Source organism: Aureimonas phyllosphaerae (assembly GCF_047943035.1).
Taxonomy (GTDB): domain Bacteria; phylum Pseudomonadota; class Alphaproteobacteria; order Rhizobiales; family Rhizobiaceae; genus Aureimonas; species Aureimonas phyllosphaerae.
The window spans coordinates 3,018,635-3,075,219 of sequence record NZ_CP181348.1; the positions used below are offsets into that span (position 1 = coordinate 3,018,635).

A 56,585-nucleotide genomic window follows, 5' to 3' on the forward strand; every position below is an offset into this window, starting at 1 on the left:
GTTCCCCGCATCCTCGACGCAGGTGCAGCGCCGCCTCGGCATCACCAAAGGATTTGCGTTCGACGTCCAAGCTGTCTGCAGTGGCTTCGTCTACGCGATGACGACGGCCGACCTCTATCTGAAGGCCGGCATGGCGCGCCGGGCCCTCGTGATCGGAGCGGAAACGTTCAGCCGAATCGTCGACTGGTCGGATCGAACGACATGCGTCCTCTTCGGAGACGGAGCCGGCGCGGTCGTCCTCGAACGGGAAGAGGGTGAGGCGAGCGATCCGGGCGTTCTGATCGCGCGGCTGCGGGCGGATGGATCGCACGGCGACAAGCTGTTCGTGGACGGTGGCCCATCCTCGACCGGTACGATCGGGCATCTTCGGATGGAAGGCCGCGAGGTCTTCAAGCACGCCGTGGGCATGATCACCGACGTCGTCGAGGATTCGCTTCAGGCCCTTTCCCTTTCTGCGGCCGAGATCGACTGGTTCGTGCCGCATCAGGCGAACCGACGCATCATCGAGGCTTCGGCGAAGAAGCTCGGAATTCCCATCGAGAAGGTCGTGATCACGGTCGATCGCCACGGCAACACGTCGGCCGCCTCGATCCCGCTGGCGATCGACGTCGCGGTGCGCGACGGGCGGATTTCGGCTGGCGACATCGTGCTTCTCGAGGCAATGGGTGGTGGCTTCACCTGGGGCGCCGTCGTCGTCCGCTGGTAACGGGCGCGCTTGATTCACCCTTTCTTTTCGGTATTTTCCGAGGCCTAGCCGAAGCGCGTCGTCGCTCGGGGCGGGGGTTCCGGTTCGGTTTCAGCAGGGGTTTTGCATGGGAGACAGGACGGTGACGCGGGCCGATCTCGCCGAGGCGGTTTTCCGCAAGATCGGTCTTTCCCGGTCCGAGTCGGCCTATCTGGTCGAGTCGATCCTGGAGGAGATCTGCACGACGATCGCTCGCGGGGAGGCGGTGAAGATTTCGTCGTTCGGCTCATTCCTCGTTCGGGCCAAGAACGAGCGCGTCGGGCGCAATCCAAAGACCGGCGAAGAGGTTCCGATCTCGCCGCGACGTGTGGCTGTGTTCAAGCCGTCGAACGTCATGAAGGACCGCATTCTCGAAGCCCACGAGGCGCGCGGACCGGACGTAGAACCGGCACTGAAGGCTGCGGAATGAAGGCCGTCGGCGGTTGAGCGGCGAGAAGAGCGCGGACGCGTTCCGCACCATCAGCGAAGCGGCGGAGGAGCTCGATCTACCGCCCCATGTCCTGCGCTTCTGGGAGACGCGGTTTCCGCAGATCAAGCCGATGAAGCGGGGCGGCGGACGCCGCTATTATCGACCGGACGATGTCGAGCTTCTGAAGGGCATCCGCTACCTCCTGTACGTTCGCGGCTTCACAATCCGGGGTGTCCAGCGAATTCTGAAGGAAAGCGGGCATCGCGCCGTGATGGCGATCGGTGCCGGCGATCTTTCTGGGCTCGAACGTCTTCAGTCCGGCAAGGGGCAGCGCGTCGAGCCCGAAGCCGCAGCCGAAATCGAACTGGTCGACGAGGTGCCAGACGAAGAGATCGATCATCCGGTTCCCGAACAGCGGCGCGGGCCTTTGTCGAATCTCCTGCGGCGCGACCGTGATGGCGCAGGCCATGCGGGCGGCAACGCCCTGTCGCGCGACGGCGTCGATCGCCTCAATGGCGTGATTCTCGAGCTTCTGGAACTGAAGCGGCTGCTCGATCAGGTTCGTTGACCGGCTGGGACGCGCGTTCGCGCTTGCATCCGCCGTGCGCATTGATTAGGGAAGCTCGTGTCGGAGCGTAGCGCAGCCTGGTAGCGCACCTGAATGGGGTTCAGGGGGTCGGAGGTTCGAATCCTCTCGCTCCGACCACTAACCGGACAATCAATTACCTTCCGAAGCCGCTTCGCTGCTAAGCGACCCGGACCTGATTCCGGCCGTTCGTCTTGGCGACGTAGAGCGCCTTGTCCGCACGATCCACGGCAGCAGGAATGTCCGGGCCGCCGAGGGCGATCGCGACACCGACACTAACGGATATTTGGATTTGGGCTCCGTTCCAGCCGATCGGCTTCGCGCCGATGGATCGCCGCAAGCGCTCGGCGAAAACGGCTGTCTCGGCGCGTCCCGCACCAGGAAGCACCAGTACGAACTCCTCACCGCCGAACCGTGCGATGTGGGCACCGAACGGAAGAAGGAGTTCTGCGCGTCGTGCGAAGGTTCCGAGCACATGGTCACCTGCCGTGTGGCCGTGCCCGTCGTTGACCCGCTTGAAGTGATCGAGGTCTACGACCACGACGCCGGCGCGTCCCGTCACATGCTGCGTCTGCGCCACCAGTCCCGCCCGATTGAGAACTTGCGTCAGCGGATCCCGCAGGGCCTGCCGGGCGAGCGCAAGGTTCGCTCGGTCCGCTTCGAGCGCCAGAATCGCGGTCGTCAGCAGAATCGAGGACACATGGTCGACGACGAAGATCAGAATGACCGGCACGTTGGGCGGCAAAATTGCTGACGACAACAACGGCAGACAGAGTGCGATGGAGATCGCCAGGAGCGACAGGCCGATGACCTTGCGGATCGGGGAGCGTCCGCGTGACATCGATAGCACGTAGACGGCCATCGCAGCCTCGTGAATGGCATAGGCGATGGTGCTGCCGGTGTTGACGGCCTCCTCGTCGAAGGTGGCAAGGTCAAGCAGCACGTGCGTTGCGACCGGCACGACCGCCATGACCATCATGAAGGTTGTCATCGCGCGGCGCTGATCGAAGAGGCGCAAGCCGACCCAGAACAGCATGCCTGCGGTCGACCACCCGAGCGGTGACCAGACGCTGCCATACCGGCCGAAGTCGACGAAGCCGATCGACATGCTGGCGCAGAGGAGGAAGCTCAGACCGAACAGGAGGTGATAGAGCCGTTCGCGATGCAGGAGCCAGCAGCTGACGAACACGACGCCGCACGTCAGGAAGACGACGGAGTCCGTGAACTGCAGGGTCGGAATCGAAAGGCTCATGAGAGTCGGCCTGTTGCGGTTCGCCGACAGTGGATGCCCGGAATGAATGGTTCCCTTCGATGCGCCCTCTATTCGCCAGCATCGTGAACCAGTGCCTCCGTACGCCGCGCGCGAGCCAATCGTCTCCAAGGCGATGCGCGGGCTGAAACATCAAACGGATTGACTTCCACCCTCCGGCCCGAAATGATCATTGCCGACAATATCCATTCCATTGTTCGGAAGCTTGCCATGTCGGACGTGCTCGACGTCTCGCCTACCATCCGTCTCAATGCGGACGACAACGTCGTCGTGGCTCGGCGGACCATCGCAGTGGGCGAGCGCGTGGGCGTCGGAAACATCGTCGCCCGGGCCGACATTCCGAGCGGGCACAAGGTCGCGGTTCAGGCGGTCGCGCAAGGAGGCCGGGTTCTGAAATACGGGCAGGTGATCGGGTATGCGACGGCGCCGATCCTGCCGGGCGACCATGTGCACCTTCAGAACCTCGGAATGCTGGACAGCGAGGTCCATCACGAGTTCGCCGCCGATGCACGGCCGACGCCGCTTCTGCCCGAGAACGAACGGCGGACGTTCATGGGCTATTCGAGGGCCGACGGTCAGGCTGGGACGCGCAACTACATCGGCATCGTCTCGTCGGTGAACTGCTCGGCCACCGTGTCGCGCGCCATCGCCGACCATTTCAATCGCAAGGGCGGCCTCGACGGTTTTCCGAACGTCGATGGCGTCGTGGCGCTGACGCACGGCCAAGGCTGCGCGCTGAACCTTAAGACCGAGGGATACACCTACCTCGCGCGCACCCTCAGCGGCTACGCGCGCAATCCGAACTTCGGCGGCATCCTGATGATCGGTCTCGGCTGCGAGACCAACCAGATTTCCTTCATCACCGAGAAGTACGGGCTGGAGGAGGGGCCGCTGATGCGGACCATGACGATCCAGCAGCTCGGCGGCACGCGGCGCACCGTCGAGGAAGCGAGCACGATCATCAACGAGATGCTCCCGGTCATCAACGCGGTCGAGCGCACCGAGCAGCCCGTCTCCAAGCTGAAGCTGGCGCTCGAATGCGGCGGCTCGGACGGTTATTCCGGCATCTCGGCAAACCCCGCGCTCGGCTACGCGTCCGACCTCCTGGTTCGCCACGGAGGGACGGCGTGCCTTGCCGAAACGCCCGAGATCTATGGCGCCGAGCATCTGCTGACACGCCGCGCGGCGACGCCGGCGGTGGCGCAGAAGCTGATGGACCGCATCGATTGGTGGCGCGACTATACCGCGCGCCACGGAGCCGAACTGAACAACAATCCCTCGCATGGCAACAAGGCGGGCGGCCTGACGACGATCCTCGAAAAGTCGCTCGGCGCCGTGGCAAAGGGCGGTTCGATGCCGCTCGAGGCCGTCTACGAATACGCAGAGCCGATCGACCGGCCGGGCTTCGTCTTCATGGATACGCCGGGATACGATCCCGTCGCGGTGACCGGACAGATCGCGGGCGGTTGCAACATGCTCGTCTTCACCACCGGCCGCGGGTCGGTGTCGGGCTGGAAGCCGGTGCCGACCATCAAGGTGGCTACGAACAACGCCATGTATGAGCACATGAGCGACGACATGGACATCAACTGCGGCGGCATCGTCACCGGCGAGGAGACGATCGAGGAATCCGGCACGCGGATGTTCGAGACCATTCTGGCCGTGGCGTCCGGGAAGCGAACGCAGAGCGAGATCTACGACTACGGCGACAACGAATTCGTGCCCTGGCAGCTTGGCGCGATCACCTGACGCCGGTGGAGCCGGCCGAGTCGGGCGCCCGGCGCTCGACCTACGAGCGGATCGCCGAGATCCTTCGCGCAGCACTGGAGGCGGAGCGCGTGCCGCAGGGAACCGTGCTGTCCGAGGTTCCGCTGGCACGGCTGTTCGGCGCGGGTCGTTCGCCAGTGCGTCAGGCGCTCGGCCGTCTGGAGGCGGACGGGCTCGTGAGCCGGTTCGACGGCCGCGGGTTTCTCGTCGGGCAGGAAGCACCGAGCCGGGTCGAGGTCACGCCTGCCATGCTCGGCCTTTGCGCGGACACGATCGGCCTCGTGCATGCGCGCCCGGCCGACGCTCTCTATTACGGTGTCGAGCGCGAGTTGATCCTGCGCTCGCTTCGCGGCCCCTCGCGCGTCAACGAACTGGCCCTCTCGCGTCATTTGCAGATCGGGCGGTCGGTTGCCCACGACATTCTGCTTCGGGCGCAGGCGGCGGGCATCCTCGAAAAGGGCGATAACTCCCGCTGGGTGATCCGGGAACTCGGCGCCGAGCGGATCGAGCAGTTCTACGAACTGCGGATGCTCCTCGAACCCGTCGCAATCGCACAGGCCGCTGGGCGCATCCCTGACGCGCCCCTTGCCGAGATCGAGGAGCGGCATCGCATGGCCGCCGCCGCATGGACCTCAACCGAAGCCGCAACGCTCGATCAGCTCGAAACCGATCTGCACGTGACCTGCCTCGGTTACGCCGCCAATCCGGAGATCACGGAGGCGCTGCGGCGCAGCCGGACGGTGCTTTTGTCCGGCAAGCACGTCCAGCGCGCCATCGGCCCGACGGCGACCGTCGATCGCTTCGTGGACGAGCATCTCTCGGTGATCGAATGTCTGCGCCGGGGCGAAGGCGCACCAGCGGCCGTCGAGATGAAGCGCCACCTCGTTCTGGCGCGCGACAAGGCCCTCGATCGCCTTCACGCATTCCAGGCGATGCCCGGAGCCGACGTCCGGGCCAGCTATATCGAAGGTTGAACGCCGGTCCATTCGGCGATGGCGCTCTCGGTCAGGACCGTCTCGATCTGCTGTCCGTAGCGCCGACGATAGACCGCCAGCATCGCATCGTGCATCTCGTCCGACGAGGAGCAGAGCGCATCGATGACGACGATCACGCGGTATCCGCGATCGACGCCGCCAAGCACCGTGCCGAGAACGCAGACATCGGTTTCGCCGCCTGAAACGATCAGCGTATCGACGTTCCGCGCCTGAAGCCTCCGGTCGAGATCCGGCTCACACCAGGGCGAGTAGACGGTCTTGTCGATGATTTCCGCTGGCGGGTGAAACCGCGCGAGCGCGGGGAGAAGGTCGACCATCTCGGCGCCCATCCGCTCGACCGTCATGGATTGCCAGCTTTGGTAATAGCGCCGCCACGTGCCTTCGCCCTGTCCCGGCCTGTCCGCCGGAATGAAGCGCGTGAAGATGGTCCGGTCCGGCGCTGCCTCGCAGAGAGCCACGACCCGCGGCAGGACACGCTCCATCCATGGGGTGCGCCACTCCGTGTCCTCCGCGAACATGCGCTGCATGTCGACGCAGAGATGCACGCAGTTCGGCCCGATCGGTCCGTGTCGAAGCTTGAGATCGTCGGTCATGGTGCAGTCCTTCTTCTGGGAAGGACGCGCGCCGCAACCCCGCAGTTCCCGGCGAAACAGGGAGGCGGCTAAGGGGCGGCGACCTCTGGAACGCGGCCTGCGAATCGGACTTAACCTCTCTGCCGAGGCCGACACCCACTGGTCGCGCCTGAACATCGGAGCTTGCCCGTGGCCCTGTCGCCGACCCAACCCGAAGAGCGAGCGCGGCGCTTCGCGTCGCTGCACACGCACGGCTTTGTGCGCGTCGCGGTCTCGACGCCGCGCGTCCACGTGGCGGACCCAGTCGCCAACGCGGACGCGATCCTGGCGGAGGCTCGGCGTGCGGCAGGCGAGGGCGTCGATCTTCTCGTCTATCCGGAGCTCTCCCTGTCGGCCTACGCGATCGACGATCTCCACCTTCAGGACGCTTTGCTCGATCGCGTCGAGGAGGCGCTCGGACGCATTCGGGACGAGACCGCCGACCTCCCGTCCGTTCTCCTCGTCGGGGCTCCGATCCGACGCAACGGGCGGCTCTACAACTGCGCGGTCGCTCTCTCACGCGGGCGCATCCTCGGCGTCGTGCCGAAGGTTTTCCTACCGAATTATCGCGAGTACTACGAGAAGCGCTGGTTCGCGTCCGGCCATGGGATCGTCGGCGAGGATTTGACGATCGCCGGTGACGTGGTGCCGTTCGGAACGGACCTCCTGTTCGAGGCCGAGGACCTCCGCGACTTCATCTTCCATATCGAGATCTGCGAGGACTACTGGGCTCCGAACCCGCCCTCGATCCGGGGTGCGCTGGCCGGCGCGCTTCTCCTCTGCAACCTTTCGGCGTCACCGATCGTCGTCGGCAAATCGGCGGATCGACACGTTCTGACGTCGGCACATGCGATGCGCTGCATGGCGGCCTACATGTACTCTGCGGCCGGTGCGGGCGAGAGCACCAACGACCTGTCTTGGGACGGGCAGGCGGTCATCTACGAACTCGGCGATCTCCTCGTCGAATCGGAGCGCTTCGCCCGCGAGCCGCAACTGACGGTCGCGGACGTCGATCTGCAGCGCGTGCGGCTGGAGCGCTTGCGAACGCCGACGTTCAACGATGCCGCGGCGTTCGAAGGGCATCCCGAGCGGGAATTCCGGCGCATCCGCTTCGAGCACCGGCCGAGCTTCCGAGACCTTGGCCTCCGTCGCCCGTTGCGGCGCTTTCCCTACGTGCCGAACGCTCAAGATCGGCTGGATGCGGACTGCTACGAAGCCTTCAACATCCAGGTGCACGGGCTGGTGAAACGCTTCGAATCGACGCCCGGCGACCGCATGGTCATCGGTGTATCCGGCGGGCTCGATTCCACCCATGCGCTGATCGTGGCCGCCAAGGCCTGCGACTGGCTCGGGCTTCCGCGCACCGCGATCCTCGGCTTCACGATGCCTGGCTTTGCGACGGGCGACGACACCAAGGCCAACGCCTGGACGCTGATGCGAGCGCTTGGCATCGAAGCGGCCGAGATCGACATCAAGCCGGCCGCCCGCCAGATGCTCGGCGACATGGGACATGCCTTTTCGAAGGGGGAGCCTGTCTACGACATCACGTTCGAGAACGTGCAGGCGGGCCTTCGCACCGATTTCCTGTTTCGTCTCGCCAACCAGCGCAGCGGCTTCGTGATTGGGACGGGCGACCTGTCGGAACTGGCGCTCGGCTGGTGCACGTACGGCGTCGGCGACCAGATGAGCCACTACAACGTCAACGCCGGGGTGCCGAAGACGCTGATCCAGTACCTGATCCGCTGGACGGTCGCGAGCGGCCAGTTCGACGAGGCGACGGGCCGGGTGCTGACGGCGATTCTCTCGACCGAAATCTCGCCGGAACTCGTGCCGGCCGACGCGTCGGGTGCGATCCAGAGCACACAGGCCAAGATCGGCCCCTACGAGCTCAACGACTTCTTCCTGTTCCATACAATGCGCTACGGCCAACCGCCCGCCAAGGTCGCGTTCCTGGCCTGGCATGCTTGGCGCGACGCGTCGGCTGGACGCTGGCCTGCGAACTTTCCGGACGCCGGGAAGAACGCCTACGACCTCCCGACGATTCGTCGCTGGCTGGAGAAGTTCCTGATCCGATTCTTCCAGACGGCGCAGTTCAAGCGGACGGCGATGCCGAACGGCCCGAAGGTTTCCGCAGGCGGCAGCCTGTCTCCGCGTGGAGACTGGCGCGCACCGTCCGACGCCGTCCCGCATGCCTGGACGGCCGATCTTGCGGCGATTCCGACACAAGAGCCCGGCTGGAACTCGTGAACGCGAAAAGGGCCGGTCAAACCCGGCCCATCGTCATCGGCGCTTCATGTTCGTTCGGAAATGGTGGGCGATACTGGGATTGAACCAGTGACCCCTGCAGTGTGAATGCAGTGCTCTCCCGCTGAGCTAATCGCCCGTCGCGCCGGGCGTTGCCGGCTGCGAACGAGACTGCCTATAGTCGCCCGAGCCGGCCTCGTCAATCCGCCAAACGGGGTCGATCAGCGGATCAACCGGTCGACCAGCGCGACGTCGATCTCGTCGAAATGCGAGACGACCGTCGTCGCCTTCTCCCGTGCGATCCGGTCGGCGTCATAGCCGAAGCCGAGGAGAATGGAGGGCAGGCCGAGCCGCTTGGCCGCCTCGATATCCGTATCCGTGTCGCCGATCATCACGGCGCAGTCGATCCGGCCGCCGGCCAGCGCGATCGTGCCGGACAGGTGGACCGGATCGGGCTTGCGGGCGATGAACGTGTCGGCGCCGCAGATGGCGGCGAACCGGTCGGCGAGGCGAAGCTCGCGCAGCAGCCGAATGGCCAGCGCCTCGGTCTTGTTGGTGCACACCGCGAGCGTCGCACCGGCGTCGGCCATGCGATCGAGCGTTGCGAGAGCACCCGGAAAGAGCGTCGAGGACACGGCGATATGGTCGCCGTAATAGGCGAGGAACCGTGCGGTCTGCTTGGTGAGTTCAGCATCGCCCAGCGGCCGGTCGGCCCGCATGTACGCGGCCGTCAGCATCGCCCTGGCACCGTGGCCGGCCTGCGGCCTGACGCTTTCCAGCGTCGTCGCGGAAAGACCGGCCGAGGCGAGGCAATGGTTCAGCGCGCCGGTCAGATCGGGCGCCGTGTCGACCAGCGTGCCGTCGAGGTCGAACACGACGGTCGCACCGTCCAGCGCCCGCTCGTGCTTCGCCGGAGTTCTGCGTGCCGGCGAGCCGGTGACCGGGCGGGCGAGGGGAACGGAACGGACAACACTCATCGAGTCGGACTTTGGGGACCTTCGGTGATCGGTCAAGCGAGCCAACGCTCCGGAGCGACATCGGACCCGCAGATCGGCGGATTTGCTGACGCTCTGAAACATTGGGGTCACAGGTTAAGCCTGGATTCACCAACAAAGAGTTGCATCGCCTCCGTGCCGTTCGGCTTTGACCTCGCGCGGCGATCGGTTAGAGCCGACCGATGCAGACGATCAGGAAGGCAGTCATGGACGCGGCATCGTTGAAGGAGAAGGTCGGGCAGGCGGCTGCGGCCGAGGTCGAGACCGGGATGCGCCTCGGCATCGGCACGGGCTCCACGGCGGAGGCCTTCGTACGCGCGCTCGCCGTCCGCGTGAAGGAGGGGCTGCGGATCGTCGGAGTGCCGACGTCCGAGCGAACCGCGGCGCTGTGCCGCGACCTTGGCATTCCCCTTGCAACGCTCGAAGAGATCCCCGAACTCGACCTGACGATCGACGGCGCGGACGAGATGGACCCTCAGCTTCGCCTCGTGAAAGGTGGTGGCGGCGCGCTCCTTCGCGAGAAGATCGTTGCGGCCGCCTCGGCCCGGATGCTGGTCATCGCCGACGCTTCGAAGAAGGTGGAGACGCTCGGCGCCTTTCCGCTACCCGTCGAGGTCAACGGCTTCGGCATCGTCGCCTCGCTGATCGCGATCGAAAAGGCCGGGCAGCTTCTCGGACTGACCGGCGACCTATCGCTTCGTAAGGTCGGCGAAAGCCCCTTCGTCACGGACGGGGGACACCTCATCGTGGACGCATCTTTTGGCCGTATTCCCGATCCAGAAGCGCTTTCGGCCGCCCTTCATGCGATTCCGGGCGTGGTTGAGCATGGGCTGTTCCTGGGGCTGGCGAGCGCGGCGATCCTGGCTGGACCGGACGGGATCGAACACGTCGCGCCGCGCTGACGGACCCTCGCGAAAGCCTGGCAGGGCTTGCGGCGCAATTCAGAGTTTGGCACTTGGGCCGCAATAGCCCCATCGAGATCAATGGAGTGGGAACTTGAAGCTTCCTAGCGAAACACTGCGTCGCGGACTGTGCGTGTCCGTCGCGCTGCTCGGCCTGTCCGTGGCTCCGGCCTTCGCACAGGACGCCAGCCCTTCGCACATCGCGGCTGCGCGTCAGGCTGTGGACGCTCTCGACACCACCGAGCAATTCGACCAGATCCTCCTGAACGCGGCGACGCAGATCAAGGCGGAGCTGATCGTCAATAATCCGAACCTCCAGTCCGAGATCTCGAACATGGTCGATGACGAGGCGCTGAAGCTCGCCCCTCGTCGCGGCGACCTCGAGAACGAGATCGCGCGCATCTATGCCAAGCTCTTCACCGAGCAGGAGCTGCGCGAGATCGCCGAGTTCTATCAGGGCGAAGCCGGCAAGAAGCTTTTGGCGCAGGGCCCCACCGCCTCGCGCGAGATGATGTCGGCGGCCGACGTCTGGGCAAGCGGCATCGTGCGCGATCTGCGCAACGCCTCGATCAACGGCGCGGCCAAGCTCGCTCCGCCGGCGCAGGCCACCTCGACGCAGTGACGGCTCGAGCCAAGGCCCTATAATCGAATGCAAGGGGCGGCCACGAGCCGCCCTTTTCCATGGAAACAGGAGCGATCATGGCGTCTGGCGGATACGATTTCGATCTTTTCGTGATCGGTGGAGGATCCGGCGGCGTCCGGGCCGCCCGGAAGACGGCAGCGCTCGGCCATAAGGTCGCGATCGCGGAAGAATATCGTTTCGGCGGCACCTGCGTCATCCGCGGCTGCGTTCCCAAGAAGCTGATGGTCTACGCCTCGCACTTCGCCGAGGACTTCGAGGACGCCAAGGGCTTCGGCTGGACCCTCGGTGAGCCGAGCTTCGACTGGTCCGAACTCATCGCCGCCAAGGACCGGGAGATCGAGCGCCTCGAGGCGATCTACGCCCGCAACGTCGAGAATGCCGGCGCGGAGATCCTGAAGTCTCGGGCCGTTCTCGAAAGCCCGCATGAGATCCGGCTTCTCGCCACCGACAAGGTCGTCACCGCCGAACGCATCGTTCTGGCTGCGGGCGGTCGCGCCAATCCCTTCCCGGGCCTTCCCGGCGCCGAGCACTGCATCACCTCGAACGAGGCGTTTCATTTGAAGCGCCTGCCGCAGAAGATCGTGATCCTCGGAGGTGGCTACATCGCCATCGAGTTCGCTCACATCTTCAACGGCCTCGGATCCGAAGTCACCCTGGTCTATCGCGGCCAGAGAGTGCTGCAGGGCTTCGACGACGACCTGCGCGACGCGCTACAAGCGTCGATGGTCGCCAAGGGCATCCGCGTCCTGACCGAGGAGACGATCGTGCAGGTCGACCAGAAGGCGGACGGCCGCTTTCAGGCCCACCTCAAGGGCGGCGGGCTTTTGGACGCGGACGAGGTGATGCTTGCGGTTGGGCGCATGCCGAACACGATCGATCTCGGTTGCGAGAAGGCCGGTGTCGAGCTCGACGAGAAGGGCGCGGTGAAGGTCGACGACTACTCGAAGACGACGGCCGACAATATCTGGGCGCTGGGCGACATCACCAATCGCGTCCAGCTGACGCCGGTGGCGATCCACGAGGCCATGTGCTTCGTCGACACCGTCTATCGCGATCGACCGACGAAGCCCGATCTCGACGACATTCCGACCGCCGTCTTCTCGCAGCCAGAGATCGGCACGGTCGGTCTGACCGAGGCGGAAGCGGCCAAGGCGTTCGACGAGGTGGAGGTCTACCGCACGACGTTCCGCCCGATGCGAAACACGGTGTCGGGCCGGCAGGACCGGACGCTGATGAAGCTTCTCGTCGACGGCGCGTCGCGCCGGGTCGTCGGGGCGCATCTCTTCGGTCCGGATTCGGCCGAGACGGTGCAGATCCTCGGCGTCTGCGTGAAGGGCCGCCTGACTAAGGATGTCTTCGACCGCACGATGGCGCTGCATCCGAGTGCAGCCGAAGAACTGGTGACTCTCTACGAGCCGAGCTATCGGCTTCGAAGCGGGCAGCGCGTCGATGGGTGAGCTGCCGCTCGGCGGCTCCGTTCATCCCGACGATCCGAACCTTGCTGCGCTCGCCGCGGAGGGGCGGATCGTCGCCTACTTCGGCTATGGCTCGCTGGTGAACCGGGCCACCCTGCGCACGAAATTTCTCGGCATCCGCCGGGCGAGCGTGACGGGCTGGCGACGCTTCTGGATGCCGCGCCGGACGCCCGAAGCGGCGCTTCTGTCCGTTCGTCCCACCGAGGGTTTCGAGACGCAGGGCGTCGTCGTCTACGACCTCGCCGACCATCTGCCCGCCGTGGACGAGCGCGAAGCTGGTTACATCAGGCGCGTCGTGATGCCCTCGCATGTCACGATCGAGGATGCGCCCGCACCCGACGTGCCGCTGTTCATCTACGAGGCATCGCCGGTGGAACCGGACGCGGCGGATGTCGGCGCCTTCATCCTGCAGTCCTATCTCGACGCCGTGTTGCAGGGTTTTCTCTCGCTCTACGGCGAGACCGGCGTCCGCCGGTTCGTCACGGAAACCGAAGGCTTCGCGACCCGGATCGTGGCGGACCGCGCGGCCCCGCGCTATCCGCGATCCGTCGTTCTCTCCGCCGGCGAAGCGGATCTGTTCGATCGTCTCGTGTGCGATCGGGGTGCACGGATCGTCGGCCCCGGTTGAACGGTCAACGTCAACCCTTTGGTGACAAACGGCCGGGTTCGTGTCAGTAAGCCGCCACCGATCGCTCTGGGTGCCTCCGTGCCCGCGAACATTCTGCCCGAACGAGAAACAGGAACCGGGCGCACGATCGGCTGAGGAGATGTCATGGCCAAGGATTGGACCCCGTCGAGCTGGCGCGCAAAGCCCATCGGGCAGGTGCCGGCGTATCCCGACCTCGCGGCGCTCGCGGAAACCGAGAAGCGTCTGGCCTCCTTTCCGCCGCTCGTCTTTGCAGGCGAGGCGCGCAAGCTGAAGAAGGCGCTGGCCGAAGTCGCCGAAGGGCGTTCCTTCCTGCTTCAGGGCGGCGACTGCGCCGAAAGCTTCGCCGAGCACGGCGCGGACAACATCCGCGACTTCTTCCGCGCGTTCCTCCAGATGGCCGTCGTGCTCACCTTCGCGGCGTCCTCGCCTGTGGTGAAGGTCGGCCGGATCGCCGGTCAGTTCGCCAAGCCCCGTTCGTCCGGCAACGAGACGAAGGGCGGCGTGACGCTGCCGTCCTACCGGGGCGACATCATCAACGGCATCGACTTCGACGAGGCCTCGCGCATCCCGTCGCCCGAGCGGCAGGAGATGGCGTACCGGCAGTCCGCCGCGACGCTGAACCTCCTTCGCGCCTTCGCGCAGGGTGGCTACGCCAACCTCGACAACGTCCATCAGTGGATGCTCGGCTTCGTGTCGGGCAGCCCGCAGGCGGAGCGCTATGGCCAACTCGCGGACCGCATCTCCGAGACGATGAACTTCATGCGCGCGATCGGCATCAATTCCGAGAGCCATCCATCGCTGCGCGAGACCGACTTCTTCACCAGTCACGAGGCCCTGCTTCTCGGCTACGAAGAGGCGCTGACGCGCGTCGATTCGACGAGCGGCGAGTGGTACGCGACCTCGGGCCACATGATCTGGATCGGCGATCGCACGCGTCAGCCGGACAACGCCCATGTCGAGTACTGCCGCGGCATCAAGAACCCGATCGGCCTGAAATGCGGCCCGTCGCTGTCGGCGGACGAACTCATCCGCCTCATCGACATCCTGAACCCGCAGAACGAGGCGGGGCGCCTGACGCTGATCACGCGCTTCGGTCACGACAAGGTCGCCGACCATCTGCCGCGCCTCATCCGCGCCGTGCAGAAGGAAGGCCGCAAGGTCGTCTGGTCGTGCGATCCGATGCACGGCAACACGATCACGGTGAACGACTACAAGACGCGGCCGTTCGATCGCATCCTGTCGGAGGTCGAGGCCTTCTTCGATGTGCATCGTGCCGAGGGCACGCATGCCGGCGGCATCCATATCGAGATGACCGGTAAGGACGTGACCGAGTGCACCGGCGGCGCGCGTCCGGTTCTCGCCGAGGATCTGTCGGATCGCTACCACACGCATTGCGACCCGCGCCTGAACGCCAACCAGGCGCTGGAGCTCGCCTTCCTGACCGCCGAGCGGATCAAGAAGGAGCAGGAAGCCTACCGGCCGCCGCAGGCCGTCGGCTTCTGAGACGGGTCGAGACGATTGCGCAATGAAAAGGGCCGGATGTGAAAGCATCCGGCCCTTTTCGATTGGAGGCGTGTGCGGCGTCTCAGTCCTTCGCCTTGCGATCACTCGGTCCCGAAAAGCGGGAGGCGACCGGCTCGAGGGTCTCGCCGGCCCCGTCCTCGCGGCCGCGAGAAAGGATCTTGTCGCGGATCACCGAGCCACCCTGCTGCCAGGCGAAGAAGAGCCCCAGCAGCACGAACAGGACGGCGAGACCGATCATCACCCCGTGCTCCATCTGCTCCAGCCACTGGAAGACCGAAGTGATGGAGTATCCGAAGACATAGCCGATCGTTGTGAACAGGCCGGCCCAGATGCCGGCGCCAATGAAGTTGAGCACGAGGAAGCGCGGGATCGTGATGGACGATAGGCCGAGCGCGATCAGCCCGGGCATCCGCAGCCCGTAGACATAGCGGTTCACGATCACGAAATAGGCCTGATACCGGTCGACGAGGCGCAGGGCCTTGGCGAACTTCGGCTTCTTCTTCCAGCGCACGACCCAGCGGCTGTCGGAAAAGTAGCGCGAGAACAGGAACACCGCGAGATCGCCGCAGAACGACCCGATGAAGGCAAGCGTGGCCATCAGTTCGATTGGATACGACCCGCGATAGGCGAGGAAACCGCCGATGATGGCGAAGACCTCACCTTCGAAGAACGTCCCGGCGAACACGATGCCAGGACCGAACCGGTCGATCAGAGAGAGGATTTCGTACACGCGGTCTCCGCAGGCGTCTTCGTCGTGCGAGGCATCTCCCTCGCGTCCTATGTCGGGCGGAATGCGCGATTTGCAATTGCGAGGCAAGCGTCAGACGCGCATCTCTCCGTTGCGTGAGGCGTTGTGACCTGCGGTCGCGGGCCTGCGTTGGCGGTCTTCGACACTCCCCGTCGTAATCGTGGGGTATGGGCCGGAAAGGACAGGGAACGATCTGCATGGAAACACCGGCCCCCACCGATCTTCTGGCGGCCGCCTTCGCGGTCGGCGTGCTGTTTCTCGTTCGATTCGTGCTGGCGCTGCGTCGCATTCGTCTCGAACTCGGCGCCCGGTGGCCGAGCGAACCGCAAGCTTGGCGAGGCGCTACGCGTCCGCTGGCGTTCGGCGAAGCGATGGAGCCGGACCGGCGGCATGCCATGCGGCAGCTCGGCGTCGGGATGGTCTGCCTCGCGCTGGCCGCGATTCTCGCTCTGTGGCTCGGCGGTGCCGCGCTCCTCGGTTGGCCGGTTCCGTTCGCGTCCGCATGATTGCAACGGGAACGCGCGACGTTTATCGCGGAATGCATGACCGTCTTCGTCCGTTTCGCCCCGTCCCCGACGGGCTATCTCCATATCGGCAACCTGCGTCCGGCGCTGTTCAACTGGCTGTTTGCGCAGCGTCACGGCGGCCAATTCCTCCTGCGATACGACGACACCGATCGCGAGCGCTCCAAGGCCGAATATGCCGAGGCGATCGCGGAGGACCTGGCATGGATCGGTATTCGCCCCGATGCGGTGGCCCGGCAGTGCGATCGCCTGTCGCACTATGATGCGGCGGCCGATCTCCTGCGTGACAGCGGCGCTCTCTACCCGTGTTACGAGACGGCCGAGGAACTCGAGCGCATGCGCAAGCGGCGCATGGGGCGCGGGTTGCCGCCGGTCTACGGTCGCGAGGCGCTGCGGCTGACGGCCGAGGATCGCTCGAGGCTCGAAGCCGAGGGCCTGCGGCCCCACTGGCGCTTCCGGTTGCCGAACTTCGCCAGCGACCCGCTGAAGCCGGAGCGGACGGACGTCCACTGGGACGACGTCGTTCGCGGCCGCCAGACGGTCGATCTCGCTTCGCTGTCCGATCCGGTGCTGATCCGCGAGGACGGAACCTACCTCTACACGTTCTGCTCAGTGGTCGACGACGGCGAAATGGGGATCACCCATGTCCTGCGGGGTGACGACCATGTCACCAACACGGGCGTTCAGATCGCGATCTTCGAGGCGCTCGGTCATGCCGTGCCCGCCTTCGGGCATTTCAACCTGCTGACCACGATCGACGGCGAGGGGCTCTCAAAGCGCACGGGCGCCCTGTCGCTTCGGTCGCTCCGCGACGACGGACTGGAGCCGATGGCTGTCGCGTCGCTCGCGGTGCTGACCGGCCTGTCTGGCTCGATCGAGGCGATGTCGGACCTGAAGGCTCTGGAGGCGCGCCTCGATTTCAATCACGTGTCGGCGTCGAGTTCGAAGTTCGACCCCGCCGAACTCCACCGCCTGAACGCCGAACTCGTCCACGCAATGCCTTATGCGGCAGTTTCGGATCGCTTGCGCGACCTCGGCGTGCCGGATGATCGGGCCGAGGCGTTCTGGATGGCGGTCCGTCGGAATTGCGAGCGCGTGCGAGACGCCGAGGCGTGGCGGGACATCGTGTTCGGTGCCGCGATCGAGAAGCCCCCTCTCAAGGAGGACGATCTGGCGTTCGCGCGCGAAGCCTTCGACCTCCTGCCTGAATGTCCGTGGGATGCCGGAACGTGGAAGCTGTGGACGGAGCGCTTGAAGGCGGCAACCGGCCGCAAGGGCCGCGCCTTGTTCATGCCGCTTCGACTGGCCCTGACCGGGCTGGAACACGGTCCGGAGCTCGCCGATCTCCTACCGTTGATCGGCCCCGAGCGAGCTGCTGGCCGGCGTCCCTGACGGACGCCGGCTGAAGGAGCGTCTTCAGCCCTTCGCTTCCTCGTCGCGCTGCAGCGCCTCGGCCACGGCGATCGCGGCCATATTGACGACGCCGCGCGAGGTGACGGACGGCGTCAGGATGTGGGCCGGCTTGGCGGTGCCAAGAAGGATCGGCCCGACATGCAGCGCGTCGGTCATGGTCTTCACGACGTTCATCGTGATGTTGGCCGCATCGAGCGTCGGGAACAGGAGGAGATTTGCGTCCTCGGTCAGCGTCGAGTTCGGCATGACACGCTGGCGCAGCTCGCGCGAGAGCGCCGTATCGCCGTGCATCTCGCCGTCGATCTCGAGGTCGGGCATCTGCTCGCGCACCAGAGCCAGCGCCGCGCGCAGCTTGCGGGCGTCCGCCGTGTCGGCCGTGCCGAAGTTCGAGTGCGACAGGAGCGCGGCACGCGGCTTGATGCGGAAGTGCTCGATCATTCGCGCCGAGAGCTGCGCGATCTCGGCAAGGTTTTCGGCCGTCGGGCTGTCCTGCACGTAGGTGTCGGCAAAGAAGGTGGTCGCGTTCTGCGAGATCAGGAGGCTGAGCCCTGAGAGGCGACCGACCCCCGGCGCCACGCCGATGATCTGCCGAATATCCCGGATCTGACGCGAGAACCGACCGGCGAGACCGCAGATCAGGATATCGGCGTCACCGCGCGAGACCGAGACCGCACCGATCACGGTCGTGTTGGTGCGCACCAGCGCGCGCGCCGTGTCCGGATTCACGCCCCGGCGGCCGACCTTCGAGAAGTAGTGATCGACGTAGTCGCGGTAGCGCGGATCGTCCTCGGGGTTCACGACCTCGAAATCCTGGTGCGGCCGGATGCGCAGTCCGAACCGCTGAAGCCGCGTTTCGATGACGCTCGGGCGCCCGATCAGGATGGGTCGGCAGACCTTGTCCTCGAGGAGCACCTGCGCCGCGCGAAGCACGCGCTCGTCCTCTCCGTCGGAGAAGATCACCCGCTTCTCGGAATTGCGGGCGAAGGCGAAGATCGGCTTCATCACGAGGCCGGAGCGGTAGACGAAGCGGTTGAGGCGATCGAGATAGGCATCCCAGTCCGCGATCGGACGCAGCGCGACGCCGGTCGTCTCGGCCGCGCGAGCCACCGCCGGGGCGATCTTCAGGATCAGTCGAGGATCGAAGGGCGAGGGGATCAGGTATTCCGGGCCGAAGACCGGGGTCTCGGAGCCGTAGGCCTTGGCCGCGACTTCCGACACTTCCTCGCGAGCGAGCGCCGCGATCGCGTCGACCGCGGCGATCTTCATCTCCTCGTTGATCGAGGTCGCGCCGCAGTCCAGCGCGCCGCGGAAGATGTAGGGGAAGCAGAGGACGTTGTTCACCTGGTTCGGAAAGTCCGAGCGCCCAGTGCAGATCATCGCATCCTTGCGGACGGCCCGCGCGAGGTCGGGCATGATCTCCGGTGTCGGGTTGGCCAACGCCATGATCAGCGGCTTCTCGGCCATCGATTCGAGAAGCTCGGGCTTGAGGACGCCGCCGGCCGACAGGCCGAGGAAGATATCGGCGCCTGCGATCACGTCGGTTAGCGTGCGCGCCTCGGTGTTCTTCGCATAGACCGCCATCCAGCGATCCATGCCCTTCTCGCGGCCTTCGTAGACGACGCCTTCCTTGTCGGTGCAGATGATGTTCTCGACCTTGGCGCCGAGGGAGACGAGTAGGTTCAGGCACGCGAGCGCAGCCGCTCCCGCGCCGGAGGTCACGATCCGGACGTCCTCAATCCGCTTGCCTGCGAGCAGCAGGGCGTTGCGCACCGCCGCCGAGACGATGATCGCCGTGCCGTGCTGATCGTCGTGGAAGACGGGAATGCCCATCTTCGCGCGAAGCTGCTCCTCAACCTCGAAGCACTCGGGCGCCTTGATGTCTTCTAGGTTGATGCCGCCGAAAGTCGGCTCCAGCGCCGAGACCACGTCGACCATGCGATCGATGCTGGTCGCGTCGATCTCGATGTCGAAGACATCGATGTCGGCGAACTTCTTGAAGAGGACGGCCTTGCCTTCCATCACCGGCTTGGAGGCGAGGGGGCCGATATTGCCGAGGCCCAGAACCGCCGAGCCGTTGGACACGACGGCCACGAGATTGGAACGGCTGGTGTAGTCCGCTGCCACCGACGGATCGTCCGCGATCGCGAGGCAGGGCGCGGCGACGCCCGGCGAGTAGGCCAGCGCCAGATCGCGCTGGTTGCCGAGCGGCTTGGTTGCGTGGACGCCGAGCTTACCGGGCTTGGGATGGCGGTGGTAGAAGAGCGCCTGCTCGTCCAGATCCCGCTTGGCGGATGTGTTTCTGGTTTCGTCGGCGCTCGACATGCTTGGCTCTCCAGTCTTTCGAATCGCGCCGACGCGCTGAGGCATGTCGGCAACGATGGGCTTCGATCGACTAATGCCAGCCGGACAGGTGGTAAACAACCTTCGACCCGAAGCCGCGCCGTCACATGGATGCAATGCAAACCGGCGATTTTGCCCGCATTGGCAATCGAAGGGGCCGAAGCCCATGACGCCGACGAGTCAGCCGGGCACGCACCGGCACTTCCGCACCCTCTTCATCTCCGACGTCCATCTCGGGTCCAAGGCGGCGCAGGCCGAGCAGCTCCTCGCCTTTCTTGCGGTCCACGACGCCGAGAAGATCTATCTGGTCGGCGACATCGTCGACGGCTGGCGCCTGAAGCGGGCGTGGCACTGGCCGCAGTCGCACAACGACGTGGTTCAGGCGTTCCTGCGCAAGGCACGCAAGGGCACGCAGATCGTCTACATTCCCGGCAACCACGACGAATTTCTGCGCGGGTTTCCCGGCCAGCACTTCGGCGGGATCGAGGTGCGGCTCACCGACGTCCACGAGACGGCGGACGGCCGCAAGCTTCTCGTCATGCACGGCGACGAGTTCGACGTCGTGGTCCGCAACGCGCGTCTCATCGCCTATCTCGGCGATTGGGCCTACGACGCGGCGATCGCGATCAACCTCGTGTTCAACCGGTTCCGCCGCCGTTTCGGCTTCGGCTATTGGTCCTTCTCGTCCTGGGCGAAGCTCAAGGTGAAGAACGCGGTGTCCTTCATCGGCGCGTTCGAGACGTTGCTCGCGGCGGAAGCCGACCGGATGGGCTGCGAGGGCGTGGTGTGCGGGCACATCCATCACCCGCAGATCGCGGAGCGTTCGGGCATCCTCTACGTCAACAGCGGCGACTGGGTCGAAAGCTGCTCCGCCATCGCCGAGCGGAACGATGGGACGCTCGAACTCCTGACTTGGACCGGCACGCAGATGCCGGTCCCCCAGATCGTGGAGAAGCCTGTGTTGGAGGATGCCCACGCACTGGAGCCAGCCCGCGCCGCCTGATGCCCGGCTAGCCCCAAAGCGCCGCTTGGGGGACGCCGACGGTCGAGCCGTCGTAGCGCAGGCCATCCGGCCGGTCCTCGGCCAGAAGCAGCGGTCCGTCGAGGTCGCAGAGTTCCGCATCCTGCGCCAGGAGAACCGCGGGCGCCATGCCGAGCGACGAGCCGACCATGCAACCGGCCATCACGCCGAACCCGAGCCGCCGCGCCTCCGCCAGGAACCGCAGCCCTTCGGTTAGGCCGCCGGTCTTGTCGAGCTTCAGGTTGACGTAGTCGTAGCGTCCGACGAGCGCGGCGAGGTCGTCGCTTCCGTGCACCGACTCGTCGGCGCACACCGGCACCGGGCGCGGCATCCGCGCGAGAATCTCGTCCTGACCGGCCGGCAACGGCTGCTCCACGACGAAGGCTCCGATCGAGGAAGCGACCAGCATGTGGTCGCGGATGGTCTCGGGGCGCCAGCCTTCGTTCGCATCGATGATGAGACGCGCTGCCGGGGCCGCCGCGCGGACGGCGCGCATGCGCTCGGCGTCGCCCTCCGGCCCGCCGACCTTCACCTTGAGGACGGTCCGGTTCGCGACGGCAGCGGTGGCCCGGTGCATTTCCTCGGGCGGGTCGAGCGAGATGGTGAAGGCGGTGTCGATCGGATGCGGCGTCCCGATGCCGAGGAGCCGGGCGACGCTGGTCCCCGCAGCCTTGGCTTCGAGGTCCCAGAGCGCGCAATCCACCGCGTTGCGGGCGGCACCCGCCGGCAGAAGCGATTGGAGCGCCGCGCGGTCGGCACCCGCTTCCAGCGTCGCGCGCACGCCCTCGATCGCGGTACACACCGTCTCGACGCTCTCGCCATAGCGCGCATAGGGAACGCACTCGCCGCGACCGCGAAAGCCGCCGGCCTCGAACGTGCAGGTGACCACCGCGGCTTCCGTTTTCGAGCCGCGCGCGATGGTGAAACGGCGCGCCAGCGGGAAGCGGTCCACTGTGACCGAAAGACGACGCATCGGCATATTTCCTTCGCAAAACTTAACGGGCATTGCATCGCACACGACGCAAGCTAACTCTGGCGTTAAGACCTTGAGCCGGCCCGAGCGGTGTTACGGCCTTTTTCTATACCGCCATCCCACGACCCGAGCGATCGCATGCTGGATACTCCGCACCCCGAAGGGGCTCCGAAGAAGGAAGGTCGCCCCGACGGCGCCTCGCCTTCGCTCGAGGCGGAGAAGGGCAAGGGCGGTGTCGTCCTCCATTTCTCCGGCGACTGGCTGGCTCGTACCATCGGTCATGTTGAAAGCGTCGTCGACGAGACGCGCAAGGCCGACCTCGGCAAGTCCGTAACCTTCGACCTATCGTCGGTCGGGCGCCTCGACACGTCAGGCGCGGTTCTGATGGAGCGTCTGCAGCGGGCCCTCGCCGAGAAGGGCGCCGAGGTGCGCTCCGAGGGGTTGGGCGACGCGGAGACGAAGCTGTTCGGCGCGGTGCGCAAGGCGATGGACACGCCTCGACCGGAGACCAAGACAAAGAAGACCTCGGCCATCGCGGATTTCTTCGCCGCGATCGGCGCCAATGTCTTCGCCGTCGGCCGCGAGACGATGATGGGCCTCAACATCGTCGGCGCTTCGCTCTACGGCGCCGGTCGGCGCATCACCGGCAAGCAGAGCTGGCGGCCCGCCGCCATCGTCAGCCAGATGGACCGCATGGGCGTGCGCGCTGTGCCCATCATCGCGCTGATGAGCTTCCTGATCGGCGCGGTGATCGCGCAGCAAGGCGCCTTCCAGCTCCGCAACTTCGGCGCCGAGATCTTCGTCGTCGATCTCGTCGGCATCCTGCAGCTGCGCGAGATCGGCGTACTCCTGACCGCGATCATGATCGCCGGTCGTTCGGGCAGCGCCATCACCGCCGAGATTGGCTCGATGCGCATGCGCGAAGAGGTCGACGCGTTGCAGGTGATCGGCCTCAACCCGATCGGCGTCCTCGTCTTTCCGCGCCTCGTGGCCCTGACGATCGTCCTGCCGCTCCTCGCCTTCATCGCCGACATCGCCGGCCTCCTCGGCGCCATCGTCGTCACCTGGATCTATTCCGGCATAACGCCCGATGCCTTCATCACGCGCATGCGCAGCGCGATCGACATCGGCACCGTCTTCGCCGGCCTGATCAAGGCGCCGTTCATGGCGATCGTGATCGGTGTCGTCGCCTCGCTCGAAGGGCTCAAAGTCGGCGGCAGCGCCGAAAGCCTCGGCCGCCACGTCACGGCTTCGGTCGTGAAATCCATCTTCCTGGTCATCCTTCTGGATGCCGTATTCGCGATCTTCTATGCCGCCATCGGATACTGACACCACGCCTCGCAACCGGGACGACGACGTCATCATCCGCGCCAAGGATGTGACGGTCCGCTTCGGCTCGAAGACGATTCTGGACGGCCTGTCGCTCGACGTGCGTCGCGGCGAGATCCTCGGCTTCGTCGGTGCCTCGGGCACCGGCAAGTCCGTGCTCCTGCGCACCATTCTCGGCCTCAACGCCAAGCAGTCGGGCACGATCGAGGTGTTCGGCGTCGACTACGAGCGCGCCGACGAAGCCGCGCGGCTGAGCGTCGAGCAGCGCTGGGGCGTCTTGTTTCAGCAGGGCGCCCTGTTCTCGTCGCTGACGGTGCTGGAGAATATCCAGGTTCCGATGCGCGAGTATCTCGACATCTCGCCCAAGCTCATGGACGAACTGGCACGGCTGAAGATCGATCTTGTGGGACTGGCCGCCGACGCCGCCGACAAGTACCCGTCCGAGCTCTCCGGCGGCATGATCAAGCGCGCTGCGCTGGCCCGCGCTCTCGCGCTCGACCCCGACATCGTCTTCCTCGACGAGCCGACATCGGGCCTCGATCCGATCGGCGCCGCCGACTTCGACGAACTCATCATGACGCTTCGCGACACGCTCGGGCTGACGGTCTACATGGTGACGCACGATCTCGACAGCCTGTTCCAGGCCTGCGACCGGATCGCGGTGCTCGGCAAGAAGAAGGTCCTTGTGGAAGGGCCGCTTCAGACCATGCTGGATTTCGACGACGACTGGGTGAAGTCGTACTTCCACGGCAAGCGGGCGCGATACGTCGTGCCCAAGGACGAGAATCCGTATTTCAGCGGGAACGAGTGATGGAAACCAGAGCCAACTACATCCTCGTCGGTGTGTTCACCGTCGCGGTGCTCCTGGCAAGCTTCGGCTTCGTCTACTGGTCCGCGAACGTGTCTGACCGCGACTCCCGCGTCCCGCTACTCGTGCGCATCGAAGGCTCCGTCTCCGGTCTTAGCCAGGGCAGCCAGGTCCTGTTTAACGGCCTCGCAGTCGGTTCGGTCACCAACCTGCGCATCGATCCGAACAATCCGCGCGTCGTAATCGCGACGACGCAGATCGATCGCACGACGCCGGTCACCACCTCGACCACCGCGACGATCGGCTTCCAGGGCCTCACCGGTATCGGGTTCATCGGACTTACGGGCGGTAACGTCAACGACCGCAACATCATCCAGTCGGCGCTGGAGCAGGGCGCGACGCCGGTCATCACCGCCAACCCGTCGGATGTGACCGACATCCTCGCCACCGCGCGCGACATCGCCGACCGCGCCAACAACATTCTCGGCCAGTTCGAGGACATCGTGCAGGCGATCGGTCCTGCCGTGCGCACGACGGCCGACAACGTCGCGCAGACGTCGACCAACGTCCGCACGTTCACCGACAGCCTCGCCGCCAACGCCGACCAGATCGACGACTTCCTTGCGAGTCTCGCCGACCTTTCGCGCAGCGCCAACAACGTCGCGGTGCAGCTTCCCGACCTCATGAGCCGCGCCAGCAACTTTATCGGCGCGCTCGACGTCGCGGCCGTCAACCAGTCGATCCAGAACGTTGCGGCGATTTCGCAGTCGCTGCGCGATCAGACCGGAAACTTCACGCGGGCGATCGAGTCCGTCTCCTCGGCGGTCGCCGGCTTTGGCTCGGTGGGCGACACGATCACCCAGAATCTTCCGAGCGTTCAGGCCTTCCTCCAGCGGCTCGGCCCGATCTCCGAGACCGCGACGAGCGTGGCGACGCGCCTCGACTCGACGCTCGCCGACGTCTCTCAGATCACCGCAGCCGTCAATCCAGATCAGGTGCGCTCGACGATCAACAGCGTCTCCGGCTTCACCGATGCGCTCAACGCCCAGTCCGGCCGCGTCGGTTCGGTCGTCGCTGGCGCCGACACGATGCTGCAGACCCTGAACGGTGCGCTGGAGGGTCTGAACGGTACCCGCGCCCGGATCGACACGCTTCTGTCGGCCGTCAGCGCCTCGACCATCAACCAGGCCGTCAACAACGTTTCGTCCGCGACCAACAACATCGCGGCGGCGGCCGACTCCGTGCGCGGCGTTGCCGACAACATCAATTCACGCCGCCAGGACATCAACGACATCATCACCAACGTCGAGGACACGAGCGCCGCGCTGAAGGTTGCGTCGAACCAGGTGCAGACGCTCATCAACTCGGTGAACGGCCTCGTGAACAGCCCGGACGGGCAGGGCCTGACCGCGGAGGCGAGGGCAACGCTGCAGAGCGTGCGCGCGACGGCCGAGACGATCCAGCGTTCGGTCGGACCGATCGCGGCGAATCTGCAGAATTTCACCGGGCAGGGGCTGCAGGACGCACGCAACCTCATCCGCGAGACGACGCAGGCGGTGTCGCGGATCGAGCGGGCCATCCTCGATCTCGCGAACAATCCGAGCCGCGTCATCTATGGCGGCGACGGATCGGGCGAGGTCCGCCAGTTCGACGGTCGCGTCCGGCGATAGGCGAGCTTCCTCGGCGGGCCGGGTGGCCAGCCGGCAACATACGTCGCGCGAAGCGCTGCCATCAGGCACTTCGCCACTTTGAAACCCGCGGGAAGCGCGCCAGCTTCGGCTTTCCGTCAGTACATGCGTCGAGGATCGAAATGGCACGAAACGCTGCGGCAAGATGGTCCGGCCTCATGGTGGCAGCGCTCGCGCTCTCGTCTTGCGCGTCCTTGAAGACCCCGCCCGCCACTTTCGAACTCTCGCCTCCCGGCCCGGCCTCGGTCGGGTCCGCTTCGACGCGGTCGCAAATCCTCCTGCCGGAGCCCACCGCAACCCAGACGTTGGACAGCCAGCGGATCGTCGTGAAGCCGACACCGCAGACCATCGAGAACCTTGCCGACAGTCAGTGGAGCGACCGCCTCCCGCGTCTCGTGCAACTGCGCCTCCTGCAGGCCTTCCAGAACACGGGCCGCATCGGCGCAGCCGGCGTGCCGGGACAGGGCCTCGCGATCGATTATCAGGTCGTCACCGAGCTTCGGCGTTTCGAGATCGCTTTCGAGCCCGGGGCCACGGCCGTCGTCGAGATTTCCGTGAAAGCCTTGAACGACCGAACGGGCGTCGTTCGCGGCACTCGTATCTTCCGCGCCGACGTGCCGGTCGCAAACGGCCAGCCCTCGGGCTACGTGTCCGCGCTGGATCAGGCTTTCGGCTCCGTGGCGGACGAGATCGTGGCATGGATGATCCGGCTCGTCTGAGCACGCTTTCCCAGCGAATTCATCAGCTTGAACAGCCCGCTTCGGCGGGCTTTTCTTTGGCCTTCGCTCACGCACACTCTGTCCGCGGAGGCTCATGCTATAGCCGAACCTGCCGACGGCTTTTTTGAAGGTTTGGTAAGAATTCGTCGGCCAGTTTAAACTGCGGACGTTCGCCGAACGCTCGCCTTTGCCTCGCACGTGGATGAAGATCGGGAGGCAGCGCTGACCACTGGCGTCTCGCAAACAAAACCGACCACACTCTGGAATGAGCCTGCGTTGTATCGGCGCTCGTTCGACCGGGTCGGATAGCCCGAGGGTCTGATGACGGATTTTCTCAAGGCATAACGAGGATGCGATGTCGTCGCATCGTGCGCGACGAGTGTGGACCCTGCAGAGCGAAAGCGCTTGGCCGCGCGACGGGCGTGGGAAGAGCAGGGCGGCCAGTCAAGGCATTCGGACATGTTCCTAGTCTTTCGTGTCCGGTCGGCACTGGCGCCAACGTGCGGTGGAATTAGCCTCCTGACCGTAGCGGTGTCATGTTCCATAGAAGGCGGGACTGCGAATGCCTTTCTACGGATATGGACACCGCAATCGTGGTCGAAGTGGCTGCTGATTTCGAACGATTGCTCTCCACGCTCCGCCTGAAGTCTCAGTCCAGACGACCGGAACGGAGAAGCCCGTCAGCGCTCTCTCGCGTCCTGTGGCACGGACCGCGTGCAGTCGATGACGTCAGGGCGGGTTGCATGGGGCGCTTGACATCACAAGAAAGGGCGGCACCCGTAGGTGCCGCCCTTTCTCAGTTCGAAGGTTTCTCTAGCATCCGATCAGTCAAAGCGGCCCGAAGCGTGCGCCAGCATCGTGTAGACCTTGCCCGTATCCGACGTCAGGTAGGACTTGCTGCGCGTGTTGTCCGGGTCGCGTCGCGAGGCGTCCTGAAGCAGCGACTCGAAGTCCGCGATGTAGCGGTCGACCGCATGACGGAAATCCGCGTCGCGCTGGTACTTGCGACGGATTTCGTCGAACGTCTGCTGCCCCTTCATCGTGTAGAGACGACGAGTGAAGACGTTGCGCTCGCCGTTGCGGTAGCGATCCCACAGTTCGACCGACACGTTGTGATCGATCGCACGGGCGATATCCACCGACAGCGAGTTCAGGGAGTCGACCACGTGCGCCTGGCTGCGCTCGGTGCGCGCCGCTTCTGAGGGAGCGGCCGGAGCCGATGCAGGCTCCACACCCTCGTCCTCATCCTGGGAGGCGCGACGCAGGAGATCGGACACCCAGCCGCCATCACTTTCACCAGCCGCCGGACGGGCCGCAGGCGTGGCGATCGGAGCGGGGACCTGCGCTGGTGCAGCCGGGCGAAGCGGCGAGAACTCGCCCGTCCGTCCCGTCTGGACCGGGTTTGCCGAAGGCTGCTGCGTCAGCATGCGCGAGGCGTCGGCATTGCCACGCACGTCATAGGCCAGGTTGCCGCTGACGGCCGGCGGTGCCACGCGACGCTCGCTCTCGCTGCTCGAGCCGGCCGAGCGAGAACCGCGGTCGTCGGTCGAGGGCTTGCGCACGTCCATCGCACGGCCGGAGGTCGAAACGATGTCACTGAGTTCGCGCAGGGCGCGGATCTGGTCCGACACCGCCCGGCGCATCGCCCGGGTGCTCTCGCGAGTCTCCTCCGGCAGCTCGAAGACGCCGCGGCGGATTTCCGTACGCGCCGTTTCCAGTTCGCGACGCATGTCGCCAGCTGCGCGGCGCATTTCCGATGTCGCACCCGCGAACTTCTCGGACGCCTCCTCGATCACCGAGCGCATCGCCTCGCGGATCTGCTCGGCGGCAGCCTGCGAACGGCGTTCGGTCTCCTCCAGCTGCTGCTCGGCGTCGCCGAGGCTCGACCCAAGTTCGCCATTGACCGTCGCAGCCACGGCGCGGGCGCGCTCCTCGGCCTGCGTGAAGAGACGATCCACGACGCCCTCGAACGCGTTCAGCGTCTCGGAGATGGTGCGTGAGCGGTCGGCCAACGTTCCGGCAAGCAGCGTCAGGCCCTCGTGACGCTCTTCGAGCGTCGACTGCAGGTTGGTCTGCGTCTCGTCGAGCAGACGTGCTGCGTCGGAGAGAAGGCGCCCGTGCTCGGCGAACTTCTCGGTCATACCGCCGATCTGCATAAAGGCGGACGACGTGACACCGTCCATCCGGGCGATCGATTGCTCCAGGCGGTCGGACGAGGACGTGATCTCGTCCTCGACACGCAGCGCCTCGGTCCGGAAGCGATCGCGGGTATCGATGAGCGAGGTCTCCACGCGGCCGATCGAGCCGCTGGCGTCCTCCAGCATCGTGCGAAGCGTCTCGTTGCTGTTGTCGAGCCGATCGAGAAGCTGCGTGACCTCCTGGCCGAGCTGACCCTGAATACCGGACACACGGGTTGCGGCCTCTTCCGAACGCTGGTCGAGCGCGGCAATCAGCTCGGACGACGAACGGCTGAGGCGCTGAACGCGCTCCTCCGTCCGCTGCACGAAATCGGCAACCACGGCCGCATTCTCGGCGCGCAGCCGCTCCGCCACCTGGTCGGATGTGCCTTCCAGGGCGGCAATCGCCGCGGTTCCCGTCTGAGACAGCGCATCGACGATGGGCTGGGTGCGTGTCTCGATCAGGGTGGCAAGCTCGGCGTTGCGATCGGTCAGGATTTGCGACAGGGCGCGGGTGCGCTCCGCCATCCGTTCCGCCACACGATCCGAGCTCTGCGTCAGCTCGCGCTCGGACGACGAGACGCGATCGGCGATCTCCGCGCCGAATCCCGTCGTCACCTCGGCGATCTGATCGCGGGCGCGCTCGGCCTCCAGACGGAGGGCGGTTGCCGCCGCAGACAGGCCGAGCACGACCTGCGAGCCTTCGGCGCTCAGCGCCGCACGCGCCTTCTCGGCCTCGCGAAGGATCTCGCCCGAGACGTTGGCCGTCTCGTCGCGGATGTTGGCTGCAACCGACAGGATGTCGTTACGGATCGTCTCCGACGTGCCGTCGATCTCGGCCCGCAGGTCCATGATCGAGCGCGACAGGCTTTCGTTGAGTCCACCGGACGTGTTGGAGAGGAGGGTGGCGAGGCGATCCGACAAGGTCGCCAGTTCTCCGACGAAGCCGTCGGCCCGCTCTCCCAGCATCGTGACGCTGCGACCCGTCTCGTCCCGGATGAGCGTTGAGGCGCCGCGAACGCGTTCGGCGAAGCTTTCCGCATCCGAAAGGAACCGTTGCCGGGCGCTTTCGGCCTGCTCGGTCATCGAGAGGGCCACCGCGTCGATTTCGCCCACGACGCGCGCGGCATCGGCGGCGAAACGCTCACGAACGTCGCCGGAGCTCGCCTCGAAGCGGTCGGTCGCACCGGTGAGTTCGGCGACCAGCTGACCCGCCGTCTCGCCGATCCGCTCGCGGACGCGATCGGTCTCGCCGCGCATGGCCTCGACCACCCGCGCGACCTCGCCGGTGATGCGACCCGCATCGTCCAGCAGGTTACGGCGCGACTGCTCGCCGGCTTCCCGCAGATGGGCGCTCGCATCGGTGAACTCGGCGCCGATCGCAGCGGTCTGCTCGGCGACCTCGCGGCGCAGCACATCCGACTGCTCGCGGACCTGAACGGCCGCCGCAGCGACCTCTTCGCGGATCTGAGCGGCGTCGGTCGCGAACTGCTGGCGCGTCCGGTCGCCGATGAGGCGGAGGCGGTCCGATGCTTCCGAGATATCGCCGGAGAGGGACTGCGCCTGGTCCTGAACGATCTGGCGAGCCGTCTCGGCGTCATGCCGCAGGCGGTCGGCCATCGCCTCCAGACCACCGGCGAACTCGTTGGCGACTTCCGAGAGGCGCTCGCGCGCCGCCTCGGCTTCGCTGCGCATGGCGAGCGAGGCTCCGCCGATCTGCGTGGTAAAAGCGTCGCCTTCGAGGGCGAGCGCCTCGCGCAGTTCCTCGGCGTCGGCACGCATGCGCCCGGCGACGTCGCTGACCTGACGGCCGAGCTGCTGAGCCTCTGCGGCGAAGCGCTCTTGCGCCTCCTGGCCAATGCGGCGGATCGAGTCGGCGGAAAGCACAATGCCCTCGGCGATCTGCGCGCTCTGGCCGGTCAGCTCCTCGCGAGCCGTCTGGCTGGTCTCCTGCACCGACTGGACGACGGCGCGGATGCGCTCCTCGAACCGGCCGGCCTCGGCGACGAACTCGGCCTGTGCCTCGGCAGAGGACGACCGGAAGGTCGAGCCGAGCTCGCCGATGATGATGGCGATCTTCTGGGTCTCGGTTTCCAGACCGGCGCGGGCACGGTCGGCCTCATCGCCCATCTTGGCGGACGCAGCGACGATGGACTCTCGCAGGGTGTCGGCGATCATTGCCGTGCGACCCGAGAGTGTGCGTTCGACATTGCCGAGGCCGCGCTCGAGGCTGGCATTGATGGCGTTCGTCCGCTCGTCGACCGCGGCCGCGAGGCTGACGGTGCCTGCGGCGAGTGCGGCGACGATCTCTTCGCGCTTGGTCTCCAGCGCGGTGGTGACGTTGCCCGCGCTCTGCTCAAGAACGCGGCGCACGTCGTCCGCCCGGTCGCCGAGCGTGGCGGCCAGAGATCCCGCAACGTCCTCGATGGCGGACGTGAGGTTGTCGCGACGCTCGTCCATCGCGGTGGCCAGGAAGCCGTCAGATTCCACGAGCGCCTGACGCAGGGCCGTAATGCGGGTCTCCAACGTGGAGAGGATCGCCGCGTTGCCGCTGTCGAGCGTGGCGGCGATACGGGTGGTCCGCTCGTCGAGGTCGGAAATCAGCGAGCTTTCCGAGGCGTCAACCATCTGGCGCATGGAGACGACGCGATCGTCGAGGCCATCGAGAATGGCGCCGCGCGCGTTCTCGACCGCTTCGCGGAGCGTCGCGCCACGACCGTCGAGACCCTGGATCAGGAGCGACAGGGCGTTCTCGACAGCCGAGAGCACCGTGCCGGCATTCTGGTCGATATCGCGGGCGAAGCGGGCAGTGCGCTCGTCCAGGCTTTCGGTGAGACCGGCATGCGAGGTGTCGACCGCATCCGAAAGCTCGCGGACCCGGACGGCGAGATCGTTGACGACGCGCTCGACGGACTGCTCGAAGTTCGCCTCGATGCCGGCCGTGCGCGTTTCCAGATTGGCGAGGAATTCCTGCCGGCGGTCGTCGCCCATCATCAACGCCGCTTCCAGGCGCCCGATGACGTCGTCGCCGACCCGCGAGGTATAAAGGTCGAGCGAGGTCGACAGCCGCTCGCCGCTGTCGCGCATGAAGGCTTCGCTGGCGGTGATGCGGTCCGCAAGCCCGGTGGTCAAGGCCTCGTTCCGCTCGTCGAAGTCGGTGACGAAGCGCTCCGTGCGATCGGCGAGCATGCGGTCGAGGGAAGCCAGACGCGTCTCGAATTCGTTCGACAGGAGCTGGGTGCGCTGGTCGAGCGCCACTTCGATCGCCGATCCGCGCTCGGCAAGAAGCGCGTTCATGCGGTCGAGGCGGGTCTGGAAGCGATCGTCCGCCTGCGAGTCGGCCGCGACGAGAGCAGCTTCAAGCCGTCCGGCCCGTTCTTCCACGCCGGAGACCAGGCGGCCTTCGGCGCCGCCGATGATCGCCTCCATACGGGCGACGTTGCTCTCGATGGAGTGCGTGAGGGCGGTCCCGCGCTCTTCGAACTGGGCAATCAACGCCTGCTGCGCGAAAGCGAGCGACGTGTCGATGTCGGCCGCGCGATCGCTGAGAACGGCCCCGAGCGAGCCGATCTGCGCGTCGAAGGTCGAGCGCAAATGATCGGAATGCTGGTTGAAGCTGGCGTCGATGCCCTGACGAGCGCTGTCTGCGGCAGCGGTGAGATTCTCCCGGCCACTGTCGATCGCCTGACGGATTTCGTCGGCGCGCTCGGCCACGGTCCGCGCGAAGCTACCGGAGGATTCGGAAAGGGTGACGGCGAGGCGACCGGCCGTGCGGTCGATCGCAAGGGCCTGACCCTCGATCGTCTGCACGAGCTGCGCACCCTTGCCAGACAGAGCCGCTTCCAGCTGAGCGAGACGTTCGTCGAAGCGGCTGAGAACATTGTCGTTGCGCGAGCCGAGGAGGGTGGTCGCGTTCTGGATCCGGCTGTCGAAGGCTTCGTCGAGGCGCACAAGAAGACGCTCGGTCTCGGTCGTCAGGTTGGCGAGCCGTTGGTCCAGGCTACCGGCCAGCGAAGCGATCAGCGCTTCGTTCTCGCCGATCAGACGCGAGGAACGCTCGTCGAGCGTTTCGGCGAGGCGTCGGTCGAAGGTCTCCGAGCCGGTTGCAAGATTCTCGGTACGCTCCGCCAACTGGCGCAGCACGGTCTCGTTCGACTGGCGAAGGCGCTCACCCGCTTCCTCGCCGATCGAGGAGACGCGTTGCACCAGTTCGTCGGATCGCGCCTGCAGTTCCTCGGCCTGCGCTCGCAGCGACCGGGCGAGTTCCTCGCCGGTCTGAGCCAGCCGACGCGTCGTCTCCTCTGCGGTTTCGCCGATCCGCTGGATCACGGTCGTGCTGCTGCCAGTCAGTTCACTTTCGATTTCGCGGCTGCGGGCATCGAACATCGCCGTCAGCGCCTGGCTGCGTTCCTCATAGGCCTGCGACAGGGCGGCACCGCGCTCGTCGAGGAGCGAATGGAACCGCTGCGTCGCGTCCTCGACCTGGCGGATGATCCGGGTGGAGGCCGTGTCGACGTCGCCGATCAGGCGATCGTGCGAACCGACCACCGACGAGCGAAGGTTCTCGGCATGCGTCAGCATCGCCTCGCGCTCCGACGACAGGTCGGTCACAAGCGAGCGGATCTTCACCTCGTTGTCGGCGTAGGCACGTTCGAGCGAAGACACTTCGTTGTGGACGATGCCCTCCAGCTCGCCCATGCGCGAAAGCGCGCGCTCGACGCCTTCGCCGAGAGCGGCCACTTCACGACGAATGGCATTGCCGACGCTCGCCACCTTTTCGGAAGCGATGCTTTCAGGTTCCGCCAGCCGAAGAGCCACCTCGGCAAGCGAGCGGCTCATGAGGCGCAGATCCTGCGAACGCCGCACCATCACGGCGAAGGCCATGATGAGAAGGGCAGGCAGGACCACGGCAGAAGCCGCCAGGGCCAGCGTGACGGCCTCGGGGGCGGGCGACGTGCCGGAATTGATGAAAGCGGCGGCGGCCGCACCAGCCAGGAGAACCCAAGCGGCGGCGACGACGCCGCCGATGACCAGCGTGCGGCGCGATGAACGGCGGGTCAGCAGCGCATCGGCGCGCACGGCGGCGGATCGCTGCTCGTCATTGGCGACAGCGGCCTTGAAGTCGCGGGTGCGCGACGCACGAACGGGCTCGGGGGCGACGCTCGGCTCCGGGCGCCGAGCCGCAGGTTCCGCACGAGGAGGGGGAGCATCCTGACGCGCTGTGCTGGCTGTTCCTGCCGCGATCGCGGCCGCCACCGGCGGCACGGCGCTTCCGAGGCGATCGGCCGCCGCAGGCGGGTCGACGCGGTCGAGATCGCCAAGCGACGCGATCAGTTCCTCTTCGGCGATCTGAAAGTCCGGCTCGGGCGGAACCTCCCCGTCGGCCTTCAGCGGATCGGTTTGCGCAACTGGCTCGGCGATCGATTCCTCACGGAGGGCGCTCGTCGCTTCCTCCACGGAGCGATCGAATTCATTGAGGGCGAACTCGATGTTGATCTCGGACGGGGCGAGCGTATCGCTCTCGACATGGCCTTCGGCCGTCCCGCTCACCTGAGGCTGATCGGGATCGGCACCCAGGAAATCCGTGTCCTGAAGCGCCGCCTCCAGCTCGGTGACTGCTTCGTCCGATAGCTGTTCAGCCGTCTTGATCTTCGACATGACCCGCCGCCCCGTACTCGTTTACTCGCGGGGTGGCCGCCGACGCGCCGCCCTGTCGCGCGCCCCGAACCATCCCGCCATCGGAAGGCCGCCACCAGAACACGGATGGCGGGCCTTTTACATTCGACCAAATTAGAGGCGCGGAGGGCGGAAGGAAACCCGCAATTCCGGGCTTTGATACAAGTTTAAACATTTGGTTAACGCCGATTTCGAAATGCAGCTTTCGGCGGTATCGATCCCTTGACTGCGATCCGAGGGCGCTGCGCTTGCCGCGGGCTTGCGTTGACGTCGCGTCGAGCGAGGTTTCCGGCTTCGAATCGTCAGTTGGTCTGCTTTCGTCGCACCAACCCGCGGCGTCCGCTTGTCGCGCTGCGTCGATCGTCGAAGCCGGTCACCATACGTCGGCTTGTGCGGACATGGTTGTTGATAACCGAACGCTTCGACGCCTTGCGGTCGTCCGAGCGACCATTGACGGCCGCCCGCAGTCGTTCTACCCGCGGGCATGACCGCGATCAGCTTCATCACGCCCGACGGAACCCGCTACGATATCGATGCTGCCGACGGGGCGAGCGTCATGCAGGCGGCGATCCGAAACGATGTGCCCGGCATCGATGCCGATTGTGGCGGAGCCTGCGCCTGCGCGACCTGCCATGTCTATGTCGACGAGGCTCGCCTCGCGGAGATCCCGCCGATGGAAGCGATGGAGGAAGACATGCTGGACTTCGCGCTCGACGTGCGCCCGAACTCGCGCCTGTCCTGCCAGATCCGGGTCAAGCCGGACCTCGACGGACTGACGCTGACGGTTCCTGCACGTCAGGCGTAAGCCGAAGCCCTGCCTCCTTAGGGTGCCGCGCGTTTCGTGGCCGCCGCGAGCTTCGCATTGAGACGGGAGTCCACGACGCGCGTCTCCGCGCGATCGAACCCGTTCTGTTCCTTGGCATGGGCCATCTGCATCTGCTGCGACAGATGCGCGGCCTTCACCTCCAGACGGGCACAACTCGGCTCGGGGGGCAGGGCCAAGAGTTCCCGGTTCATCCGGTCGAGCCAGTTCTTGGCGATCGTGGAGTGTTTCGCCTCGTGTTCCGCGATGTCCCGCTGCAGCACCTTCCACATCGTCCGCGTCCTCGCGTCGGCGCCACGCGGTGCGTTCCAGCGCGGGAGGGTGGTCACGAGATCGAGGCGGAGGTTGGTGCGTGCAATGCGGCAGCCGGTCTTCTGAATATCGAACTGCAGGTCGCGGCTGAAGGTGACCTTCGTGGCCCCCGCGTGACGCTCGCCGCCGCCCAGAAGCGGACCGTTTGTTCCGAGCGCCCTGTCCAGCTCGGCAAACGTCGCTCCGCGCACCATGAAATACGTGGTGCGCTCGGTGATCTCGGCGGCATGGGCCGAGCCGGCGAACATGCATCCGGCCGCAAGGCTGGAGATCAGAAGTCGCCGCATCGTCGCTGGCCTCGACCCTTGAAACACCTGACCCCTACGCTACGCGGGTTCGAAAGAGATACAAGGGACGATTGCGGAAATATTGCGGTCGTCAGTAACGGGCTTGGGAAATACGGATGAGATCGGGCGAACCCGTGACACTGGAGCGCATCTGGCGAATGGCCCACGGCCGGACGATTCGTCTCGGGCGGCGATCGACCATCATGGGCATCCTCAACGTCACCCCGGACAGCTTTTCCGACGGCGGTCGCTTCGACGGCAGCACCGAGCGGGCGGTCGAGGCCGCGCTCGCAATGATCGCAGAGGGCGCCGACATCATCGACATCGGCGGCGAGTCAACCCGGCCGGGCGCCGCACCCGTCGAGGCGGCGGAAGAGCAGGACCGGGTCCTGCCGGTCATTCGCGCGCTACGGGCTCACAGAGACGTGGCGATCTCCATCGATACCTACCGCGCCGAGACCGCGGCCCTTGCGATCGAGGCCGGCGCATCGATCGTCAACGACGTCTGGGGCGCGCAACGCGAGCCGGAGATCGCGCAAGTCGCGGCCCGAACCGGGGCAGGCCTATGCCTGATGCACACGGGGCGAGAGCGCGAGAAACTGCCTGACGTCATCGAGGATCAGCGGTCGTTTCTCCGGCGCTCCGTCGAGATCGCGCGCGACGCGGGCGTCAGCGAGGACCAGATCGTCCTCGATCCCGGGTTCGGTTTCGCGAAGGATGCGAGGGAGAACTTCGAACTGATGATGCGGCTGGGCGAACTCGCCCCCCTCGGCTACCCGATCCTCGCCGGCACCTCGCGCAAGCGCTTCGTGCGGAGCGTTCTCGACCGGGACAGCGGGGACGTCGACGTGGCCACGGCCGCGACGAGCGTTCTGATGCGGGAGCGGGGCGTATCGATCTTCCGGGTCCATGCCGTCGGCCCGACACGAGACGCGCTGGCACTGGTCGACGCCGCGCTTCGGGAGCGAGGGCAATGATCACCGCCTATCTCGGGCTTGGCGGGAATATCGGGGACCCCGTCCACTCAATGGCGCTGGCGCTGCGTGCCCTCGACCGCGATCTCTGCACGAGCGTGGTCGCCGTATCGTCGGTCTATGAAACTCCGCCTTGGGGGCCGATCGTGCAGCCCACATTCCTGAATGCCTGCGCGAGTGTCGAAACCAGCCTCTCGGCGGATGGCCTGCTGTCGCTCTGCCTGGCTGTAGAAACCGAGCTTCATCGCGATCGCAGCGTGCGCTGGGGTCCGCGGACGGTCGACCTCGATATCCTAGACTTCGGTGGTGTCAGCATGCGGAGCGAGACACTGACGCTGCCGCATCCACGCATGGGTGAGCGAGCCTTCGTACTTGTCCCGCTCGTCGAGATCGCGCCACAGTTAATTCTGGATGGCGTGACGATCGTCGAGCGGCTGAAGACGCTCGATACGACGGGTATCGAACGTCGGCCGACGGAGCCGGACTGGTGGCGGACCGCCTGACGCTCAGTCCGCCAACGCGGCGCGCTTCACGCTCTCGTCGCGCTTCAGCGTCATGCCGATGACGGGAACGAGCTCGCCCGCGACCTGCACCGAGATCGTGATCATCAGCTTGTTCTTGTCCTCGAGTCGGGCGACCATTGCGCCCTTCAACTGCTTGCGGTCGAGGCCGACGACGACCTTGTTTCCCGACACGTCGCCCGAAACGATGTCGAGGCCCTTGCCGCCCGAGCCATCGAGGAACGTGCCCTTGTAGGACGAGCCGCCCTTGGTGAAGGTCGCGTTCATCGGCTGAGAGAACATGCCGACGCGGCAGGCCCCGTCGAGCGACATGCCGACGGCCTTTTCGGGCTGGAGACCCGACAGGTCGCACACGAACTTCGTGCCCTTGTACTTGCCGGCGACGATTTCGCCCGGGCCCGACCAGCGCCCGAAAACCGAGTTGAAGAAGGCTTCGTCGACATCGGCCGCGCGCGCCGGCATCGCGCCTGTAAGAGCGATCGAGAGAAGCGACAATCCGGCGATGACGGGACGGAACATGGGGAGCCTTCGGAGCGGCAAGGACATGGGCCTATCTATCGCCGGGAACGGTTAACCGAACCTTTCGCGAGCGACAAGCCGCAGCACTCGGGTCACAGCTTCTCGCCGCCCATCGGCTTGAGTTCATTGAGGAAGTCGCCGATCCTCGGGCGTTGGACGCTGAGGAAGGGAAGGGGTCGGCAGAGGTCCATGGCGGCGATGCCGATCCGGGCGGTCAGAAGGCCGTTGACAAGGCCCTCGCCGAGCTTCGCGGACAGCCGCGCCGCCAGCCCATGGCCTACGACCTGCCCCACGATCCCATCGCCGACCGCGATCGACCCGGTGACAGCCAGATGCGCCAGAACGTCGCGCACCAGCCGAACGAGCCCGATAGCGCCCGGTCGGGCGCCGTAGAGCGACGATACCGAGCGGATCAGGCGCACGGTTTCGAACAGGACGAAGGCGAGGTCCATGAAGGCGCGCGGACTGACCGCCGTCACGACGGACACCCGTTTGGACGAAGCGAGCACAAGCGCACGCGCGCGGGCATCCAGCGGCAGGAGGAGTTCGCGTTCGGCGAGCGTGATCAGGTCTCGACCGTCGATGACGTCGTCGCGCGAGGCATGGAGGCGCTCGCGACCTGCGGCCGTCTCCGGTCTCGCCGACACGAGCTTTGTCAGCTTGGCGACGACCGCTTGGGCGTCCCTTGCGGAGTCGGTTTCGAAGGCCCGGCGCCCCTCGCTGCGCTCACGCTCCACGTCGTTGAGCCGCATGATGCCGAGGGCTTCGCGACCGACGACACCGAGCAACCCCACCAGCAGCAGCACGGCAAGACCGAGAGCCGTCCAGCCGAGCCAGTCCGAGCGCTGGAAGAGATCGCGCACGAAGCTATCGATCGCCAGACCGAAGGCCAGCGATGCGAGCGCACCGAGCGCGCCCATGGCGAGCTTGCCGAACGAGAACGTGCGGCGGCGGCGGGTCGCCGGTTCGGCGTCCAGCTGCGCGGCGGCTTCAGCCTCGAGCGCTTCGTCGGGTTCGATCTGCACCCGAGCGAGGTCGGAAATGCTGCGAGGCGTTCGTGCCGTTGCGACAGGGGGCTGCGGCAGCGGTGGATCGACCGGGAAAGCCGATGGGCGGCGGGACGGTGTGTCGCTCATGCCAGACGATCTCCCATCAGAAACTGAAGGGCGCGGTCGAGGCGGATCTGCGGCAGGGAGAGCGTCGCCCCTTCGGCGGTGCGCTCCAGCCTCGGCGGACGAAAGCGGACGAAGGTCAGAGGATCGAGCGCTCCGGTGCCATCCTCCCGCGCGCGCAGGATCCGCGAGGGGTCCTCCGGCAGATCGCCGGGAAAGACCGCCGTTTCGGTTCGTCCGTCGAAGCGTTGCCCGGCGATCTCTTCGCCTTCGATCGGGGTGCCAACGATGACAGGCAGCGTCTCGCCTTTGTCCGAAACCGTGGCCTCGTGGGTCGCGCGCACCGCAGCCATCGCGGCGACATCGGTCTGGGCGCCGGACAGTTTTGCACGCTCGACCGCGCCGTCCACCAGCCGCCTGACGATGTTTTCGAGGCGCTGGTGGCTGGTGCGGTGCAGGTGGTCGGCCTTGGTAGCGGCCACAAGAATACGATCGATCCGCGGCGTGAGCAGCGATCCGAGCCAGGACGCGCGGCCCGGCCGGAAGCAGGCGAGGATGTCGCTGAGGGCGGTCTCCAGATCCTGCACCGCTTCCGGTCCCGCGTTGATCGCCTGCAGCGCGTCGATCAGGATGATCTGGCGGTCGAGGCGCGCGAAGTGGTCGCGGAAGAATGGTCGGACGACGACGGTCTTGTAGGCCTCGTAGCGTCGCGCGTGGATCGCCCCGTAGCTGCCCTTCGGATAGACGCGCCCGGGTTCCACGGGCAGCGGCGCAAAGGTGAGAGCCGGCGATCCCTCGAGATCGCCCGGCATCAGGAAGCGTCCCGGCGGCAGGGTCGAAAGGGCCGTACGGTCCTGCCGACAGGCCCTCAGGTAGTCAGCGAAGGTCGAGCTGAGCCGCTGGCTCGTGGTCTCGTCGGCGACCGCTTCGAGGTCGATCGTCGCCAGCACGTCGAGAAACGGTCGTGCCATCCTCTCCCGCGACGGCAGGCGCGCTCGCTCCAGCGATTCCGCGGAAAAGGTGGCGAAGTCCTTCTCGAGAAGTGGAAGGTCGAGCAGCCATTCGCCGGGATAGTCGACGATGTCGATCGACAGCTTTCCCGGTGACAGGAAGCGCATCCAGCCCGAGGCCGACTCGTACTCGACCGTCAGTCGCAACTGCGAGATCGCTCGTGTCGATTGCGGCCAGACCCGGTCCTCCAGAATAGCTCGCAGGTGCTCTTCGTACTGGAATCGCGGCACGGCATCGTCCGGTTGCTCCTCGAGATAGGCACGCGAGATGCGCCCGGAGCTTTGGGCTTCGAACACCGGCAGGCGACCGCCGTGCAGGAGATTGTGGACCAGCGCCGTAATGAAGACCGTCTTCCCGGCGCGTGAAAGCCCGGCAACGCCAAGCCGCAGCGTGGGATGGAACAGCCCGGCTCCCCGATCCGAGATGTTGTCGAAGACAATACGCGCTTCGTCGGCAATGGAGGGCATGGTCAACCGATCGGGTTCGGGAGATGCGAACAGGAGACGCTGATATAGTCGGCGCTCGCCACCCTCGACAGGTCGGATCGCTAAGGCTTGAGCAACACGCGCAGACGTCCGCGCTGGCTGGTCCCGGCGTTCAGATCGATCGTGAGCCAGTTCGAGGTGCCGACACCGGACCGAAGCAACCGCTGCGAAGTCTCGTCGCCCTCGCAAAGGTGAAGCGCGAGATCCTCGATCGTCGGATTGTGCCCCACGAGCAGCAGTTCGCCGGGTCCCACGAACGCGTCGATCTCGCCGACATATGCAGCGCGGCCGAGCGCATAGAGCTCGTCGCTGAAGCGGACCGGCACGTCCTGCGGCAGCGCCCTTCGAAAAAGGTCCAGCGTCTGCCGCGCACGCACCGCTGTGGAACAGACCACCATTCCAACACGCGATCCGATCGCATGCGCCTCTTCCGCCATGCGTACGGCATCGGCGCGACCCCGGTCGTCGAGAACGCGCTGGTGGTCCCGTTGTCCGGGGACCGCCCATGAGGAGTGAGCGTGGCGCAGAATGTGGACCGTGCGTTCAGACGTCATGTTCCCTCGATAGGACAAGCCGGAGCGAAGGTCGAGAATCGCGAGGTGGCACATGAGACCGTCTGCAACCGCTGCGCGTAGCTCCATCACGGAAGCCCGCTTGGCGCCGGGCTGGTCCGGGGCTGATGCCGAGCACGGCGACCGACTTGTCGCGTCACAAATTCGCTGCGATTTTCGCAGTTTAGCCTTCGAGGAAGCAAAGGCTGCAGGGCGTGTTGGCAACTTGTCCGGTTCTCGAACGGTCGCTATAAGCCCGCGCAAGGTGCAGATGGAGGATCCGCATGAGTGAAACCCTTCCGTTGGGAACCGGCTTGCCGGAAGACGGGCCCTTCATGAACGACCGCCAGAAGGAGTACTTCCGCAAGAAGCTTCTGGGCTGGAAGGCGGATATCCTTCGCGAGTCGCGCGAGACGCTGGAAGCCTTGGCGAGCGAGAACGCGAACCTCGCGGACGCTGCAGACCGCGCTTCGTCGGAAACCGACCGAGCGATCGAATTGCGCGCCCGCGATCGCCAGCGCAAGCTGATCGCCAAGATCGACGCCGCAATCGAGCGCATCGACGACGGAACCTACGGCTACTGCGAAGAGACCGGCGAGCCGATCAGCCTTCGTCGCCTAGACGCCCGCCCGATCGCCACATTGTCGCTGGAGGCGCAGGAACGGCACGAGCGGCGCGAGAAGGTCTATCGCGACGAGTAAGTGCGACGCGCTTACGATCCTGATCACCGAAAAAAGGGCCGCTCCTGCGGCCCTTTTTCGTGCTAGCCTTTGGCTTATCGGCGTTCCGAGACGTCGATCGTGAAGTCGTGGAGCAGGCGCTCCATCTCCTCTTCCAACGTCAGCGGCCGTTCCGCGAGCTCGTCAGCCGAAGACGGCATCTCGTCGTCTGCCGACGAAGGAGTGACTGCAATGGGAGCCGCCGCAACCGGGGCTGCCGCATAGACGGGCGGCGCAGCGGGCTGCGGCGGCGTCGGCGTCCGCTGAGGCTGCACCGGGAGGGACGACGGTTCGGCAGCCTGCGGCGTTCGCCGATCTTGGATCGTGGACGCGAAGCTTCGAACCGACAGCGGTGCGGGCGTGGCTGTCTCGGGCTCTGCCGTCGGCCCGGCAAACCCGACCTCCGCGTCCGCATTGGCGTCGGCACGAGGCGCGACCGGCGCGGAAGGCCAACGCACCGGGATGCGCTCCGGCAGCGGCGGTACCGGAGCTTCATTACGGGTCTCGATGGCTTCGTCGCGCGACGTTTCGCCGTCCCGATTGCCAGCCGGTTGATTAGGCCCCGAACTCGCCGGGGTCGTGGACCAGAACGACCGCGCCGGAGCGACTTCGGGTTCGTTGCGAACCGGTGGTACGACCGGCGTTGCGCGCGACGGCTGGGGCAGGGTGGGCGTCGCCATCGATCGGGGGGGCGTCGCGGGAGGCTGCAGTGCGGCTTGCGGCTGCGGCGGCAAGACCGGCGGACGCGGGGCGCTCGCGCCGGAAGGAGAAGCAGGCGCAGTCGTCGAAGGGGCGATCGGCGGGACGATCGCGGCAGGCTGGACCGGCGGTCGCGGCATGGGAGCCGGCGGGATCGGCGATTGACGCGGCGGCTCGTAGGTCGGGCTGGCCGGGATCGGACGTTCCACCAACGGTTGCGCGGGCTCGGCCCTGCGCTCCGGCGGCTCGACGAATGTCGTGATCGGGACGCTCGGTGATGGCGGAGCGGTAAACGGCGGCTGGGACGGCATATCGGTTGCGCGACGCGTAGGCGTCGTCGGCTCGAGCGGTAGATCGTGCTTGGGGGGGCGCGTGGCGGGAAGCTGCTCGTTGGCGCGTACCGGCGGCGCGACCGGCGGCACGATCGCTTGGGGAGGCGGAGCGACCGGAGCGGCGGGCTTTGCCGGAGCCATTGCCGGCTCAACGAGCGGTTCCGATTCGGGCAATGCCACTGGTGTGGGCGTCGGCTCAGCAGCGCGCGGTTCCATCGGGCGCTGCCGCTCGGAAGCGGGGACCGGATTGCGAACAGCGGGCTGCACACGCTGCTCGGGCGGAGCCGTTACGGGCGTTTCCGCAACGGGCGCCAGAGCGGGATGCTCTCCGAGATCCTGTCCGTCGTTCGGAATGGGCTGAGCCGTCGGCCGCGGGGAGCGCCGATGCGGCAACGGCGGCTGCGGAGGAGCAACGCGCTGCTCGGGCTCGGCGAAACCGGGCTCCTGGCGGACGCGTCGCTGCTGGCCGCGGACGATCCCTGGCTCGACCACGAGATCGTTCTGCCCGCCGATCAGGATGAGATGCTCGACGTCGTCACGCCGCACCAGCACGAGCTTGCGCTTGGGATCCACCGGCGCCATGTCGAGAACAGCCAGCCGTGGTGCGCGCGAGCGCCCTCCAATGCCGCCGCTGCCTGCAAACACGCGCTTTGCCAGCCCGATCAGCACGAGCGCCAGGAGCACCACCAGCGCGGCCGCCAGAATCACCGTCATGATCGGGGCCAGGCTTTCGCCAACGATGCTCGCGAGCCACTCACGCATTTACCATATCCTCCTAGGCCTTCGTATGCGATGAAACCCCATGGTTACACCGGACGACGCCTTGCCTGCCATGTAGAGTTCCGCCGGCCGGGCTCCAGCGCCGGGTCAGCTTCGGAACATAGTGCCGTGCCATCATGTCGAGAGATTGCGACTGGCGCAAATTCGACAGATTCTCGTGCCCGTGCCGTCCCGCATTAATCTGTTCGGCTTTGCCTCGGAAGGGTCGATCGATCGCATATGGAACATCTGCTGTGGACCAGACGCCCGCTTCCGCCACGCATATGAGCGATAAGCCGCTGATCGACGGACGGACCGATCCGAGCGGTGTCCGCCGTCTTCTGTTCCTCGCAGGCTTCGTGTTCGTCTTCGCAGCCACACTGGCGCTGCTCGGCCACTCCTATGGCGCGCTCGCGCTCCTCGTGATGTTCGGCATCCTCGCCATGTGCGGTATTGCCGCCGTGTTCGGCCTTGCACTTGGCTTCCTGCACGTCGGGCCCCGCGTCGCCGATGCCGACATCGCGCGCGATGCCCTGAACTCGCTGCCGGTCGGCATGCTCGTCACGGATCGCAAGGGCCGCATCGTCTATGCCAACAGCGCCTATGGCGAGGCGACCGGTGCCGCGGGCGCTTCGTCCGTGCGTAGCTTGGAGCGTTTGCTCTCGCGCGAGGCGGAGGCTTCGGAAGCGATCTACCGGCTGGCAAACCTCGCGCGCGAGAACAAGTCCGGGCAGGAGGAATTTCGGCTGACCCGACGCCTCGGCAGCGCCGGGCCGTCGTCGCCGCACTGGTATCGCGCTTCGGTCGGCCCGTTCGGCGACGCGGCGGCCGGTTTGCAGCTGTGGCAGATCGCCGACATCACGCCCGAGCGCGAAGAGCAGGAGTCGTTCTTCAAGAACCTACAGCACGCGATCGACTACCTCGACCACGCGCCGGCGGGTTTCTTCGCAGCCGACGAGCAGGGTCGGATCGCCTACATCAATGCAACGCTCGCCGACTGGCTGTCGCTGGACCTCGCAACCTTCAAACCCTATTCGCGCTCGATCCAGGATTATCTCGGTGAAGGTGCGGCCGGCTTCCTCCGGCGGGCGGGCGACCAGCGGACGCCCGGAAGCGTCGAAAGCTTCGACCTCGATCTCGTGACGTCCGCCGGACAGCGCCTGCCGGTCCGCCTCCTGCGCAATGCGACCCGGACCGCCGACGGCGCGCCAGGTCTCACCCGCACGCTCGTCCTCGACCGCGCCCCGCGGGGCGACGACGAGAACGCGCTGCGCGCTGCCGAAATCCGCTTCACCCGTTTCTTCAACTCGTCGCCCATGGCGATTGCGGCGATGGATGCGAACGGGCGCGTCACCCGCGCCAACGCCGCGTTCGCCAACCTTTTCGGCGACGAGGCCGCCATGGGGCGCGGCGCCGTCTCGGAATGCCTGCGTGAGGAGAACCGCGAAGCGCTGCGCCAGGCCGTGTCGGCGGCGATGCGCGGGCAGGCGGGCATTCCGTCGCTGGACGTCGACCTTATGAGCGAGCCGACCCGCTCGGCCCGCCTCTATCTCAGCGCCAATGCCGACGTCAGCGACGGGTCGGGCGAGGTGGCGATCCTCTACGGCGTCGACATCACGCAGCAGCGCACGCTGGAGGACCAGTTCGCCAAGTCGCAGCGGATGCAGGCGATCGGCAATCTCGCCGGCGGCATCGCGCACGACTTCAACAACGTCCTGACCATCATCACCGCGTCGGTCGATTTCCTGCTTCTCAACCACAGGACCGGCGATCCCTCGTTCCAGGACCTCCTGCTGATCAAGCAGAGCGCCAACCGCGCCGCCTCGCTGGTTCGCCAGCTCCTGGCCTACTCCCGTCGCCAGACCATGCGTCCCAAGATGCTGAATCTGACAGACGTGATCGCCGACATGCACCTTCTCCTGAAGCGCATTTCCGGTGATCTGGTGAAGCTGGAGCGGCAGCACGCGCGCGATCTCTGGCCTGTCATGGCGGATATCGGCCAGTTCGAGCAGGTCGTTACCAACCTCGTGCAGAACGCGCGCGACGCCATGTCGACGAACGGTCGCGTGATCATCTCGACGCGCAACGTTCCAACCGAAGAGGCTGCGCAGTTCGGCTACAGCGAGCTCGGCGAGGGCGACTACGTGCTGATGGAAGTCTCGGACACCGGATCGGGCATGCCCGCCGATGTCGCCGAGCGCATCTTCGAGCCGTTCTTCACGACGAAGGAGATCGGAAAGGGGACGGGCCTCGGCCTGTCGATGGTCTACGGCATCGTCAAGCAGTCCGGCGGATCGATCTTCGTCGAGACGAAGCCCGGCGAAGGTACGACCTTCCGCATCTTCCTGCCGCGGCACATTCCGGCTGAGGTCCCTTCCGCCAAGGGTGAGGTGCCGTCTCCGGCGGCCTCCAACGCCAAGCAGGACCTGTCCGGCACCGCCTCGATCCTCCTCGTCGAGGACGAGGACAATGTGCGCGCCGGCAATGTTCGTGCCCTCAAGATGCGCGGCTACGAGGTTCACGAAGCGTCGAGCGGTCTCGAGGCGCTCGACGTGATGGAGGAGATCGGTGGAAAGGTCGACCTCGTGGTGTCCGACGTCGTCATGCCGGAGATGGATGGCCCGACCCTTCTGCGCGAGATGCGCAAGCAGCGGCCGGACCTGAAGTTCATCTTCGTCTCGGGTTATGCCGAGGACGCATTCGCCAAAAACCTGCCCGAAGGGGAGAAGTTCGGCTTCCTGCCGAAACCCTTCTCTCTCCGTGAGTTGGCCGTGGCGGTGAAGGAAGCGCTGGAAGAATAGGCGGTCAGGCGCAGGCGCTCGCGACGGCGATCCGGGCTGCCAGCCGCGCGTTCGAGCGGACGAGTTCGATGTTGGCCTCCAGCGAGCGACCGCCGCTGAGTTCGAAGATCCGCTGAAGAAGGAACGGCGTCACCGCCTTGCCGCGAACGCCTGCCGCCTCCGCATCCCGCAGGGCCCTCTCGATCCAATCGCCCACCGTCTCGCGGTCGATCTCCAGTTCGGGTGACAGCGGATTGGCGATGAGCATTCCGCCGTCGAGGCCGATCGCCTTGCGGGCGGATTGGAAGGCGGCGATCTCCTCGGGCGTATCGAGGCGAAGCGGGGCGGGAATGCCGGAGCCGCGAGACCAGAAGGACGGGAGTTCGTCCACCCCGAACCCGACGACGGGAACGCCTTTGGTTTCCAGCACTTCGAACGTCTTGTGAAGGTCAAGGATTGCCTTCGCGCCGGCGCAGATGACGATGACTTGCGTTCGAGCCAGTTCGTCGAGATCGGCCGAGATGTCGAAGCTCGTCTCGGCGCCGCGATGAACGCCGCCGATCCCGCCGGTGGCGAAGGTACGGATTCCGGCCAGCGCAGCCGCGATCATCGTCGCCGCCACGGTGGTCGATCCCGTGCGCCCGGTCGCCATGGCAAAGGCGAGATCCGCACGCGACAGCTTCATGGCGCCGGCAGTCTGCGCGAGCCTGACGAGTTCGTCGTCCGACAGCCCGATCCGCAGGACGCCATCGAGGACGACGATGGTCGCAGGCTCGGCGCCCTCGTCGCGGATCAACGCCTCGACGCCGCGTGCCATCTCGACATTCTGCGGCCACGGCATGCCGTGGGTGATGATGGTCGACTCCAGTGCGACCACGGGCCGCCCCGCATCGAGAGCCGCCTGGACAGCCGGGGAACATTGAAAGGTTTGGGCCACAGGGAGCCTCCGTCAGATCTGCAGGAATTCGGGTGGGGGAAGCGATGCCGCGATTGCCGCGGCATCCTTTGCCGAACTGCCAGCGAGGCCGGTGCTGATCCGCAGCGACGCCGCCGCAAGACCGAGGCGTACGGCATCTAGGAATGGACGATCATCGAGCCAGGCGCCAAATGCCACGCCGGCCAACGTGTCACCTGCACCGACCACATCGGTCACAGCCGCGACCATCGGGGGTGCCTGCCGCAAGGCAACGTCCGCATCGACGACCAGGACCGACCGGGGGCCGTCGGTCACGATGGCCCGTTCGAGCCCTCCGTTCCGGATCGACCGGACGAGGTCGGCATCACCGACGTCCGAGTGCAATGACAAGAGCGTCGCGATCTCCACACGCGAGGCGAAGAGAACTGAGAGCTCCGGACGGATTGTCGCCAGGCGCGTGATCTTGGCTGGGGAGACGGCAATCGCGCCGAGTCTTTGAGGCCGAAGCGAAGCGAGCTGCTCCAGCGCCGCCGGCGGGAGATTGGCGTCGACAAGAACGCCATCCGCTTCGGCGATTCGATCGAGGAGATGCCGACGTGACAGAACGCGCGGCGTGAGACGATCGTAGATCTCCATATCGGCAACGCCGCCGACCAGATCGCCACCGGCATCGACAAGGGCTGTGTAGGTGGCGGAGCGGCGGTCGAGCCACGCGATGCGGCCGTCGACGACATCGAAGCGATCGAGCTCTGCACCGACCCGTTCCGCCACATCGTCGCCGCCGCAAGCGCTGACGAGGGTCGCCGCACTCCCGAACAGCTTCAGCGCGAGAGCCGCATTGAACGCAGCGCCGCCAAGACGCTCGACGACGCGGCCAGGATTCGAGAACCCCCGCCGGAACGGGGTGCTGGAAAGCGCGATGCGATCGAGGTGAGCTGCTCCCAGCAGGAGGACCGAAGGCGGTTTGCGTTGGCCCGTATCCGTCAACGCTTCGTCAACCATTGGACGTGTTTGCGAACCAGCGAATCACTGGCGATTTGCGAGAACAAATCGGGATCATCGCTTGCGAAACGAGAACAAAAAGAGTACATGGAGAACCACGGTAACGACGTTGCACCCCACCATCGCTCATGGAATAAGGTCCTGCCCCATGGCCCAGAATTCACTCCGTCTCGTTGAGGATACATCGGTGGACAAAACAAAGGCGCTCGACGCAGCCCTGTCGCAGATCGAGCGGGCCTTCGGCAAGGGCTCGATCATGCGGCTCGGTGCCACCGAGAAGCTCGACATCGAGACGATCTCGACCGGCTCGCTCGGACTCGACATCGCGCTCGGCGTCGGCGGTCTTCCGAAGGGTCGTATCGTCGAGATCTACGGCCCCGAGTCGTCGGGCAAGACGACGCTGGCGCTCCACACGGTCGCAGAGGCCCAGAAGGGCGGCGGCGTCTGCGCCTTTGTCGACGCGGAACACGCGCTCGATCCGGTCTATGCCCGCAAGCTCGGCGTCGATCTCGACAGCCTCCTGATCTCGCAGCCGGACACGGGCGAGCAGGCGTTGGAGATCGTCGACACGCTGGTCCGCTCCGGTGCGATCGACGTGCTCGTGGTCGATTCGGTCGCCGCGCTGACCCCGCGCGCCGAGATCGAGGGCGAGATGGGCGACTCGTTGCCCGGCATGCAGGCTCGCCTGATGAGCCAAGCGCTGCGCAAGCTGACGGGCTCGATCTCGCGCTCGAAGTGCATGGTCATCTTCATCAACCAGATCCGCATGAAGATCGGCGTGATGTTCGGCTCGCCGGAGACGACGACGGGCGGCAACGCCTTGAAGTTCTACGCTTCGGTGCGCCTCGACATCCGCCGCATCGGTTCGATCAAGGAACGCGAAGAGGTCACGGGCAACCAGACCCGCGTGAAGGTGGTGAAGAACAAGCTCGCACCGCCGTTCAAGCAGGTCGAGTTCGACATCATGTACGGCGAGGGCGTGTCGAAGGTCGGCGAGCTGGTCGACCTCGGTGTGAAGTCCGGGATCGTCGAGAAATCGGGCGCCTGGTTCTCGTACAACTCCCAGCGCCTCGGTCAGGGCCGCGAGAACTCCAAGCAGTTCCTGCGCGACAATTCGGCCGTCGCTGCCGAGATCGAGGCCGCGATCCGCCAGAACGCGGGACTGATCGCCGAGCAGCTGCTGCAGAACGGCGGTCCGGATCCGAACGACGACGCCGAGTGATCGGGACGAGAGAGGGCGCCGTAAGGCGCCCTTTTCATTTCTGCTGCAGGAACGGTTCAGATCTTCGGGTCGATCATGGTGATGCCGTCCGGGGCGCTCCGTCCCATCGCGACGAGGGCGGGAACCGCCGCTTCCAGCGGCAGCGTTTCGCCGATCAGTCGATCGGGACGCAGGGAGCCCGTAAGGATCATCTCCAGCATCGCGTCGTACCGCCATGACTGCATGCCGTGGCTGCCGTAGATTTCCAGCTCGTGGGCAATGACCTGCGCCATGGGTATCGACGCCTTCGCGTTGTCCGCCAGCATCAAGCCGACCTGCACGTGGCGGCCCCGGCGGCGAAGATTGGCGATGGAATTGAAGCAGGTCTCGGGGTGCCCCAGCGCGTCTAGCGAGACATGCGCGCCGCCCCCGGTGATGTCGCGGACGGCCTCGACGACGGCGGGAACTTCGCGAGAGTTGACGGTTGCAGTCGCGCCCATCTTCCGCGCCAGTTCGAGCTTGTGGTCGGCAACGTCGATCGCCACGACGCGCGCGCCGAGCGCCGAGGCGATCATGACGGCCGACAGTCCCACACCGCCTGCGCCATGCACCGCAACCCACTCGCCGCCGCGCACACGCCCCTGATCGACTACGGCGCGAAAGGAGGTGGCGAAGCGGCAGCCGAGGCTGGCGGCCGTCCGGAAGTCCATGCTCTCCGGCAGGCGCACCAGATTGTTGTCCGCCCGCTCGATCGCCACGAACTCGGCAAACGAACCCCAATGCGTGAAGCCGGGCTGGAACTGCGCCTCGCAGACTTGCTGGTGCCCGGCATGGCATTCCCGGCAGTGCCCGCATGCCGCGATGAAGGGGACGGTGACGCGCTCGCCCGGCCTGAAACCTCGCACGTCCCGCCCGACGGCGGCGACGACGCCAGCGAACTCGTGTCCGGGCACGTGCGGCAGGCGAATGTCGGCATCGTGCCCCATCCAGCCATGCCAGTCGCTGCGGCAGAGACCCGTGGCCATGACCTCGATCACCACGCCGTCCGGGGCCGGGGTCGGATCGGGAACCTGCCGGATGTCCGGTTCGGTCCCGAACGTCTCGAAGATCATGGCTTTCATGGTGCGGCGCTCCGTCTGGCGGGAGCATCCTCCACCGCAACGGCGTCGCAACGTCAAGACGACTGCGGCGGGCCGTCAGTCGGGATGCCGGATGGATGCCACGAGGCCGCGCAGATGGTCCTGCAAGATCTTTGCGTTCGGGCCCGGCGGCCCGCTGTTGTCGATCCTTAGCGCGCTTTCGCAGCGGGCCGGAATGTCGAGGCCGACTTGGCGGGCGAGCCGTCGTTCGATCTCGTCGGCGCTCTCCCGGCCGCGCGCGGCGATGCGTTCGACGAGGACGGCGCGAGGGGCGGTGATCTCGACCACTGCGATCCGCCCGAAGCGAGCGACGGCATCCGCGAGGGACCGACGGGAGAGGTTCGCCACCACGATCCGACCGGACCGGACGCGGTCCTCGATCGCAAGCGGCAGTCCGTAGGCGAGGCCATGGGCCCGCCAGGTCAGACAGAAGCCGCCGGCAGCCTCGACGTTTGCAAACGCGTCCGCGTCGAGGCTCTCATGATCCTCGGTCTCGCCGTCCTGTGGCCGGGTGATCGTGCGCCGGGCCAGTTCGATGCGGGGCTCGTCGGTCAGACCCTCGAACGCAAGACGGATCAACGTGTCCTTGCCGGCACCGCTCGGGCCGACCACGGCCACAAGGAGCCCTTGGGGCGTTCGATCGTCACGCAACGCGCCGTCCCTCGCGCCAGACGCTCCGCACCACAGGCGGCTTGGCGGCACCCGTTTGCGTGCGCACGCGCACGAGATCGGCGCGCAGGCCGACGGCGATCTCGCCACGGTCGTCGAGGCTGGCCACGCGCGCAGGTGTCCGCGTGACCATCGCGGTCGCCGCAGGCAGCCCGATCGATCCCGCCAGCACGAAGGTCGCCTGGATGAGGCTGAATGGCACGTAGTCAGACGACAGGACGTCGAGAACGCCGATCTCGACGAGATCCTTCGCCGACACGTTGCCCGAATGCGAGCCGCCACGTACGACGTTGGGCGCCCCCATCAACACCGACAGCCCGGACTCGCGCGACAGCCTTGCCGCCTCCAGCGTGGTCGGAAACTCGGCCAGCGCGATGCCGAGCTCGCGGCTTTCCTCGACATGCGCGGCCGTGGCGTCGTCGTGGCTGGCGAGCGTGATGCCGGCTTCCCGGCAGCGCCCGGCGATATGGCGCCGGTTGCCCGGCGAGTTCGCTTCCGACTCTGCCACGCGCCGCGCACAGAACGCGTCGAACACGGCATCCGTCATCCGCATCTTGCCCTGGTAGTAGGTACGGTAGGTTTGGATGTTGACGAACTGGCGCTGGCCGGGCGCGTGGTCCATCAGGGAGGCGAGGCGCACGCGCTCGTTACCGATCATGGTCTCGAAGGCCGGCACGACGTCGGGCGCCGAGACCTCGCATCGCAGATGGATGAAGTGCTCGGCGCGCAGCCGGCCGTCGTGCGTCGCCTCGAGGATCGCGTCGGCCATCGCCGACATATCGGATGAACCGAGCGCGGCATCCTCGTCCATGCCGACTCGAAGGGCGTCGAACACGGTGGTGATGCCGGAGGCCGAAACTTGGGCATCGTGGGCCTGCAGCGCAGCGTCGATGTTCCAGCGCACCTTTGGACGGGGGAGGTAGTGGCCTTCCAGATGATCGGTGTGAAGCTCGACGAGGCCGGGCAGAAGGTAGTCGCCCTCCATGTCCGTCCCAACATTAGACGTGCCGGTCGAGATGTCGGCGATCCGTCCGTCGCGAACGAGGATGCTGCCCTCGATCACCTCGTCGGCCAAAACGATGCGGGCGTTGTGGAAGACCTCTTCGGTCGCTGGACTACTCATGTCGGGCTCGTTGCGGTATCGGAAGACAGGGAGTGGAGGGCGTGGACGTGGAACGGCTCGCCGGGACGCGATTCGACGAACAGCGCGAGACCGTCGATCGCCAGCGGCCGCCCGAGCGCGGGCGCGAAGCGTTCCTGAAGTCGCGCCTCGACCGCTGCCGCATCCTCATCTGCGACGGGGCCGGTCAGGGTCATGTGGAAACGGAATTCGTCGAAGACATAAGGGTAGCCCCAGCGATCGAGGTGCCCGCGCTGCCGTACGGTGAGCCGGTCCGGCGCGCGGCGAGCCAGTTCGGCCACGTCGAGCGGCGCTCGAAAGCGCTCGAACTCTCGCACGGTCTCGTCGGCCAACGCGTGAAGGGCTGGCTCGCGCGCGCCGGGTACCAGCGCGAAAAAGCGTCCGATGCGTCGAAGCTCCAGTTGCGCGATCTCGGCCCGGCGGTGCCGACGGCAGAAGTCGGCGAGCGCCTCGTCGAGCTCATCCAGCGTCCGACCCTCGGCGAGCCGAAACGGCGGCTTCATCGTGGCGTGGAACCCGTAACGGGCGGGCTCCGCGACGAGCGGCGCGGGCTCGGGAGCGGGGCCGTCCGAGAAGGCATCGCGGCCGAGCCATGCGGCGGCAAGGTGGGTCAGAGGCGCGTCGCGCGGCGGCGTGAAGTAGATGGCTGCGCGCATCAGATGACGCGCTTTCGAAGGCTCTGCGAGATGATGTCCATGACCGTGACCGTTGCGACCACGATGATGAGGATGGCCGACGCCTGCGGATAATAGAAGCCGCGGATCGACTCGAACAGCACCTGTCCGATCCCGCCGGCCCCGATTACGCCGAGCACGGTGGCCGCGCGCACGTTGGACTCGAGACGGTAGAGCGAGAACGAGATCCACAGCGGAAGAACCTGCGGGATAACGCCGTAGACGATCTCCTGCAGACGCGAGGCGCCGGTGGTGCGGATCGCCTCGACGGGCCGTGGATCGATCGCCTCGACGGCTTCCGAGAAGAGCTTGGCGAGAATGCCGGTCGTATGGATGAAGAGCGCCATGACGCCGGCGAACGGCCCGAGGCCGACGGCCACGACGAAGAGCACCGCGAAGACGACTTCGTGGATCGCACGGAAGAGGTCCATCAGACGCCGCGCGGGCTGATGCACCCACCACGGCGAGACGTTGGCGGCCGAAAGGATGCCGAAGGGGATCGACAGGAGGACGGACAGTAACGTTCCCCAGACCGCGATCTGCACCGTCACGATCATTTCCGAGAGGTAGTAGCGCCAGTCCGCGAAGTTCGGCGACAGAAAGCCCTTCGCGTATTCGGCCATGTTGGCGGAATCGGTGAAGAGGTAGGTCCAGCGCCCCATGTCGGCCGGGCCCCAACTCCAGACGAGAAGGAGCGCCAATCCCAGCCAGACGGCAAGGCTGCCGAGCGAGCGCTTCGGCGCGCCATCCGTTGCCGTGGCGGCCGCGGCCTCTGCAGTGGGAACGTTCGTCATCTCGGTGTCTCCTCGACGGACGGTTCACCGCCGCGCATCCGGCGCGGCGGTGGACGTTTCAAATCCGGCTTCAGCCCTGCGGCGCCGCGGCGAGCTTCGCCTCGTAGCCGGTCTTCTTGTCCTCCAGCTCCTTCAGCTTGGCAGCCTTGGCATCGGCGGAGAGCGAGGCGTCGCTGCGGGTCGCGGCCATCGCCTTCGACACTTCCATCACGCGGACCGGCAGGAGCTGGTCGTCGCTCGAGGCGCGGAACGGCGACCAGGTCAGACCGGCGAGCGTCTTCAGCTCTTCGGCCTTATCGCCCTTGGTGCGGTCGGTGCCGTAGTTCAGCACGAACGTGCGAAGCTTTTCCTTGGTCTCGGCGGAGAGGTCCTTCGACCAGACGAGCGGGTCGGACGAGATCAGCGGCGACTTCCAGATGATCTTGACCTTCTGGAAGGCGGCCGGCTGGTTCTTCTCGATCAGCGCGAGGTTCTCGGTGTTGTTGGTCGCGGCGTCGAGCTGGCCGTTGGCCACGCCCATCGCGTTGGTCTCGTGATTGGCGTTGGTCACCGTCTTGAAGCAGGACTTCGGGTCGATGTTCCGGGCGCCGAACACGAAGGTCATCGGCACGAGGTAGCCCGAGGTCGAGTTCGGATCGCCGAGGCCGAAGTTCAGCGTCTTGTCGCACTTGAGGAGGTCGTCGACGCTGTTCAGCGGGGAATCCTTCGGCGCCAGGATCAGGCCGTAATAGCCCGGCTCGCCGCTGACCGGCACGGACTGGGCGAAGACTTCGCCCTTGGCGCGGTCTACCGCTTCCATCGCCGACTTGTTGCCGAACCAGCCCATCTGGACCTTGCCGAAGCGCATGCCCTCGATCACGCCGGCATAGTCGGTGGCGAAGAAGGGTTCGATCTCGAGACCGGTTTCCTTCTTCATGTCGTCGAGGAACGGCGGCCACTTCGTGCGCAGGTTCTGCTGCGACTCGGTCGAGATGATGCCGAAGTTGATGGTCTCGGCGATGGCCGAGCCAGCGAAAGTCGAGGCGAGCGCGAGCGCCGCCAGACCCTTGAGGATCGCGTTCATTGTCGTCTCCGATGGTTGGATGGGTTCAGGCGGCCTCGAAGGCTCCGAGCCGCTTGGTAACCGCCGGCTCGGGCCGGTGGTCGGGATGCGCTGCCGGGGCTTCCGGCAGGACGAGTTCTTCCGAGGCTGCGCCGTAGAGCTCGGACAGGAAGGCGTTGGTCAGCGCCGAGGACGGACCGTCGAAAACGATCTGGCCGTCCCGCATGGCGATCGTGCGCGGGAAATAGCGGCGCGCGTACTCGACCTGATGAAGCGACACGAGGACCGTGATGCCGTCGGTGCGGTTGATGTCGGACAGGATGTCCATCACCCGGCGGGCCGATGCCGGATCGAGCGAAGCGATCGGCTCGTCGGCGATCAGGATGCGCGACTTCTGGACCAGTGTCCGGGCGATCGCCGCACGCTGCTGCTGGCCGCCGGAAAGCGTCGAGGCGCGCTGGCGCCAGACCTTCTCGATGCCGACGCGGGCGAGGGCGCTTCTGGCTTCCGACTTCTCGCTCGCGCTGAAGACGCCGAACGTGCCGCGCCAGCGCGGGATGCGCCCGAGCTTGCCGACGAGAACGTTGGTGAGGACCGACAGGCGCGAGACGAGGTTGAACTGCTGGAAGAGGATCGACACGTCGTGACGCATCGTGCGCGCGCCCGGCAGTCGGCGCCCACCCGCCTGTGTCGGCACGTTGAAGATCGAGACCCGGCTGTCCCCGCCGTCACCGAACTCCAGCCCGGCGATATGGCGGATCAGCGTCGACTTCCCGGACCCGGAGGCGCCGATCAGACAGACCATTTCCCCCGAACCGATGGAGAGGTCGATGCCCGAGAGGGCTTGCGTCGTTCCGAAGCGTTTCGACAGGCGAGACACGGAGATCGCGGTCATGGCGGTCGTCCTTCCGGTTTTCGCGGACAGTGTCAGGAAGCGATGCGGTTCGCGTGACGCGCGGATGAAGGTTCCGTGACGCCTTCGTAGCGGTCGAGAAAGGCGCTGGCATCGAGGGTGCGGAAGTCTTCGAGCGCCGCATGCAGCGTGTCGTGCGGCCAGTCCCACCAGCCGAGCGCGTCCATCCGCTCGCCGACGCCGGGGCCGAACCGGTCTCGGATCGGACGGGACGGCACGCCGCCGACGATCGTGTACGGCGCGACGTCACGCGTCACTACGGCGCCGGAGCCCACCACTGCGCCGTTGCCGATCGTGATGCCCGGCAGCACGGTCACGCCATGGCCGATCCAGACGTCGTGACCGATATTCACGGTGTTCTCGCGCCGGGCCTCGAAGAAGTCCGCCTCGTCCTCGGCGCCTTCGAAATAGTCGCCGGCGCGGTAGGTGAAGTGGTGCAGCGTGGCGCGCCAGACCGGGTGGTTCGTCGCATTGATGCGCACCGAAGCGGCGATGTTGACGAACTTGCCGATGCGAGCGGCGAAGATCCGGCAGTCCTGCATGACGTAGGAATAGTCGCCGAGGACCGTCTCGGTCAGGACGGACCGCGCCTCGACCTCGGTGTATCGGCCGAAGGAGGTGGTCTCGATCTCGGCCGTCGGATGGATCCACGGCGTCCGCTCGCTGAGCTTCGGCATCAGGCGGCCCTCCGGGCGGAAAAAGCTGAGACGTCGAGGATGCGCGTGGCGACGGCCGCGCGGACGGGCTCGTCGTGGAAGATGCCGAGGATGGCGACACCGGAAGCGAGCTTCTCGCGGATCATCGACACAACGACGTCGCGGTTGGCGGCGTCGAGCGAAGCCGTCGGTTCGTCGAGAAGCAGGATCGGATGATCCGTCAGGAAACCGCGCGCGATGTTGACGCGCTGCTTCTCGCCGCCGGAGAAGGTGGCAGGCGGCAGGTCGAAGAGGGCATCCGGCAGGTTCAGGCGGCGCAGCAT

The 56,585-nt window shown here is 66.2% G+C and carries 49 protein-coding genes and 2 tRNA genes (2 of these 51 running past the window's edge); 25 read left to right on the forward strand and 26 right to left on the reverse strand.

Annotated elements, in window-relative coordinates; translation table 11 throughout:
- From ACLNGM_RS14295 to ACLNGM_RS14310, 4 genes are all read left to right on the forward strand, one after another.
- Window positions 1–706: the 3' portion of a beta-ketoacyl-ACP synthase III gene (locus tag ACLNGM_RS14295; protein WP_416358451.1), read on the forward strand. The gene continues 260 nt to the left of window position 1, outside the view; 706 of the gene's 966 nt are visible here — the last part of the coding sequence; the start codon falls outside the window, past its left edge; it ends in the stop codon at window positions 704–706.
- Window positions 707–812: 106 nt separating this feature from the next.
- Window positions 813–1,154, forward strand: coding sequence for an integration host factor subunit alpha (locus ACLNGM_RS14300; protein WP_090959752.1), 342 nt, complete (start codon window positions 813–815; stop codon window positions 1,152–1,154).
- A 13-nt stretch (window positions 1,155–1,167) separates the two neighbouring features.
- Window positions 1,168–1,722 carry a MerR family transcriptional regulator gene (locus ACLNGM_RS14305; RefSeq protein WP_416355434.1) on the forward strand — a complete coding sequence of 185 codons (555 nt, stop codon included), beginning with the start codon at window positions 1,168–1,170 and terminating at the stop codon, window positions 1,720–1,722.
- 61 nt (window positions 1,723–1,783) lie between these two features.
- Window positions 1,784–1,860 (forward strand) — tRNA-Pro (locus ACLNGM_RS14310).
- A 40-nt stretch (window positions 1,861–1,900) separates the two neighbouring features.
- Here ACLNGM_RS14310 and ACLNGM_RS14315 read toward each other — a convergent pair.
- Window positions 1,901–3,121 carry a GGDEF domain-containing protein gene (locus ACLNGM_RS14315; RefSeq protein ID WP_416355435.1) on the reverse strand — a complete coding sequence of 407 codons (1,221 nt, stop codon included), beginning with the start codon at window positions 3,119–3,121 and terminating at the stop codon, window positions 1,901–1,903.
- 99 nt (window positions 3,122–3,220) lie between these two features.
- Here ACLNGM_RS14315 and ACLNGM_RS14320 point away from each other — a divergent pair, with 99 nt between their 5' ends.
- Window positions 3,221–4,759, forward strand: coding sequence for a UxaA family hydrolase (locus ACLNGM_RS14320; protein WP_416355436.1), 1,539 nt, complete (start codon window positions 3,221–3,223; stop codon window positions 4,757–4,759).
- 5 nt (window positions 4,760–4,764) lie between these two features.
- A complete protein-coding gene (locus ACLNGM_RS14325; protein WP_416355437.1) occupies window positions 4,765–5,751 on the forward strand; it encodes a GntR family transcriptional regulator in 987 nt (328 codons plus the stop codon).
- On the opposite strand, the gene ACLNGM_RS14330 is transcribed toward ACLNGM_RS14325, so the two are convergent.
- Window positions 5,736–6,365, reverse strand: coding sequence for a cysteine hydrolase family protein (locus ACLNGM_RS14330; protein ID WP_416355438.1), 630 nt, complete (start codon window positions 6,363–6,365; stop codon window positions 5,736–5,738). The two genes, ACLNGM_RS14325 and ACLNGM_RS14330, sit on opposite strands and share 16 nt — an antisense overlap.
- Window positions 6,366–6,539: 174 nt before the next feature.
- Between ACLNGM_RS14330 and ACLNGM_RS14335 the strand changes: the two genes are divergently transcribed.
- A complete protein-coding gene (locus ACLNGM_RS14335; protein WP_416358452.1) occupies window positions 6,540–8,630 on the forward strand; it encodes an NAD(+) synthase in 2,091 nt (696 codons plus the stop codon).
- Between the two features lie 61 nt (window positions 8,631–8,691).
- Here the strand turns inward: ACLNGM_RS14335 and ACLNGM_RS14340 are convergent.
- Window positions 8,692–8,766: transfer RNA gene (locus ACLNGM_RS14340), tRNA-Val, on the reverse strand.
- An 82-nt stretch (window positions 8,767–8,848) separates the two neighbouring features.
- Entirely contained in the window at window positions 8,849–9,604 is a 756-nt protein-coding gene (locus ACLNGM_RS14345; RefSeq protein WP_416355439.1) for an HAD hydrolase-like protein, read from the reverse strand.
- 224 nt (window positions 9,605–9,828) lie between these two features.
- Between ACLNGM_RS14345 and rpiA the strand changes: the two genes are divergently transcribed.
- The 5 genes from rpiA (at window position 9,829) to ACLNGM_RS14370 (ending at window position 14,794) form a co-directional block, all read left to right on the forward strand.
- Complete coding sequence (gene rpiA, locus ACLNGM_RS14350) at window positions 9,829–10,524, forward strand: ribose-5-phosphate isomerase RpiA (protein ID WP_090959730.1); 696 nt, start codon at window positions 9,829–9,831, stop codon at window positions 10,522–10,524.
- 94 nt (window positions 10,525–10,618) lie between these two features.
- Window positions 10,619–11,146 carry a DUF2059 domain-containing protein gene (locus ACLNGM_RS14355; RefSeq protein WP_055884374.1) on the forward strand — a complete coding sequence of 176 codons (528 nt, stop codon included), beginning with the start codon at window positions 10,619–10,621 and terminating at the stop codon, window positions 11,144–11,146.
- 77 nt (window positions 11,147–11,223) lie between these two features.
- Window positions 11,224–12,624: a glutathione-disulfide reductase gene (gene gor, locus ACLNGM_RS14360; protein ID WP_416355440.1), complete on the forward strand. Its 1,401-nt coding sequence runs from the start codon at window positions 11,224–11,226 to the stop codon at window positions 12,622–12,624.
- Entirely contained in the window at window positions 12,617–13,270 is a 654-nt protein-coding gene (locus ACLNGM_RS14365; protein ID WP_416355441.1) for a gamma-glutamylcyclotransferase family protein, read from the forward strand. Before gor ends, ACLNGM_RS14365 begins: the two co-directional genes overlap by 8 nt.
- Before the next feature lie 144 nt (window positions 13,271–13,414).
- Complete coding sequence (locus ACLNGM_RS14370; protein WP_416355442.1) at window positions 13,415–14,794, forward strand: class II 3-deoxy-7-phosphoheptulonate synthase; 1,380 nt, start codon at window positions 13,415–13,417, stop codon at window positions 14,792–14,794.
- A gap of 82 nt (window positions 14,795–14,876) precedes the next feature.
- On the opposite strand, the gene ACLNGM_RS14375 is transcribed toward ACLNGM_RS14370, so the two are convergent.
- Window positions 14,877–15,545 (reverse strand): DedA family protein, encoded by a 669-nt coding sequence (locus ACLNGM_RS14375; RefSeq protein ID WP_416355443.1) that lies wholly within the window; start codon window positions 15,543–15,545, stop codon window positions 14,877–14,879.
- A 215-nt stretch (window positions 15,546–15,760) separates the two neighbouring features.
- Here ACLNGM_RS14375 and ACLNGM_RS14380 point away from each other — a divergent pair, with 215 nt between their 5' ends.
- Window positions 15,761–16,069, forward strand: coding sequence for a hypothetical protein (locus ACLNGM_RS14380; protein ID WP_416355444.1), 309 nt, complete (start codon window positions 15,761–15,763; stop codon window positions 16,067–16,069).
- 36 nt (window positions 16,070–16,105) lie between these two features.
- Window positions 16,106–17,479: a glutamate--tRNA ligase gene (gene gltX / locus ACLNGM_RS14385; RefSeq protein ID WP_416355445.1), complete on the forward strand. Its 1,374-nt coding sequence runs from the start codon at window positions 16,106–16,108 to the stop codon at window positions 17,477–17,479.
- Window positions 17,480–17,503: 24 nt separating this feature from the next.
- Here the strand turns inward: gltX and ACLNGM_RS14390 are convergent, their stop codons facing one another.
- Window positions 17,504–19,822 (reverse strand): NADP-dependent malic enzyme, encoded by a 2,319-nt coding sequence (locus ACLNGM_RS14390; RefSeq protein ID WP_416355446.1) that lies wholly within the window; start codon window positions 19,820–19,822, stop codon window positions 17,504–17,506.
- Window positions 19,823–20,006: 184 nt separating this feature from the next.
- Here ACLNGM_RS14390 and ACLNGM_RS14395 point away from each other — a divergent pair, with 184 nt between their 5' ends.
- Complete coding sequence (locus tag ACLNGM_RS14395; RefSeq protein WP_416355447.1) at window positions 20,007–20,843, forward strand: UDP-2,3-diacylglucosamine diphosphatase; 837 nt, start codon at window positions 20,007–20,009, stop codon at window positions 20,841–20,843.
- Between the two features lie 7 nt (window positions 20,844–20,850).
- Here the strand turns inward: ACLNGM_RS14395 and dgcA are convergent, their stop codons facing one another.
- Complete coding sequence (gene dgcA / locus ACLNGM_RS14400) at window positions 20,851–21,840, reverse strand: N-acetyl-D-Glu racemase DgcA (RefSeq protein ID WP_416355448.1); 990 nt, start codon at window positions 21,838–21,840, stop codon at window positions 20,851–20,853.
- 132 nt (window positions 21,841–21,972) lie between these two features.
- Between dgcA and ACLNGM_RS14405 the strand changes: the two genes are divergently transcribed.
- From ACLNGM_RS14405 to ACLNGM_RS14415, 3 genes are read left to right on the forward strand one after another with little or no spacing between them, the layout of a single operon-like run.
- Complete coding sequence (locus ACLNGM_RS14405) at window positions 21,973–23,163, forward strand: MlaE family lipid ABC transporter permease subunit (RefSeq protein ID WP_416358453.1); 1,191 nt, start codon at window positions 21,973–21,975, stop codon at window positions 23,161–23,163.
- Entirely contained in the window at window positions 23,144–23,974 is an 831-nt protein-coding gene (locus ACLNGM_RS14410) for an ABC transporter ATP-binding protein (RefSeq protein ID WP_055884406.1), read from the forward strand. Before ACLNGM_RS14405 ends, ACLNGM_RS14410 begins: the two co-directional genes overlap by 20 nt.
- The gene (locus ACLNGM_RS14415) at window positions 23,974–25,641 is read left to right on the forward strand and encodes an MlaD family protein (protein ID WP_090959698.1); all 1,668 of its coding nucleotides are present in this window, start codon (window positions 23,974–23,976) and stop codon (window positions 25,639–25,641) included. Before ACLNGM_RS14410 ends, ACLNGM_RS14415 begins: the two co-directional genes overlap by 1 nt.
- Window positions 25,642–25,702: 61 nt before the next feature.
- On the opposite strand, the gene ACLNGM_RS14420 is transcribed toward ACLNGM_RS14415, so the two are convergent.
- Complete coding sequence (locus tag ACLNGM_RS14420) at window positions 25,703–26,008, reverse strand: hypothetical protein (RefSeq protein ID WP_416358544.1); 306 nt, start codon at window positions 26,006–26,008, stop codon at window positions 25,703–25,705.
- On the opposite strand from ACLNGM_RS14420, the gene ACLNGM_RS14425 reads away from it, so the two are divergent.
- Window positions 25,932–26,378 (forward strand): ABC-type transport auxiliary lipoprotein family protein, encoded by a 447-nt coding sequence (locus ACLNGM_RS14425; RefSeq protein ID WP_244545874.1) that lies wholly within the window; start codon window positions 25,932–25,934, stop codon window positions 26,376–26,378. The two genes, ACLNGM_RS14420 and ACLNGM_RS14425, sit on opposite strands and share 77 nt — an antisense overlap.
- Window positions 26,379–27,202: 824 nt before the next feature.
- Here ACLNGM_RS14425 and ACLNGM_RS14430 read toward each other — a convergent pair.
- Complete coding sequence (locus ACLNGM_RS14430; RefSeq protein ID WP_416355449.1) at window positions 27,203–34,213, reverse strand: hypothetical protein; 7,011 nt, start codon at window positions 34,211–34,213, stop codon at window positions 27,203–27,205.
- Window positions 34,214–34,715: 502 nt separating this feature from the next.
- Here ACLNGM_RS14430 and ACLNGM_RS14435 point away from each other — a divergent pair.
- Window positions 34,716–35,036 (forward strand): 2Fe-2S iron-sulfur cluster-binding protein, encoded by a 321-nt coding sequence (locus ACLNGM_RS14435; RefSeq protein ID WP_416355450.1) that lies wholly within the window; start codon window positions 34,716–34,718, stop codon window positions 35,034–35,036.
- Window positions 35,037–35,053: 17 nt separating this feature from the next.
- On the opposite strand, the gene ACLNGM_RS14440 is transcribed toward ACLNGM_RS14435, so the two are convergent.
- Window positions 35,054–35,614, reverse strand: a complete 561-nt coding sequence (locus ACLNGM_RS14440) for a DUF922 domain-containing protein (protein WP_416355451.1) — start codon at window positions 35,612–35,614, stop codon at window positions 35,054–35,056.
- A 155-nt stretch (window positions 35,615–35,769) separates the two neighbouring features.
- Here ACLNGM_RS14440 and folP point away from each other — a divergent pair, with 155 nt between their 5' ends.
- Entirely contained in the window at window positions 35,770–36,630 is an 861-nt protein-coding gene (gene folP, locus ACLNGM_RS14445) for a dihydropteroate synthase (protein ID WP_416355452.1), read from the forward strand.
- Window positions 36,627–37,130, forward strand: a complete 504-nt coding sequence (folK, locus tag ACLNGM_RS14450) for a 2-amino-4-hydroxy-6-hydroxymethyldihydropteridine diphosphokinase (RefSeq protein ID WP_090959680.1) — start codon at window positions 36,627–36,629, stop codon at window positions 37,128–37,130. The genes folP and folK overlap by 4 nt, the downstream gene beginning before the upstream one ends.
- Window positions 37,131–37,133: 3 nt before the next feature.
- Here the strand turns inward: folK and ACLNGM_RS14455 are convergent, their stop codons facing one another.
- The 4 genes from ACLNGM_RS14455 to ACLNGM_RS14470 all read right to left on the reverse strand — a co-directional run bounded on the left by ACLNGM_RS14455 (window position 37,134) and on the right by ACLNGM_RS14470 (window position 40,916).
- Complete coding sequence (locus tag ACLNGM_RS14455) at window positions 37,134–37,667, reverse strand: hypothetical protein (protein ID WP_416355453.1); 534 nt, start codon at window positions 37,665–37,667, stop codon at window positions 37,134–37,136.
- A 92-nt stretch (window positions 37,668–37,759) separates the two neighbouring features.
- The gene (locus tag ACLNGM_RS14460; protein WP_416355454.1) at window positions 37,760–38,803 is read right to left on the reverse strand and encodes a YcjF family protein; all 1,044 of its coding nucleotides are present in this window, start codon (window positions 38,801–38,803) and stop codon (window positions 37,760–37,762) included.
- A complete protein-coding gene (locus ACLNGM_RS14465; RefSeq protein WP_416355455.1) occupies window positions 38,800–40,257 on the reverse strand; it encodes a YcjX family protein in 1,458 nt (485 codons plus the stop codon). The genes ACLNGM_RS14460 and ACLNGM_RS14465 overlap by 4 nt, the downstream gene beginning before the upstream one ends.
- Window positions 40,258–40,337: 80 nt before the next feature.
- The gene (locus ACLNGM_RS14470; RefSeq protein WP_416358454.1) at window positions 40,338–40,916 is read right to left on the reverse strand and encodes a SixA phosphatase family protein; all 579 of its coding nucleotides are present in this window, start codon (window positions 40,914–40,916) and stop codon (window positions 40,338–40,340) included.
- Between the two features lie 194 nt (window positions 40,917–41,110).
- Between ACLNGM_RS14470 and dksA the strand changes: the two genes are divergently transcribed.
- Entirely contained in the window at window positions 41,111–41,527 is a 417-nt protein-coding gene (gene dksA / locus ACLNGM_RS14475) for an RNA polymerase-binding protein DksA (RefSeq protein ID WP_090959666.1), read from the forward strand.
- Window positions 41,528–41,601: 74 nt separating this feature from the next.
- Here dksA and ACLNGM_RS14480 read toward each other — a convergent pair whose 3' ends face one another.
- A complete protein-coding gene (locus tag ACLNGM_RS14480) occupies window positions 41,602–43,338 on the reverse strand; it encodes a hypothetical protein (RefSeq protein WP_416355456.1) in 1,737 nt (578 codons plus the stop codon).
- A 281-nt stretch (window positions 43,339–43,619) separates the two neighbouring features.
- Here ACLNGM_RS14480 and cckA point away from each other — a divergent pair, with 281 nt between their 5' ends.
- Entirely contained in the window at window positions 43,620–46,136 is a 2,517-nt protein-coding gene (cckA, locus tag ACLNGM_RS14485; protein WP_416358455.1) for a cell cycle histidine kinase CckA, read from the forward strand.
- A gap of 4 nt (window positions 46,137–46,140) precedes the next feature.
- On the opposite strand, the gene ACLNGM_RS14490 is transcribed toward cckA, so the two are convergent.
- Window positions 46,141–47,052 carry a pseudouridine-5'-phosphate glycosidase gene (locus ACLNGM_RS14490; RefSeq protein WP_416355457.1) on the reverse strand — a complete coding sequence of 304 codons (912 nt, stop codon included), beginning with the start codon at window positions 47,050–47,052 and terminating at the stop codon, window positions 46,141–46,143.
- A 12-nt stretch (window positions 47,053–47,064) separates the two neighbouring features.
- Complete coding sequence (locus ACLNGM_RS14495; protein ID WP_416355458.1) at window positions 47,065–48,033, reverse strand: PfkB family carbohydrate kinase; 969 nt, start codon at window positions 48,031–48,033, stop codon at window positions 47,065–47,067.
- A 148-nt stretch (window positions 48,034–48,181) separates the two neighbouring features.
- Here ACLNGM_RS14495 and recA point away from each other — a divergent pair, with 148 nt between their 5' ends.
- The gene (recA, locus tag ACLNGM_RS14500; RefSeq protein WP_416355459.1) at window positions 48,182–49,255 is read left to right on the forward strand and encodes a recombinase RecA; all 1,074 of its coding nucleotides are present in this window, start codon (window positions 48,182–48,184) and stop codon (window positions 49,253–49,255) included.
- A gap of 56 nt (window positions 49,256–49,311) precedes the next feature.
- Here the strand turns inward: recA and ACLNGM_RS14505 are convergent, their stop codons facing one another.
- The 9 genes from ACLNGM_RS14505 to phnL form a co-directional block, all read right to left on the reverse strand.
- Complete coding sequence (locus ACLNGM_RS14505; RefSeq protein WP_416355460.1) at window positions 49,312–50,355, reverse strand: zinc-dependent alcohol dehydrogenase family protein; 1,044 nt, start codon at window positions 50,353–50,355, stop codon at window positions 49,312–49,314.
- A 75-nt stretch (window positions 50,356–50,430) separates the two neighbouring features.
- Window positions 50,431–51,024 (reverse strand): phosphonate metabolism protein/1,5-bisphosphokinase (PRPP-forming) PhnN, encoded by a 594-nt coding sequence (gene phnN, locus ACLNGM_RS14510; protein WP_416355461.1) that lies wholly within the window; start codon window positions 51,022–51,024, stop codon window positions 50,431–50,433.
- Complete coding sequence (locus ACLNGM_RS14515; RefSeq protein WP_416355462.1) at window positions 51,017–52,165, reverse strand: alpha-D-ribose 1-methylphosphonate 5-triphosphate diphosphatase; 1,149 nt, start codon at window positions 52,163–52,165, stop codon at window positions 51,017–51,019. Before ACLNGM_RS14515 ends, phnN begins: the two co-directional genes overlap by 8 nt.
- Complete coding sequence (locus tag ACLNGM_RS14520; protein ID WP_416355463.1) at window positions 52,162–52,839, reverse strand: DUF1045 domain-containing protein; 678 nt, start codon at window positions 52,837–52,839, stop codon at window positions 52,162–52,164. The genes ACLNGM_RS14515 and ACLNGM_RS14520 overlap by 4 nt, the downstream gene beginning before the upstream one ends.
- Entirely contained in the window at window positions 52,839–53,651 is an 813-nt protein-coding gene (phnE, locus tag ACLNGM_RS14525; protein ID WP_416355464.1) for a phosphonate ABC transporter, permease protein PhnE, read from the reverse strand. Before phnE ends, ACLNGM_RS14520 begins: the two co-directional genes overlap by 1 nt.
- Window positions 53,652–53,721: 70 nt before the next feature.
- The gene (gene phnD, locus ACLNGM_RS14530) at window positions 53,722–54,714 is read right to left on the reverse strand and encodes a phosphonate ABC transporter substrate-binding protein (protein WP_416355465.1); all 993 of its coding nucleotides are present in this window, start codon (window positions 54,712–54,714) and stop codon (window positions 53,722–53,724) included.
- A gap of 25 nt (window positions 54,715–54,739) precedes the next feature.
- Window positions 54,740–55,588 (reverse strand): phosphonate ABC transporter ATP-binding protein, encoded by an 849-nt coding sequence (phnC, locus tag ACLNGM_RS14535; protein ID WP_416355466.1) that lies wholly within the window; start codon window positions 55,586–55,588, stop codon window positions 54,740–54,742.
- Between the two features lie 32 nt (window positions 55,589–55,620).
- On the reverse strand, window positions 55,621–56,283 hold the full coding sequence (locus tag ACLNGM_RS14540) for an acetyltransferase (protein ID WP_416355467.1): 663 nt from the start codon (window positions 56,281–56,283) through the stop codon (window positions 55,621–55,623).
- Window positions 56,283–56,585, reverse strand: the final stretch of a protein-coding gene (gene phnL / locus ACLNGM_RS14545; RefSeq protein WP_416358456.1) for a phosphonate C-P lyase system protein PhnL. It continues 363 nt past the right edge of the window; the window shows 303 of its 666 coding nt (coding positions 364–666); its start codon lies beyond the right edge, outside the window; it ends in the stop codon at window positions 56,283–56,285. The genes ACLNGM_RS14540 and phnL overlap by 1 nt, the downstream gene beginning before the upstream one ends.

Coding starts and splice junctions, on each gene's coding strand:
- ACLNGM_RS14365 (WP_416355441.1), top strand. CDS start 12,617: ATGGGTGAGCTGCCGCTCGGCGGCTCCGTTCATCCCGACGATCCGAAC.
- ACLNGM_RS14390 (WP_416355446.1), bottom strand. CDS start 19,822: ATGTCGAGCGCCGACGAAACCAGAAACACATCCGCCAAGCGGGATCTG.
- ACLNGM_RS14345 (WP_416355439.1), bottom strand. CDS start 9,604: ATGAGTGTTGTCCGTTCCGTTCCCCTCGCCCGCCCGGTCACCGGCTCG.
- cckA (WP_416358455.1), top strand. CDS start 43,620: ATGAGCGATAAGCCGCTGATCGACGGACGGACCGATCCGAGCGGTGTC.
- gltX (WP_416355445.1), top strand. CDS start 16,106: ATGACCGTCTTCGTCCGTTTCGCCCCGTCCCCGACGGGCTATCTCCAT.
- ACLNGM_RS14380 (WP_416355444.1), top strand. CDS start 15,761: ATGGAAACACCGGCCCCCACCGATCTTCTGGCGGCCGCCTTCGCGGTC.
- folK (WP_090959680.1), top strand. CDS start 36,627: ATGATCACCGCCTATCTCGGGCTTGGCGGGAATATCGGGGACCCCGTC.
- ACLNGM_RS14505 (WP_416355460.1), bottom strand. CDS start 50,355: ATGAAAGCCATGATCTTCGAGACGTTCGGGACCGAACCGGACATCCGG.
- ACLNGM_RS14430 (WP_416355449.1), bottom strand. CDS start 34,213: ATGTCGAAGATCAAGACGGCTGAACAGCTATCGGACGAAGCAGTCACC.
- dgcA (WP_416355448.1), bottom strand. CDS start 21,840: ATGCCGATGCGTCGTCTTTCGGTCACAGTGGACCGCTTCCCGCTGGCG.
- ACLNGM_RS14460 (WP_416355454.1), bottom strand. CDS start 38,803: ATGAGCGACACACCGTCCCGCCGCCCATCGGCTTTCCCGGTCGATCCA.
- ACLNGM_RS14330 (WP_416355438.1), bottom strand. CDS start 6,365: ATGACCGACGATCTCAAGCTTCGACACGGACCGATCGGGCCGAACTGC.
- ACLNGM_RS14470 (WP_416358454.1), bottom strand. CDS start 40,916: ATGGAGCTACGCGCAGCGGTTGCAGACGGTCTCATGTGCCACCTCGCG.
- ACLNGM_RS14410 (WP_055884406.1), top strand. CDS start 23,144: ATGCCGCCATCGGATACTGACACCACGCCTCGCAACCGGGACGACGAC.
- phnD (WP_416355465.1), bottom strand. CDS start 54,714: ATGAACGCGATCCTCAAGGGTCTGGCGGCGCTCGCGCTCGCCTCGACT.
- ACLNGM_RS14455 (WP_416355453.1), bottom strand. CDS start 37,667: ATGTTCCGTCCCGTCATCGCCGGATTGTCGCTTCTCTCGATCGCTCTT.
- ACLNGM_RS14480 (WP_416355456.1), bottom strand. CDS start 43,338: ATGCGTGAGTGGCTCGCGAGCATCGTTGGCGAAAGCCTGGCCCCGATC.
- ACLNGM_RS14465 (WP_416355455.1), bottom strand. CDS start 40,257: ATGCCCTCCATTGCCGACGAAGCGCGTATTGTCTTCGACAACATCTCG.
- phnC (WP_416355466.1), bottom strand. CDS start 55,588: ATGACCGCGATCTCCGTGTCTCGCCTGTCGAAACGCTTCGGAACGACG.
- ACLNGM_RS14520 (WP_416355463.1), bottom strand. CDS start 52,839: ATGCGCGCAGCCATCTACTTCACGCCGCCGCGCGACGCGCCTCTGACC.
- rpiA (WP_090959730.1), top strand. CDS start 9,829: ATGGACGCGGCATCGTTGAAGGAGAAGGTCGGGCAGGCGGCTGCGGCC.
- folP (WP_416355452.1), top strand. CDS start 35,770: ATGAGATCGGGCGAACCCGTGACACTGGAGCGCATCTGGCGAATGGCC.
- ACLNGM_RS14320 (WP_416355436.1), top strand. CDS start 3,221: ATGTCGGACGTGCTCGACGTCTCGCCTACCATCCGTCTCAATGCGGAC.
- gor (WP_416355440.1), top strand. CDS start 11,224: ATGGCGTCTGGCGGATACGATTTCGATCTTTTCGTGATCGGTGGAGGA.
- ACLNGM_RS14540 (WP_416355467.1), bottom strand. CDS start 56,283: ATGCCGAAGCTCAGCGAGCGGACGCCGTGGATCCATCCGACGGCCGAG.
- ACLNGM_RS14300 (WP_090959752.1), top strand. CDS start 813: ATGGGAGACAGGACGGTGACGCGGGCCGATCTCGCCGAGGCGGTTTTC.
- ACLNGM_RS14420 (WP_416358544.1), bottom strand. CDS start 26,008: ATGGTCTGCGGTGTCGGCTTCACGACGATCCGCTGGCTGTCCAACGTC.
- ACLNGM_RS14405 (WP_416358453.1), top strand. CDS start 21,973: ATGCTGGATACTCCGCACCCCGAAGGGGCTCCGAAGAAGGAAGGTCGC.
- phnE (WP_416355464.1), bottom strand. CDS start 53,651: ATGACGAACGTTCCCACTGCAGAGGCCGCGGCCGCCACGGCAACGGAT.
- recA (WP_416355459.1), top strand. CDS start 48,182: ATGGCCCAGAATTCACTCCGTCTCGTTGAGGATACATCGGTGGACAAA.
- ACLNGM_RS14515 (WP_416355462.1), bottom strand. CDS start 52,165: ATGAGTAGTCCAGCGACCGAAGAGGTCTTCCACAACGCCCGCATCGTT.
- dksA (WP_090959666.1), top strand. CDS start 41,111: ATGAGTGAAACCCTTCCGTTGGGAACCGGCTTGCCGGAAGACGGGCCC.
- ACLNGM_RS14435 (WP_416355450.1), top strand. CDS start 34,716: ATGACCGCGATCAGCTTCATCACGCCCGACGGAACCCGCTACGATATC.
- ACLNGM_RS14495 (WP_416355458.1), bottom strand. CDS start 48,033: ATGGTTGACGAAGCGTTGACGGATACGGGCCAACGCAAACCGCCTTCG.
- ACLNGM_RS14370 (WP_416355442.1), top strand. CDS start 13,415: ATGGCCAAGGATTGGACCCCGTCGAGCTGGCGCGCAAAGCCCATCGGG.
- ACLNGM_RS14415 (WP_090959698.1), top strand. CDS start 23,974: ATGGAAACCAGAGCCAACTACATCCTCGTCGGTGTGTTCACCGTCGCG.
- ACLNGM_RS14440 (WP_416355451.1), bottom strand. CDS start 35,614: ATGTTCGCCGGCTCGGCCCATGCCGCCGAGATCACCGAGCGCACCACG.
- ACLNGM_RS14395 (WP_416355447.1), top strand. CDS start 20,007: ATGACGCCGACGAGTCAGCCGGGCACGCACCGGCACTTCCGCACCCTC.